This is a genomic window from Sulfurovum sp. UBA12169 (genome assembly GCA_002742845.1).
In the GTDB taxonomy this organism is placed as follows: Bacteria; Campylobacterota; Campylobacteria; order Campylobacterales; family Sulfurovaceae; genus Sulfurovum.
The window spans coordinates 533,416-591,086 of sequence record DLUH01000001.1 but is presented as its reverse complement, the minus strand read 5'-3'; the positions used below and the strand labels follow the sequence as shown (position 1 = coordinate 591,086).

54 protein-coding genes (2 of these 54 only partly in view) are annotated in these 57,671 nt (G+C 40.4%); 43 read left to right on the top strand and 11 right to left on the bottom strand.

The window, feature by feature from the left end; genetic code table 11:
• From CFH81_03105 to CFH81_03095, 3 genes are all read left to right on the top strand, one after another.
• Window positions 1–454 carry the final stretch of a UDP-N-acetylmuramoylalanyl-D-glutamyl-2, 6-diaminopimelate--D-alanyl-D-alanine ligase gene (locus CFH81_03105; protein ID DAB41296.1) on the top strand. It extends 956 nt beyond the left edge of the window, so 454 of the gene's 1,410 nt are visible here — the last part of the coding sequence; its start codon lies beyond the left edge, outside the window; its stop codon occupies window positions 452–454.
• A 23-nt stretch (window positions 455–477) separates the two neighbouring features.
• The gene (locus tag CFH81_03100) at window positions 478–1,275 is read left to right on the top strand and encodes a hypothetical protein (protein DAB41295.1); all 798 of its coding nucleotides are present in this window, start codon (window positions 478–480) and stop codon (window positions 1,273–1,275) included.
• Window positions 1,276–1,517: 242 nt separating this feature from the next.
• Window positions 1,518–3,320 carry a C4-dicarboxylate ABC transporter permease gene (locus CFH81_03095; protein DAB41430.1) on the top strand — a complete coding sequence of 601 codons (1,803 nt, stop codon included), beginning with the start codon at window positions 1,518–1,520 and terminating at the stop codon, window positions 3,318–3,320.
• A gap of 28 nt (window positions 3,321–3,348) precedes the next feature.
• Here CFH81_03095 and CFH81_03090 read toward each other — a convergent pair whose 3' ends face one another.
• Window positions 3,349–3,735 (bottom strand): cytidine deaminase, encoded by a 387-nt coding sequence (locus CFH81_03090; GenBank protein ID DAB41294.1) that lies wholly within the window; start codon window positions 3,733–3,735, stop codon window positions 3,349–3,351.
• Window positions 3,736–3,838: 103 nt separating this feature from the next.
• Here CFH81_03090 and CFH81_03085 point away from each other — a divergent pair, with 103 nt between their 5' ends.
• The 5 genes from CFH81_03085 to CFH81_03065 all read left to right on the top strand — a co-directional run bounded on the left by CFH81_03085 (window position 3,839) and on the right by CFH81_03065 (window position 6,667).
• A complete protein-coding gene (locus CFH81_03085; protein DAB41293.1) occupies window positions 3,839–4,057 on the top strand; it encodes a hypothetical protein in 219 nt (72 codons plus the stop codon).
• A gap of 141 nt (window positions 4,058–4,198) precedes the next feature.
• On the top strand, window positions 4,199–5,173 hold the full coding sequence (locus CFH81_03080) for an AAA family ATPase (GenBank protein DAB41292.1): 975 nt from the start codon (window positions 4,199–4,201) through the stop codon (window positions 5,171–5,173).
• A gap of 89 nt (window positions 5,174–5,262) precedes the next feature.
• On the top strand, window positions 5,263–5,766 hold the full coding sequence (locus tag CFH81_03075) for a protein disulfide oxidoreductase (protein DAB41291.1): 504 nt from the start codon (window positions 5,263–5,265) through the stop codon (window positions 5,764–5,766).
• Between the two features lie 66 nt (window positions 5,767–5,832).
• Window positions 5,833–6,372 (top strand): alkylphosphonate utilization protein, encoded by a 540-nt coding sequence (locus CFH81_03070; protein DAB41290.1) that lies wholly within the window; start codon window positions 5,833–5,835, stop codon window positions 6,370–6,372.
• A gap of 70 nt (window positions 6,373–6,442) precedes the next feature.
• Complete coding sequence (locus CFH81_03065) at window positions 6,443–6,667, top strand: hypothetical protein (protein ID DAB41429.1); 225 nt, start codon at window positions 6,443–6,445, stop codon at window positions 6,665–6,667.
• 46 nt (window positions 6,668–6,713) lie between these two features.
• On the opposite strand, the gene CFH81_03060 is transcribed toward CFH81_03065, so the two are convergent.
• Window positions 6,714–7,331, bottom strand: a complete 618-nt coding sequence (locus tag CFH81_03060) for a recombination protein RecO (protein ID DAB41289.1) — start codon at window positions 7,329–7,331, stop codon at window positions 6,714–6,716.
• 244 nt (window positions 7,332–7,575) lie between these two features.
• On the opposite strand from CFH81_03060, the gene CFH81_03055 reads away from it, so the two are divergent.
• The 6 genes from CFH81_03055 to CFH81_03030 all read left to right on the top strand — a co-directional run bounded on the left by CFH81_03055 (window position 7,576) and on the right by CFH81_03030 (window position 16,263).
• Complete coding sequence (locus tag CFH81_03055) at window positions 7,576–11,997, top strand: glutamate synthase large subunit (protein DAB41288.1); 4,422 nt, start codon at window positions 7,576–7,578, stop codon at window positions 11,995–11,997.
• Between the two features lies 1 nt (window position 11,998).
• The gene (locus tag CFH81_03050) at window positions 11,999–13,381 is read left to right on the top strand and encodes a glutamate synthase small subunit (GenBank protein DAB41287.1); all 1,383 of its coding nucleotides are present in this window, start codon (window positions 11,999–12,001) and stop codon (window positions 13,379–13,381) included.
• A 2-nt stretch (window positions 13,382–13,383) separates the two neighbouring features.
• Window positions 13,384–14,127 carry an inositol monophosphatase gene (locus CFH81_03045; GenBank protein DAB41286.1) on the top strand — a complete coding sequence of 248 codons (744 nt, stop codon included), beginning with the start codon at window positions 13,384–13,386 and terminating at the stop codon, window positions 14,125–14,127.
• Window positions 14,128–14,967 carry an acetyl-CoA carboxylase carboxyl transferase subunit beta gene (locus CFH81_03040; protein DAB41285.1) on the top strand — a complete coding sequence of 280 codons (840 nt, stop codon included), beginning with the start codon at window positions 14,128–14,130 and terminating at the stop codon, window positions 14,965–14,967.
• Entirely contained in the window at window positions 14,964–15,530 is a 567-nt protein-coding gene (locus CFH81_03035; GenBank protein ID DAB41284.1) for a thiamine phosphate synthase, read from the top strand. Before CFH81_03040 ends, CFH81_03035 begins: the two co-directional genes overlap by 4 nt.
• A 487-nt stretch (window positions 15,531–16,017) precedes the next feature.
• Complete coding sequence (locus CFH81_03030) at window positions 16,018–16,263, top strand: hypothetical protein (protein DAB41283.1); 246 nt, start codon at window positions 16,018–16,020, stop codon at window positions 16,261–16,263.
• Here CFH81_03030 and CFH81_03025 read toward each other — a convergent pair.
• Entirely contained in the window at window positions 16,256–17,989 is a 1,734-nt protein-coding gene (locus tag CFH81_03025; protein ID DAB41282.1) for a restriction endonuclease, read from the bottom strand. The genes CFH81_03030 and CFH81_03025 overlap by 8 nt on opposite strands.
• The gene (locus CFH81_03020; protein ID DAB41281.1) at window positions 17,989–19,869 is read right to left on the bottom strand and encodes a DNA adenine methylase; all 1,881 of its coding nucleotides are present in this window, start codon (window positions 19,867–19,869) and stop codon (window positions 17,989–17,991) included. The genes CFH81_03025 and CFH81_03020 overlap by 1 nt, the downstream gene beginning before the upstream one ends.
• 923 nt (window positions 19,870–20,792) lie before the next feature.
• Between CFH81_03020 and CFH81_03015 the strand changes: the two genes are divergently transcribed.
• Window positions 20,793–21,017, top strand: coding sequence for a cation transport regulator ChaB (locus tag CFH81_03015; GenBank protein DAB41280.1), 225 nt, complete (start codon window positions 20,793–20,795; stop codon window positions 21,015–21,017).
• A gap of 33 nt (window positions 21,018–21,050) precedes the next feature.
• Entirely contained in the window at window positions 21,051–22,115 is a 1,065-nt protein-coding gene (locus CFH81_03010; protein ID DAB41279.1) for an AI-2E family transporter, read from the top strand.
• A gap of 98 nt (window positions 22,116–22,213) precedes the next feature.
• On the opposite strand, the gene CFH81_03005 is transcribed toward CFH81_03010, so the two are convergent.
• Window positions 22,214–23,041, bottom strand: coding sequence for an MBL fold metallo-hydrolase (locus CFH81_03005; protein DAB41278.1), 828 nt, complete (start codon window positions 23,039–23,041; stop codon window positions 22,214–22,216).
• A gap of 225 nt (window positions 23,042–23,266) precedes the next feature.
• On the opposite strand from CFH81_03005, the gene CFH81_03000 reads away from it, so the two are divergent.
• From CFH81_03000 to CFH81_02975, 6 genes are all read left to right on the top strand, one after another.
• On the top strand, window positions 23,267–23,707 hold the full coding sequence (locus tag CFH81_03000) for a hypothetical protein (protein ID DAB41277.1): 441 nt from the start codon (window positions 23,267–23,269) through the stop codon (window positions 23,705–23,707).
• Between the two features lie 116 nt (window positions 23,708–23,823).
• On the top strand, window positions 23,824–23,967 hold the full coding sequence (locus CFH81_02995; GenBank protein ID DAB41276.1) for a hypothetical protein: 144 nt from the start codon (window positions 23,824–23,826) through the stop codon (window positions 23,965–23,967).
• Between the two features lie 171 nt (window positions 23,968–24,138).
• Window positions 24,139–24,957: a hypothetical protein gene (locus tag CFH81_02990; GenBank protein DAB41275.1), complete on the top strand. Its 819-nt coding sequence runs from the start codon at window positions 24,139–24,141 to the stop codon at window positions 24,955–24,957.
• A gap of 2 nt (window positions 24,958–24,959) precedes the next feature.
• A complete protein-coding gene (locus tag CFH81_02985) occupies window positions 24,960–27,641 on the top strand; it encodes an ATPase (GenBank protein ID DAB41274.1) in 2,682 nt (893 codons plus the stop codon).
• A gap of 119 nt (window positions 27,642–27,760) precedes the next feature.
• Window positions 27,761–28,390 (top strand): NAD(P)H-dependent oxidoreductase, encoded by a 630-nt coding sequence (locus CFH81_02980; protein DAB41273.1) that lies wholly within the window; start codon window positions 27,761–27,763, stop codon window positions 28,388–28,390.
• Window positions 28,391–28,420: 30 nt separating this feature from the next.
• Entirely contained in the window at window positions 28,421–28,702 is a 282-nt protein-coding gene (locus tag CFH81_02975) for a heavy metal transporter (protein DAB41272.1), read from the top strand.
• 72 nt (window positions 28,703–28,774) lie between these two features.
• Here the strand turns inward: CFH81_02975 and CFH81_02970 are convergent, their stop codons facing one another.
• A complete protein-coding gene (locus CFH81_02970) occupies window positions 28,775–29,635 on the bottom strand; it encodes a zinc ABC transporter substrate-binding protein (GenBank protein ID DAB41271.1) in 861 nt (286 codons plus the stop codon).
• Between the two features lie 106 nt (window positions 29,636–29,741).
• Between CFH81_02970 and CFH81_02965 the strand changes: the two genes are divergently transcribed.
• From CFH81_02965 to CFH81_02915, 11 genes are all read left to right on the top strand, one after another.
• Complete coding sequence (locus CFH81_02965; GenBank protein ID DAB41270.1) at window positions 29,742–30,134, top strand: Fur family transcriptional regulator; 393 nt, start codon at window positions 29,742–29,744, stop codon at window positions 30,132–30,134.
• 115 nt (window positions 30,135–30,249) lie between these two features.
• Entirely contained in the window at window positions 30,250–32,391 is a 2,142-nt protein-coding gene (locus tag CFH81_02960) for a TonB-dependent receptor (GenBank protein ID DAB41269.1), read from the top strand.
• A 250-nt stretch (window positions 32,392–32,641) separates the two neighbouring features.
• Complete coding sequence (locus CFH81_02955; GenBank protein ID DAB41268.1) at window positions 32,642–33,484, top strand: hypothetical protein; 843 nt, start codon at window positions 32,642–32,644, stop codon at window positions 33,482–33,484.
• An 18-nt stretch (window positions 33,485–33,502) separates the two neighbouring features.
• On the top strand, window positions 33,503–34,126 hold the full coding sequence (locus CFH81_02950) for a 2-keto-4-pentenoate hydratase (protein DAB41267.1): 624 nt from the start codon (window positions 33,503–33,505) through the stop codon (window positions 34,124–34,126).
• On the top strand, window positions 34,116–34,718 hold the full coding sequence (locus tag CFH81_02945) for a hypothetical protein (GenBank protein DAB41266.1): 603 nt from the start codon (window positions 34,116–34,118) through the stop codon (window positions 34,716–34,718). Before CFH81_02950 ends, CFH81_02945 begins: the two co-directional genes overlap by 11 nt.
• Window positions 34,719–34,845: 127 nt before the next feature.
• Entirely contained in the window at window positions 34,846–36,903 is a 2,058-nt protein-coding gene (locus CFH81_02940; GenBank protein DAB41428.1) for a formate dehydrogenase subunit alpha, read from the top strand.
• Window positions 36,900–37,868: a hypothetical protein gene (locus CFH81_02935; protein DAB41265.1), complete on the top strand. Its 969-nt coding sequence runs from the start codon at window positions 36,900–36,902 to the stop codon at window positions 37,866–37,868. Before CFH81_02940 ends, CFH81_02935 begins: the two co-directional genes overlap by 4 nt.
• Window positions 37,784–38,713, top strand: a complete 930-nt coding sequence (locus CFH81_02930) for a hypothetical protein (GenBank protein ID DAB41264.1) — start codon at window positions 37,784–37,786, stop codon at window positions 38,711–38,713. Before CFH81_02935 ends, CFH81_02930 begins: the two co-directional genes overlap by 85 nt.
• Before the next feature lie 110 nt (window positions 38,714–38,823).
• Window positions 38,824–39,249 carry a hypothetical protein gene (locus CFH81_02925; protein ID DAB41263.1) on the top strand — a complete coding sequence of 142 codons (426 nt, stop codon included), beginning with the start codon at window positions 38,824–38,826 and terminating at the stop codon, window positions 39,247–39,249.
• 13 nt (window positions 39,250–39,262) lie between these two features.
• Window positions 39,263–39,913 carry a DNA-binding response regulator gene (locus CFH81_02920; GenBank protein ID DAB41262.1) on the top strand — a complete coding sequence of 217 codons (651 nt, stop codon included), beginning with the start codon at window positions 39,263–39,265 and terminating at the stop codon, window positions 39,911–39,913.
• Window positions 39,910–41,151: a hypothetical protein gene (locus CFH81_02915; GenBank protein ID DAB41261.1), complete on the top strand. Its 1,242-nt coding sequence runs from the start codon at window positions 39,910–39,912 to the stop codon at window positions 41,149–41,151. Before CFH81_02920 ends, CFH81_02915 begins: the two co-directional genes overlap by 4 nt.
• Before the next feature lie 64 nt (window positions 41,152–41,215).
• On the opposite strand, the gene CFH81_02910 is transcribed toward CFH81_02915, so the two are convergent.
• Complete coding sequence (locus tag CFH81_02910; GenBank protein ID DAB41260.1) at window positions 41,216–41,989, bottom strand: hypothetical protein; 774 nt, start codon at window positions 41,987–41,989, stop codon at window positions 41,216–41,218.
• A 137-nt stretch (window positions 41,990–42,126) separates the two neighbouring features.
• On the opposite strand from CFH81_02910, the gene CFH81_02905 reads away from it, so the two are divergent.
• From CFH81_02905 to CFH81_02875, 7 genes are all read left to right on the top strand, one after another.
• Window positions 42,127–42,588 (top strand): 23S rRNA (pseudouridine(1915)-N(3))-methyltransferase RlmH, encoded by a 462-nt coding sequence (locus tag CFH81_02905; GenBank protein ID DAB41259.1) that lies wholly within the window; start codon window positions 42,127–42,129, stop codon window positions 42,586–42,588.
• Window positions 42,589–42,598: 10 nt separating this feature from the next.
• Window positions 42,599–42,955, top strand: a complete 357-nt coding sequence (locus CFH81_02900) for a molecular chaperone DnaK suppressor DksA (GenBank protein ID DAB41258.1) — start codon at window positions 42,599–42,601, stop codon at window positions 42,953–42,955.
• Between the two features lie 10 nt (window positions 42,956–42,965).
• Window positions 42,966–44,003 carry a hypothetical protein gene (locus tag CFH81_02895; protein ID DAB41257.1) on the top strand — a complete coding sequence of 346 codons (1,038 nt, stop codon included), beginning with the start codon at window positions 42,966–42,968 and terminating at the stop codon, window positions 44,001–44,003.
• The gene (locus CFH81_02890) at window positions 43,993–44,949 is read left to right on the top strand and encodes a tRNA dihydrouridine synthase DusB (protein ID DAB41256.1); all 957 of its coding nucleotides are present in this window, start codon (window positions 43,993–43,995) and stop codon (window positions 44,947–44,949) included. Before CFH81_02895 ends, CFH81_02890 begins: the two co-directional genes overlap by 11 nt.
• The gene (locus CFH81_02885) at window positions 44,946–45,698 is read left to right on the top strand and encodes a hypothetical protein (GenBank protein DAB41255.1); all 753 of its coding nucleotides are present in this window, start codon (window positions 44,946–44,948) and stop codon (window positions 45,696–45,698) included. Before CFH81_02890 ends, CFH81_02885 begins: the two co-directional genes overlap by 4 nt.
• A gap of 90 nt (window positions 45,699–45,788) precedes the next feature.
• Window positions 45,789–46,526 (top strand): hypothetical protein, encoded by a 738-nt coding sequence (locus CFH81_02880; GenBank protein DAB41254.1) that lies wholly within the window; start codon window positions 45,789–45,791, stop codon window positions 46,524–46,526.
• Window positions 46,527–46,536: 10 nt separating this feature from the next.
• Window positions 46,537–49,380, top strand: a complete 2,844-nt coding sequence (locus tag CFH81_02875; GenBank protein ID DAB41427.1) for an excinuclease ABC subunit A — start codon at window positions 46,537–46,539, stop codon at window positions 49,378–49,380.
• A 24-nt stretch (window positions 49,381–49,404) separates the two neighbouring features.
• Here the strand turns inward: CFH81_02875 and CFH81_02870 are convergent, their stop codons facing one another.
• A complete protein-coding gene (locus CFH81_02870) occupies window positions 49,405–49,761 on the bottom strand; it encodes a hypothetical protein (GenBank protein ID DAB41253.1) in 357 nt (118 codons plus the stop codon).
• A 117-nt stretch (window positions 49,762–49,878) separates the two neighbouring features.
• On the opposite strand from CFH81_02870, the gene CFH81_02865 reads away from it, so the two are divergent.
• From CFH81_02865 to mscL, 3 genes are all read left to right on the top strand, one after another.
• Window positions 49,879–52,578 carry a DNA polymerase I gene (locus CFH81_02865; protein ID DAB41252.1) on the top strand — a complete coding sequence of 900 codons (2,700 nt, stop codon included), beginning with the start codon at window positions 49,879–49,881 and terminating at the stop codon, window positions 52,576–52,578.
• A gap of 105 nt (window positions 52,579–52,683) precedes the next feature.
• Window positions 52,684–55,779: a cytochrome C biogenesis protein gene (locus tag CFH81_02860; protein DAB41251.1), complete on the top strand. Its 3,096-nt coding sequence runs from the start codon at window positions 52,684–52,686 to the stop codon at window positions 55,777–55,779.
• Between the two features lie 38 nt (window positions 55,780–55,817).
• Window positions 55,818–56,222: a large conductance mechanosensitive channel protein MscL gene (gene mscL, locus CFH81_02855; protein ID DAB41250.1), complete on the top strand. Its 405-nt coding sequence runs from the start codon at window positions 55,818–55,820 to the stop codon at window positions 56,220–56,222.
• 46 nt (window positions 56,223–56,268) lie between these two features.
• Here the strand turns inward: mscL and CFH81_02850 are convergent, their stop codons facing one another.
• From CFH81_02850 to CFH81_02840, 3 genes are all read right to left on the bottom strand, one after another.
• A complete protein-coding gene (locus CFH81_02850) occupies window positions 56,269–56,769 on the bottom strand; it encodes a YhcH/YjgK/YiaL family protein (GenBank protein ID DAB41249.1) in 501 nt (166 codons plus the stop codon).
• Between the two features lie 103 nt (window positions 56,770–56,872).
• Window positions 56,873–57,514, bottom strand: a complete 642-nt coding sequence (locus tag CFH81_02845) for a tRNA cyclic N6-threonylcarbamoyladenosine(37) synthase TcdA (protein ID DAB41248.1) — start codon at window positions 57,512–57,514, stop codon at window positions 56,873–56,875.
• Window positions 57,511–57,671 carry the end of a 5'/3'-nucleotidase SurE gene (locus CFH81_02840; GenBank protein DAB41247.1) on the bottom strand. Its footprint extends 619 nt past the window's final position, so 161 of the gene's 780 nt are visible here — the last part of the coding sequence; its start codon lies beyond the right edge, outside the window; it ends in the stop codon at window positions 57,511–57,513. The genes CFH81_02845 and CFH81_02840 overlap by 4 nt, the downstream gene beginning before the upstream one ends.

Below are 57,671 nucleotides of genomic sequence, written 5' to 3'. Positions count from 1 at the left end.
TCTTGCGGCGGCAGTGAAAGTAGCCAAAGCATTTGGATTGAGTGATGCGCAGATACAGCAAAAATTAAGCACACTCAAATCGGTCGATCACAGATTGCAGCGCATCGATGCGGGAGGTAAAATAATTCTTGATGACAGCTTCAATGGCAACATCGACGGGATGATGGCGTCATTCGATTTAGCAAGCACTCATAAAGGAAGAAAGGTGGTTATTACCCCGGGACTTGTTGAGGCGGATGATGCACTGAACATCCAAGTGGCACAAAAAGCCAACGAAGTATTTGATGTGGTGGTGGTGACGGGTGATCTCAATTATGGGATATTTAAAACCTGTGTAGATGCAGATAAACTGGTAAAACTTTCTGCCAAAAGCGAGATGGAAGCAATGCTGATAGAGCAGACGCGTCCGGGTGATCTGATACTTTTTGCCAATGATGCTCCGAGTTTTATATGAAATATAGCAAGAAAGGCTGGCCGATGCGCATTGCGGCAGGGATGATATTGTTTGGATTTGCTGTAGCTTTGGCCTCAGAAGTAAAACTTACAGATAGGCAAGCGGAATATATCGCGCAAAAAGTATGGCAAAATGAAGGGGCCGGGCAGGATAAATATCTTGTGCATTGGAATGACGGAGAAGATTTTGCCTCTGTAGGGATCGGACATTTTATTTGGTTTAGCGCAGGGCATAGTGAGCGCTTCCGTGAAGTCTTTCCGATGGTGTTGGCGTATCTGGAACATAAGGGTGTGAAGATGCCCCCATGGCTTAACAGTAAAACGCCTCTGCCTTGGGGCAATAAAGAATCATTTTTTCATGCCAAAAATACCAAGAGCAAGCAATATAGGGAGTTATTTGCTTTTCTGAAAGAGACACAATCCCATCAAGCAAGATTTATGGCAAAACGACTCAATGAGGCTTTACCTCAAATGCTTGAAACTTTAAATGATCCTAAGCAAAAAGCTCTTATCAGGAAACGTTTTGATGAGGTGATGCGCCACCCTGACGGTTCTGTCAATGAGCGAGGGATTTATGTGCTTTTGGATTATACTAATTTTAAAGGCGAGGGTACCTTGGAAAGTGAACGCTACAAAGGAGAAGGATGGGGGCTTTTGCAAGTGCTTGAGCATATGGATCCAAAAGAACCCTATAAGCTTAAAGCTTTTGCCGATGCCGCCAAAGCGATGCTTGATAGACGCATCAGAAATTCGCCCCCTGCGCGGGGCGAAGAGCGTTGGCGCAAGGGATGGTTTGTGAGACTTGATACGTACTGGAAATAGTTTTTTTGAGATAAATACTATCGGTAACGAGGGGTAAAAATATATTTGATTACGTTTGGATACGAGAGAGGCGATAAGCACATGTGCGGGATGATGAAGTTGGGAGCGGGTAAAATAAACAAAAACAATCTCCTTTCTAAAATGAGTAGAAAAGATAGCAATAAATGAAATTAATAGATCTTTCGTATTACGTGGACCGTCTCTCCAAACACTCAGGGTACATAGCTGCGGTGCTCGTTGTTATGCTTTCGCTCCTTGTGGCCTATGATGCCGCAGCAAGGTATCTTTTTTCGGCAGGTTCTGTTGCCCTGCAGGAGTTGGAGTGGCATCTGTTTGATATTATTTTTTTGCTGGGGCTTAGTTATGCGCTTAAACATGACAAACATGTGAGAGTGGATATCTTTTTTGAGAGATATTCTGTGCAGACTAAGGCGATCGTGCAGATACTCTCTATGCTTCTTTTGCTGATACCTTTTTCTTTATTTTTTTTGAATGATGCTTTGGATATGACCTACCAGAGCTATATTCAGCGTGAAGTCTCTTCTGATCCGGGGGGATTGACGCATCGGTATCTGATCAAGAGTATGCTGATTGTGGCATTTATTTTATTGCTTATCCAGGCGGTCAGCGAAGTGCTCAAAGCGTATCACAAGGTCGAAAATAAAACTTTTTTGTGGCTGGCGCTTGGAGTGGCGGTATTTTTGGGCACAGCAGTATATGCATTATGGTTCAATAGAGTAGCATTTCTTTTAGATCCTGTATTTTTGATGTTTGCTTTGAGTTTTGTGCTTCTGATGGCGGGATTTCAGGTGGCATTTGTCTTTGCAGGTTCGGCACTTTTTTTTGCACTTATTAGTGACGAGGTATCGCTTCAAACTTTCCAGATGCTTCCTTATCGTACGTATGGCATTATGGATAATGCTACACTGATGGCTGTACCTTTGTTTGTTTTTATGGGGCTGATACTTGAAAAGTCAAAGATGGCGGAAGGTTTGATGTTTTCGTTGGGAAAACTTTTTAGAAATTTACGTGGAGGATTGGCTATTTCAGTGGTAATTGTAGGGGCGATACTCGCAGCAAGTACTGGAATCGTAGGGGCTTCAGTGGTGATGATGAGCCTCATCGCACTGCCTTTGATGCTCAAACACGGCTATTCGCCTTCCTTGGCTGCAGGTACTATTGCAGCCAGCGGAACATTGGGGCAGCTGATTCCGCCCTCTGTTGTGCTTATTGTGCTTGGAGATCAGATGCATCTGAGTGTAGGCGATCTTTTTCGTGCGGCCGTAGTGCCCGGAATGCTGCTCATTGTACTTTATGTGCTTTATATTGTCATTGTTTCATGGCTGAACAAAGATATCGCTCCGGCTATTGTATTGGATGAACCTTATCGCGCAGTGCTTAAAACAGCAGCAAGAGAGATTGTCTCCCCCTTGTTGCTCATAGGCGTAGTGTTGGGCTCCATTTTCACGGGGATTGCTTCGGCGACTGAATCGGCGGCAATCGGTGTGCTTGGAGCAGTGGCGCTGTCTGCGGGCAAGAAAACTTTTTCGTATGCATTGCTTCGTTATGCAAGCATAGAGACAGTTAAACTCACAGCGATGATCTTCATGATACTCATCGGTGCGACGGCTTTTTCGCTGGTATTCAATGAGCTTGGCGGCGGCGATATGGCACTGGAGTTTTTTTCACAAGATTTGGGAAGCAAATGGATGTTTATCCTTATCGCGATGGCAGCCATTTTTATTTTAGGTTTTTTTATTGACTTTATAGAGATTGCATTTGTGGTTGTACCGATTTTGGTGCCCATCGTTGCATCGTTTGGGATTGATCCTGTATGGTTTGCTGTTCTTGTCGCGATGAACCTGCAATCCTCTTTTCTTACCCCTCCCTTTGGGTTTGCACTGTTTTATCTCAAGGGGGCGGCCGGAGATAAGATTGGTACGGGAACTATCTACAGGGGAGTCGTGCCGTTTATTTTACTGCAACTCTTGGCTTTGCTGATTATTGTAATTTATCCTGATTTGATCTATTTGTTTGGAAAGTGAGCGGTCGAAAAGCTCTCAACCCAAAGTGTCACAGGCTTGGCTCCCAGGGATTGGGCAATAATTCAGCAAGGGTCATATAGCGGTCACCGGTGAGATATATTTTTGTATTCATGTTGCTGCGATTAACTTGAAACATAAGTTCCCTGCATCGTCCGCATGGAGGAATGATAGATTTGTTATTTGTTGCAACGATCATGTCGATTTGGGTTTCTCTGTTTTTTAACATTTCAGCAATTGCTGAATGTTCTGCGCAAAATCCGATACCGCATGCTAGTTCAATGTTGATTCCGGTATAAATATTTCCTTTTGCGCTTAAAAGTGCTGCTCCTACTTTTCCGGCAGAAAAATCAGCATGGCTCAGTTCAAATTGTCCAACAATTTTACGCGCTGCCCGGATGAGTTTTTCCGGTGTCATGATCTGCTCCTTTATTCCCTGTTTTTATGATAGCAGTATATCAAAACCTCCTCCTTATCGCATAAAAAAGAAAAAAATAGACGGCTTAGTGTACAATACCCCCATGGAAAAACATATAAATATTGAATTTAAACACAGTACAGTAGAAAATTTGCAAACCTTCTCTTCACTTCTTGGCAAAGATATCAACACGCTTCTTGAGGAGGCATTGGATCAGTATTTTGAGCGTGAACGAAAAAAACTGCTTGAGAAAAACAACGATGATGAAACCATGATGACCAATCTTGATTTTGATGAGTTTTGGGACGGGTTAGATTTTTAAGGCAGCGAATGAATTTTTTTGCATCTTTTTTGGAAATGCCTGACACTGTATCGTCTTGACCATATGATTGAAGGTAAAAATAATATATTAATCTGCTATATTACTGTGCGGTACAATAAAACAAATGAATGAGAGATAAGCATGACAGCCCGACAGTCTATTGAAATTTTACAACAAAAGATGAACGAAGCGATCATTGGTCAAGAGCGTATAGTCGAGAGATTTATTATAGGATTACTCGCAGATGGCAATATTTTAGTAGAGGGCTTGCCCGGACTTGCTAAAACAAAAACAGTGCGCACCATGGCAGAAATTATAGATTCAAAATTTTCCAGGATTCAATTTACACCGGATTTGGTTCCTTCGGATATTATTGGGGTTGAAAATATGTATGAAGAGAACGGGGCGCATAAGTTTCGTTTTGAGCCGGGTCCAATTTTTGGCAATATTATTTTGGCCGATGAGATAAACCGTGCTCCCGCCAAAGTGCAATCAGCAATGCTCGAAGCCATGGAAGAAAGACAGGTGACGGTTGCAGGAAAAACCTACAAACTTCCTAAGCTTTTTATTGTGATGGCAACGCAGAATCCTCTTGAAGAAGAAGGAACATACAGACTTCCGGAAGCACAAAAAGATCGTTTTTTGATGCATGTGAATATCTCGTATGTCGATATGGAATCAGAGTTTAAAATCATACAGCAAGCACACGAAAGAAAAAATGCAAATAAATTGCTAGAAGCAAACAAAGAGAAAATCCCGCAAGAGATGATATTTGCTGCGCGCGATGAGATAGAAAAGGTGAAAATGAGTGATGATATTGAACGCTATATTGTTGAGTTGGTATTTGCCACACGGTATCCGCTGAGATACAGCAAACAGCTTGATATCATGATAGATGTGGGTGTAAGCCCCAGGGCTTCTTTGGCGCTAGATCAGTGTACCCGCGTTATTGCCTGGATGAGGGGACGGGATTACACGACGGTAGAGGATGTACAAGCGGTCATTCATGATGTTTTTCGCCATCGGCTTATCAAAAGCGGCAATAGCAGTTTTGATGACAATAGCAATGACGATATCATAGATATCATTTTAAAACAAGTGCCGCTTCCTGCCTAAATAAATTGAATCCGGAATTATTTTTGTATCATCTTGGGGCAGATTGATAAAAAATACAATATTATTGAAGAGTCTAGAAGGATAAAATCATGGGATCTTGGAACATCAAAAAAATACTCAAAGAAGCAATCATAGTAATGTCGGTCGTTTTTGTAGCGGGCAATGTGATCAGTTTTTTGCGTAAACCATCACTTCCAAGCGACAGATTGCCCAATATGCAAAGCAGACTGATTGATGGAAGTATATTGAATCAAGATGATGTGCTAAAAAAACCCCTGATTGTGCATTTTTGGGGTACATGGTGTCCGACATGCAAACTTGAAGCCTCCAATATCCAAGCCGTTTCAAAAAAATACCGGGTGCTAAGCATTGCAGTCAATTCGGGAAGTGACGAACAGATCAAACAATACATGAACGAAAAAGATTTAAACTTTAAAGTGATCAATGACAACGAAGGAAAATGGAAAGCAGCATTCAATGTGGAAGTCTTTCCTACTACTTTTATCTATGACAGTAAAGGCAAATTGCAATTTACCGAAGTGGGATACACCACTACCGCAGGATTGCTTGCCCGTATGATGGCGGTCAAATAGAGAGCTTTTTCTATAATTTATAAGAAAAAGAGTAAAATACGCTTCAAGACGACTAAAGGATAATTTATGAATATAGATAAAGCATTAATGCAAAGAAGCGGTGGCAAGTGTGAACTTTGCGGTTCGCAGGAAAATTTGATGGCCTATGAAGTGGCGCCCAAAGATGAAGCTATTGTAATTTGCAGTACATGCAGCGCTTCTATCGAGGATCCGACACAGGATGCGAATCATTGGCATTGTTTGTCAGACAGCATGTGGAGTGCGGAGCCTGCCGTGCAGGTGATGGCATATAGGCTGCTTGCAAAACTGGGCGCACAAGATCAGCTTGATATGCTTTATCTCGAGCCTGAGGTGCAAGAATGGGCGCAGGCCGGCATGAATGAAGTATCTAGCAGCGAACCCACGCAAGACAGCAATGGAACGATATTGGCGGAGGGCGACACGGTAACCATCATTAAAGATTTGCCTGTAAAGGGTGCGGGTTTTACGGCAAAACAGGGTACAACGGTCAAAAATATTCATCTTTGCGATGACAATACGATGATAGAGGGTCGCGTCAACGGTACAAAAATCTTTTTGCTTTCCAAGTTTCTAAAAAAAGCATAAACGCCTACAATTCAAAGTGATTTTTATTGCAAAAGATTGCTTTGAATCAAAACAGAAAAAAGAGAAAATTGTGATAAAAGAACAGCCAAACAATCCGCTTCACGGCATTACGCTAGAAAAGATCATCGTTGAATTGCAAAGTGCATACGGATGGGACGGTTTGGCTGAAAAACTGAATGTTAACTGTTTCAAAAACAATCCAAACATCAGCTCCTGTTTGAAGTTTTTTCGTAAAACACCATGGGCACGAACAAAGATAGAAAAATTTTATCTTGCACACAAAACAAAACGGTAAACATTTTTTTAGCAAAAAATGATAGTTTTGCCCTAAAATCAATAGATTAAAATCCTTTCATGACGATATCATAAAGATACGCCACTTCATCATCTTCCAAATGTATAGTTTTTTTTGTTTTTAAAAAAGTACGTATTTTTTCTTTGGGTAGAGAAGCGCTATAAAGACATTCGGGATGTGCCGGAATAAAAGCACGCATAAGCGCTATGTGTTCCTTTATGGGGTGTTCGCAGATGTAACAAATCTCTTCATCATGCAGCCTTCCTTCGTGGGCCAATAGTGCCAAATAACTTTCGCATACAATACGTTTTGGATTTTGCTTATGCCATTTTTTGGCCGCATTAAGAAGCAGCTCGTAATAAAACGTCTCTATCTCTTCGGTCTCTTTAAGATGAGGTTCAAAACATTTGATGAAGTTGTGCCAAAGCAAAAGTTTATTTTTGTCAAAGAGCCAAGGAAAATTGATTTGTGAAAGATTTCTTAAACGCGGAAGAAAATAACTTCCTTCTCCTTCTGTTTCAAAGTCAACCAAATTGCCCAACTGTAAAATAGAGTGTCTTGCACCAAAAAAACGATAATACGTTTTTATCTCTTTGTCGCTAAGTATGATGGCAACAGAATCTTCATTTTTAACTTTTCGAAGACTGAGTACAAATCCTTTTATCGCGCTTCCTTTTTTCCATTTATGGAGAATTTAAACACCATTACCGCCAGCCCATCGGATAGATGAGCTATTTGTTTTTTTAAATACATTATAGTCAAAATAAAATTAAAGAACATTGGAAAAATCCAAAATAAAATCCAAATTTTTATTTTATAATTAAACTTTAATTGTTAGTTTAGTATAATCGACCCCACTTATAGGGCATTTTTCAAAACCCTAGCAAAACTAAACTAAAGGTTGGCTTATGAGAGACTTATTTACCTCATTTAAGGATAATTGCGGATTTGGATTGCTCGCTTCCATAGATAATATTCCTACACATAAAAACGTAGAAGACGGCGTAACCGCATTGTCTCGCATGATGCACAGAGGGGCCGTGGCCGCGGACGGAAAAACGGGGGACGGTTCCGGGCTTTTGCTTTCGATTCCAAAAGAGTTTTTTGCCAAAGAAGCAAAAAAAGAGGGGATCACTCTTCCTGATATGTACGCTGTAGGGATGATTTTTTCAAAAAATGAAAAAGATTTTGACATCATCAAAGAAATATGCAAGAACAATGATCTTAAAGTAATTTATAGCCGTACCGTACCGATAGATACGGAAGCCTTAGGCGAGCAGGCACTTGCCAAACTTCCTAATATTAAACAGGTTTTTGTTTCCCCGTATTCTTTAATGGGGGCAAGAAGATTTGATGCACTCGTCTATCTCTCCCGTAAAGAGATAGAAGCGAGGCTGTCAGACGATAGAGATTTTTATATTCCTTCTTTTTCAACTTCGGTTATTTCATATAAGGGCCTTGTGATGCCTACCCATATCAAGCATTTCTATAAAGATTTGAATGATAAAGCATTTAAAATTTCATTTTGTCTTTTTCATCAGCGATTTTCTACCAATACGCTTCCCGAATGGAGACTGGCGCAACCCTTTAGAATGATTGCACACAATGGCGAGATCAACTCTGTGACCGCCAACAGATTTAACGTGGCCGCAAAAAGCAGTGCACTTGAAAGTAACGTATTTTCCCCCGATGAACTTAAAAGACTTTTGCCTATCATACAGTTACAGATGAGCGATTCTGCAAGCTTGGATAACTTCTTTGAATTTTTGCGTATCAATGGCATGGATTTCTTTAAAGCGGCACGGTCACTTTTGCCTGCACCATGGCAAAACTCTCCGCATATGGATGCAAAATTAAGAGCTTTTTATGAATATGCAAGTACCTGTTTTGAGCCATGGGACGGTCCTGCGGCAGTAAGTATGACAGACGGCCGCTATATTGGCTGCGTGCTTGATCGAAATGGACTTAGGCCATCCAAATACATTATCACTACTGATAATAGACTCTTGATTGCGTCTGAGTATGGCGTACTTCAAACTCCCGAGGAGGAGATACTCGAAAGAGGAAGACTCCAATCGGGCGAAATGATGGGTGTGGATTTAAAATACGGAAAAGTACTTAAAAATGAGGATATCAACGAATATCTCAAAAATATAGATCCTTATGACAAGTGGCTTAATGAAAATATGATTTATCTGCAAGAGCAGATGAGTGATCCCTTTTCTACGGTAGATATTCCCGAGAAAACTACTATGGAGGCAAAGCAGCGCTTCTTTAATATTACGCTTGAAGTGATTGAGCAAGTCTTTGAATCTATGGTAAAAGAAGGAAAAGAGGCTACTGCTGCTATGGGTGACGATACACCGTTGGCGGCTTTTTCTGATAAACAAAGAAATTTTTCCGACTTTTTTAAACAGAAATTTGCACAGGTAACCAATCCGCCGATAGATCCTATCCGTGAAAAATTGGTGATGAGTCTCAATACCGGTTTTGGCGAAGTAAGAAACATACTGGCTGACGATGCTGCGCATGCCAAAAGACTTAAATCTATTTCCCCGATTTTATCTCTTGAGAAGCTAAATCTTCTTCAGGAATTTGGCGATGAAAAAAATCCAAAATATGACAAAATTTATAAAGCGAAGGTGTATTCCACTGCATTTGAGAGTGATTTAAAGTCCTCTTTGGCTTCGTTGGCAGAACAGATTGTCTCTGATGTGAAGAATGAAGGTGTTCGTACCGTTATTCTGGATGATAGGGCATTAAGTGCACAAACCAAAGTAATGCCAATGCTTATGGTTGTGGGACGTCTTAACCAGGTCTTTCTTGAGGCGGGAGTCCGTCATCTTACGAGCATGGTTGCGGTTACAGGAGAGGCTTATGATTCTCATATGGCTGCATCAATGCTTGCTTTTGGTGTCGCGGCAATCTATCCGTACATGCTGTACCAAACAGTAGCTATGATAGAGAGAAGAAAAGATGAAAATGTCGATCTTGCGCCGATACTCAAAAAAGTACGCAAATCTATCAATGCCGGTCTGCTTAAGGTTATGTCCAAAATGGGTATTGCGACGATTTCAAGCTATAGAAACTCGAAACTTTTTGATGTGATAGGATTGAGCGAGGAGATCGTCTCTGAGTGTTTTTCCGGTGCAACATGTTTGCTTTCGGGGCTAGGGTATGAGGATATCGAAGAGCGTATCGCCAGAGCACACAAGCAGGCTTATGATGTAGAGACTACGCATCGCATCTTTCCTCTTAATATCGGAGGATACTATAAATATCTTGACGGAGGAGAGTACCATGACTATGCGCCTGCAACAGTGCATGCGATCCATACACTTTCTGAGACAGGAAAAAAAGAGGATTTTGAACATCTTAAATCACTTATAGACAAAAGAGGTAAAAAATTCATCCGCGACTTTTTTGAACTCAAAAGCGACAGAAAGCCTATCGCTATAGATGCAGTCGAACCGCTGAGTGAAATCTTTAAGCGTTTTTCTACTGCAGCGATGAGTTTGGGGTCTATCTCTCCTGAGGCACATGAATGTTTGGCTGAAGCGATGAATATTATCGGCGGACAAAGCAACTCAGGCGAAGGAGGGGAAGATGCCGCGCGTTTTGGCACCATTAAAAACTCTGCAATCAAGCAGGTTGCCTCAGGGCGCTTCGGGGTCACTCCTGAGTATTTGCGTTCGGCTAAAGAGCTTCAGATCAAAGTAGCCCAGGGAGCAAAACCGGGAGAAGGAGGTCAGCTTCCCGGTCACAAGGTGAGTCCCCTGATTGCTAGACTTAGACATACGGTGCCGGGAGTAACACTGATCTCTCCTCCTCCGCACCATGATATCTACTCTATCGAAGATTTGGCACAACTTATTTTCGATCTTAAGCAGGTCAATCCTGAGGCAAAAATTGCCGTGAAGCTTGTATCAACCGCCGGCGTAGGAACGATCGCTGCGGGAGTCGCAAAAGCCTATGCAGACAAGATTATTATCTCCGGTGCAGACGGCGGTACGGGCGCGGCGCCTATCGGATCTATCAAGTTTGCAGGAAATCCTTGGGAGCTAGGGCTCATAGAAGCGCACAATGCGCTTAAAGCCAACAATCTCAGAGGGCAGGTTTTGCTGGAGACAGACGGCGGTCTCAAAACGGGACTGGATGTTGTTAAGGCAGCTATTTTTGGTGCTGAAAGTTATGCTTTTGGTACAGGTATTCTAACGGTTGTCGGATGCAAGCTTCTTCGTATCTGCCATCTCAATAAATGTTCAGTGGGCATTGCAACGCAAGATGAAAAACTAAGAACGTTTTATAAGGGTTCTGTGGAACGGGTTATCAACTATTTTACATTGCTTGCAGAAGACGTAAGAGAAATTCTTGCAAAATTGGGCTATAGTTCAATTGAAGAAATTGTCGGAAGAAATGAGTTGCTGCAGGTCATTGATGATGAATTTGCCAAAAAATTCTCTTTTGAAAATTTACTTTACAAACTTGACGGTGTAAATACACACCAGGTTGAGTCCAATGAACCTTATGACAGCAATGAATATGAAAAAGAGATTTTGGCCGAATTGATGCCGACGATTAAAAATCCGGATACTTCTATCGTACTGGAAAAAGAGATTACCAATCTCAATAGAAGTTTTGGTACACGAATTTCCGGAGAAATTGCAAAGTATTATGGGGACAAAGGGTTTCCTGACGGCACCATCGATCTTAGACTTACAGGCATAGCAGGCCAATCATTGGGCGCTTTTCTCATTCACGGTGTCAGCATCCATATCAGCGGTGCGGGAAATGACTATATCGGCAAAGGAATGAGCGGAGGGCGTATCATTATCACCGCACAGAAGAAAAATTCAGATTTTGCTTTGGGCGGAAATACCTGTTTGTATGGCGCAACCGGCGGCAAACTTTATATCAGCGGTCAAGTGGGTGAGCGCTTTGGTGTCCGTAACTCCGGAGCGATTGCTATCGTAGAGGGAACAGGGGATCATCCTTGTGAATATATGACAGGCGGCGCTGTGGTTATTTTGGGCAAAACGGGAGTAAATTTCGGTGCAGGTATGACAGGCGGCGTAGCGTTTGTTTATGATGTCGAGCATGAATTTGCAGAGAATATCAATCAAGAACTTGTCGAGCCAAGACGTATAGACACAGAGGATACGGATATTGAAAGGTATTATCTTAAAAAACTGCTCAAGGATTATTATAAAGAGACAAAAAGCCAGAAAGCAAAAAAGATATTGGACAACTTTAGAGTAGAGATACGAAATTTTTGGCTAGTAAGACCAAAAGACATGAAAGGCCCTTTAAAGATAGAGGAAGGAGAATAAGATGTTACGATTTTATGATTTGGAAAGAATAGATGCCAAAAAAAGGGACGTTGTTGAAAGAACAAAAGATTTTGACGAGATTTATGAAATTTTTAAACCCGAAAAAAGTTCTGAGCAGGCTGATAGATGTATTCAGTGTGGTGATCCGTATTGCCATAACGGATGCCCTCTTCACAATTTTATCCCCCAGTGGCTTAAAGCTACTGCCGGTAATGATTTGGAATTTGCTTTTAGGCTTTCGAATGAAAGTTCCCCTTTTCCTGAAGTGATGGGGCGTATCTGTCCGCATGACAGGCTTTGTGAAGGCGCATGTACACTTAATGACGGCCACGGCGCAATTACAATAGGTTCCATAGAAACATTTATCAGCGAAGAAGGTTTTAAAAAAGGATTCAGACCGGCTTTTGCCAATGAGAAAATAGGCAAAAAAGTCGCTATCGTCGGTGCAGGACCCGCAGGACTCTCTGCTGCTACCTTTTTGTTAAGAGAGGGGGTGGATGTAGAGATTTTTGATAAACAGGCAAGGCCAGGCGGATTGCTGACGTATGGAATTCCCGGATTCAAACTTGATAAGAATGTGGTCAATCGCAGGGTGAAACTCCTTAAAGAGGCGGGAGCAGTATTTCATCAAAATGTAGAGATAGGTAAAGACAAAAGCTTTGAAGAGCTTACAGAAAATTTTGATGCCGTTTTCATCGGTGTAGGCGCGACAAAAGGAAAAAAACCCGGTTTGACCGGCGAAGATGCGAAAAATGCCTATTTGGCGATGGAGTTTTTGGTAGATATCCAAAAAAAGATTTTTAATGAACCAAGAGAAAAAAAGATTGAGGTGAAAGATAAAAATGTTGTAGTGATAGGGGGCGGAGATACTGCCATGGACTGCGTGCGTACTTCATTGCGTGAAAATGCAAAATCTGTCAAATGTCTTTATAGACGTGATGCGCACAATATGCCCGGAAGCAAAAAAGAGTATATCAATGCCAAAGAAGAAGGCGTTGAATTCGAGTTCTATGTCTCCCCCAAAACATTAATTGTTAACGAAAACGGTGAAATTGTTGCTATTGAAATGATCAAAACAAAACTGGGTGAACCTGATGCATCAGGCAGACAAAGCGTTGAAGAGATAGCAAAAAGCGAATATAGGGTAGATGCAGATGTCGTCATCTTTGCGCTTGGTTTTGATGCGGTCAAGTATCCTTTCTTTGCAAGCAACGGCATAGAAACGGACAAGTGGGGCGGTATAGCGGTGGATAAAAATTATCAAACCACCAAGGCAGGCATCTATGCGGGAGGAGACTGCCACCGTGGCGCAGACCTGGTGGTTACGGCCGTACGCGATGGACGAGATGCAGCCAAAGCAATCGTAAAAAAGTTGCTTGCCTAAAAATGACCCCATTTTTACAAGCTTGTATCAAAGCCAATGAAGAGATCGCATTAAAACTTGAAAGAGGATTTGAATCTTCGTGGTTTGAAAAGACACAAAAGGGCGCAGGCGGCGATATAAGTTCGGGATTTGACTTGATGGCAGAAGCTGTATTTGTCAAATATTTGTCCTCTTTTGGGCAAATTGAGTCCGAAGAGTCCGGGATCATAGGCGAAGGCGAAGAAACCATTATCTTAGATCCCATTGACGGCAGCGACAATGCTCTTGCTTTGTTTCCTTTTTACGGCACATCGGTTGCCAAAATCAATGCCGATGGCATCCTTGATGCAGCAGTTGTTTGCAATCTTGCCAATGGCGATATCTTTCTTAAGTCGGATCAAAATGAAGTGCTGCAGGGTAAACTTTTTTGTTCGGAGTTTCAAGCGCCCTCCGTTTCTTTATATTCCAAAATAGGACTTTTTGAAAAAGCCTATGCCCATTTTGATGTAGTGAAAGCGTTAAATGATGCAAAGTTGAAATTTAGAGCGCCCGGAGCAGTGGCTTTGTCTTTAGCGTATGCACGAAATGTACAGTATGTGCTGTATGTGGGGGCTTTTCGTATTTACGATTTTGCAGCAGGTTTGGCGCTTTGCGAAGGACTTGAAGTAATCGTTGAGGCGGATTATGTTATAGTATCAAAAGAAAGAGAAGTAGCTTATCAAATTGAAGCATTATTAAAAGACTTAAAAAATAGGAGAGCCGAATAAATGTTTGGAAATCTTTTTGGAAGAATAAAGCACGAAACGACCCAGGAAACCCCCAATCAGTGGATAAAATGTCCCAAATGCAATGCGTTGATGTATTATAAAGAAGTGGAAGCAAAACAAAATGTCTGCCCCAAATGCAACCATCATTTTCGTATCGATGCAGATAAGCGTATTGCTTCATTGTGTGACGAGGGAAGCTTTGTAGAGCATGATGCGTCTCTTACGCCGATTGATCCGTTGAAATTTGTTGATAAAAAATCTTATAAAAAACGACTAGAAGAAGCCAAGGCGCAAACAGGCAAAACCTCTTCTGTGGTGAGCGGCTCATGCACCATACACGGACAAGAGGTTGAGTTGGTGATTTTTGATTTTTCTTTTATGGGAGGAAGTTTGGGATCAGTAGAGGGAGAAAAGATCGTTCGTGCAGTAAATAGGGCCATTGCTAAAGAGTGCGGCGTGATTATTGTCAGTGCGAGCGGCGGTGCAAGGATGCAAGAGAGTACCTATTCGCTTTTACAGATGAGCAAAACTTCCGCAGCGCTTAACAAGCTGCACCATAAAGGATTGCCCTATATTTCTATATTGACAGATCCTACGATGGGGGGCGTGAGTGCTTCTTTTGCCATGCTTGGAGACATAATCATGGCTGAGCCGGATGCATTAATAGGTTTTGCAGGCCAAAGGGTTATCAAGCAAACCGTAGGGGTGGATCTTCCCGAAGGGTTTCAGCGTTCGGAGTTTTTACTGGAACATGGATTGATAGATATGATCGTGGATCGTACCGAGATGAAAAATACGTTGTCAGGTTTGCTTAAACTTTTTGACAAAAAAAGTGCATGATATACGCCTTAGTAGATAAAGAAACACTCATTTCAAAAGGAGTTTCTTTGCCTGTGCTGCTGCAGCATATCCGGTCTTTTAACGCCCCTATACTTCAATACCGCAACAAAACAGGTTCCGCAGAAGAGAAAAAAACAGATCTTTTTACGATACGAAAATACTATCAGGGGATAGTGATCATCAACGATAATATCGAACTTATACGCTATGCGGACGGTTTGCATTTGGGACAGGAAGATATACGTCTTTATGATGAAGATTTGTATCTGGCTCTCAGTCAGATACGCCGGCAGATAGGAAACAAAATCCTCGGGCTTTCCACCCACGACAAAGAGGAAATTCTCCAAGCCAACACTCTGGATCTTGACTACATAGGTTTGGGAGCTTACCGGCCTACCGGCACGAAAAAAGAGGCAAAAGTAAGCGGTGAGGCGCTGCTTGAGATCGCCAAATACTCCAAACATCCCGTCGGCATCATCGGCGGGGTGAGGCTGGAAGATGCATTTGAAGCGCCGATCGTCTATAAGGTGATAGGATCAGACCTCTATGCGGGGCTGGCTTGAAATGAAGACAACCGCATTTTATACGGCCAAATCGCCAAAAGTTTTGTTTCTATCGTGATTGATGGGGACAAAACAAAGCATTCTGAAAAAATAACTACAAAAAGGAGAGCAAATGAAAGTACCTAAAGATGTAGGATGCGATAATGACAAATGTGTCGAGTCGCCCAATTGCCAACGGGCGGTGATCTACAAAAACGGCACGGCAAGAGAGGTAAAAAGTTTCGGTGGCACACCCCAAAAAGGGTGCGGAAAGTTCCTTCCCAAGGAAGAGAAGCCAAAAAACTGATATCGGACTCAAGTACGGCAGCCTGTTTTTTCGTTCCATGGCTTAGGAGTGAGGTAAAGTTAGTACAGCCATTTAAGCCGGAGGTCGAGGGTTCGAGTCCCCCCGCCACCATCGAAAGCACAAACTCCCTATTTAAGAGACTTCCAAACAACAAAAAAGACAGAAGATAAAGTTTGTCATACTTTTGTTATACCTCCTTTCATGCCTTCTTGTGATACCAAGCATCTGGAATTCCGGAATAAAACCTATTATTTTGTAATCAGATTGTCCAGAAAAACGCTTTTAAAGTATTCGTTAAAGACTGAAAACATCGAAACAGTACAAAATCTTAGAAATATAATTTTGTTGGGCTTGAACAATGGTTTCATCACAAATAATCGTTTTGTGGATACAATTGTTCAAAAAATACAACGAAAGGGACTTGTCAAACCTTATGGGCTTATTTGACGAGAATTCCTTGAAGATAATGTGCAGTCGCATTTGTAATACAAGTGCGCCAACATGGAGCATCATAATTTTCTTTCCCCAAAAGAACTGAGTCAAGTAGATTTTTAATGTGAATATTGTCAATTTGACCGCTTTCAAATAATGCAGTAAAAATATTTTTGTAATCTTCAAGAGTCATAGGCACAATTTTTAGATACATTTTCTCGTCATTAGTAGCATACCACAATCCATTTCTAAATGTTTCGATGGTATTGGTATCTACCTTATTTGCAAGAAACAGACCATATGCAGGCTTTCCATAGGAAGAATATTCCATCTGATATTTTGCAACATGGCGTCGAACCGGTTCACCTTCTGCGGCTTCTTGTCGGGAATTTTCTGTCAGAGTAACTTCTAATACTAAAACATAATCATCAAATTCAAATACAGCATCTGCTCTTCCTCCTGGTGCTGTATTTACTGGAAGAAAATCTTGGTCAAGTTGAAAACTTCTAGCTTCGTATGGCTGATTTTTGAGTCTGTTGATTGCTAAAAAAGAGCGCCATACAATCCATTCAAAGTAAGCTGGGAATTCTTCTTTTGGAACCTGCCCCTCTTCTTGACTATATGGCAAAATAAAAGTTTTGCTGTTGCGTTTTATAATCGCATCCATATAAGCTATAATATCTTGCCATTGTTCTTTTTGTTGTCGTGAATAATCAATTTCCTTCTGCATAAATAACTGCTGTTCCAGTGTGTAGCGTAGAGAGTTGATACTTTGAACATTTGAGTAATCAACAGCCGTTGTATCAACAGTTAATCCCTTGTTTTCTACCTGCTGTTTTAGGTCTTCTAAAAGTTCTTGAGCATGTAGAATATCATCGGACGGTAGTTCTGCACCATTAAAAAGTTGTATTAAATAATCTTCATCCGAACTTGGTCTTTTATCGTCAGCAACAAGTTGTTTGGCTAAAAGTTCTTTTTCTGGAATGATTACAATTCCTCGTCCTCTGCTTTGAAAAAGACCCGTTGCTTTGAGGTATCGAATATTTGAATCAGCATAGTCTTTAAGAGTTTCACCTTTTACCGTAGTCGGTTCAGCCATTCGTTGATACATCTCACGGTCAAATGCTTTTTTATTGATAGCTCCATCTCGATTGGTGCGATAATCCAATATGTTTTGAATAATTGCGTCAATATCATTTTGAGCGCTTGTAGTTTGAACAAACATGCCTATTTCGCGTTGATATAAATGCGTATTTCCTGTCACATGTTTGAGTTGAAGCATGACATTCAATACATGTCGTAAAGGAGAGAAAACTTCATAATAATTATAGGATTCAATAACAGAGGGAATATAGTAAGCGGATAATGCACGAAGAAAACATTCATTGACAGCGGAAATATTATCTGCACTTAATAGATTCTTACCATTTTGTGTGATTGTATAAGGCTTGAATTTTACATTTATTTCGGCAGCATTTTCATGGACTATAAAACCTAATTGAGAAAGTGCGGCTCTCCATTTTCTACCTACATCAGAAGCATCCTGATTTTCAGAGTCTGCTTCTAGTCGAGCTACTGAAACGACTTCTGATTCATGTAAAAGTTCTGCAAAAGCTTGTTCATTTTCTCTGCCACTTAAATTTCCATGTAAAGAAGATTTATAAAGTGCTTCCAGCCCTAGCTTCAATCTAAATGGATTCCGAACAGTAGTATTGCCAATATACCAAGGTTTATACGCCATTAGAACCCCACGAACAAATATTCAAGAACATTATTATTGTTGTCATTGATTTTGTGACTTTGATTTCCAAATGAATATTTATGGTTTATTGAAATAACTTCGACATGCTGTTTGTATTTTGACATCAATGATACCATTTCGTCTAATGTTGGTAAAGAATTAGAAGAGTAAGAAACTACAATGATTGAATCTTTGAATTTTTTAAAAAGCTTATCGAAAGCATCAGAAGCACCAATGCGTGATGAAAAAGGAGTAGGATAACTTTTGAATTTTTTAGTTTTGGTGTGCCACTGCATTTCAACACCTTGCCAATCACATGCTATCCCTTCAACAAAATGATATCGGCGAACATACTCGTTGTCAGAATGAGGACTGTAATAAGGAGGGTCCATATAAACCAAATCCGGTTTGACTCGGATATCCATAGCATCACCTCTACGAGATTTATTATTTTGGTTGTTAGAAAAAACTGCATCATTGATTACTGTAACAGCATTTAAAAATTGTTCTTCTAACGAAAGCAAAAGGTCTTTCCTTCCATCATCATATCTATCACCAGTATAAGTGAAAATTCCTCTTGGTCTTTTTTTAAGACATGCTCTTATGAGCGCAGAAGTAGCAATTGCTTTTTCATAAGGGTTTTCTAGTAGTTTAATATTAGCTCGGATGGTATCAATGAGCTGATTATCTGCATCACTGTAATAAATATCTTTAAAAGTATTCTGAACGAAACAGTTATTATGTTCATTTGGGAGTAATAATTGTTTTGTCTTCACTTCTGAAAGAGTAACATTATTGTTTTCTATCATGGCTTTTGTAAAGGTAGCTCCCATAGCCATATAATCATTACTAATAACTTCTTTTCCTTCTGCTTTGAGCATATACCCGACTACACCTGACCCCGAAAAAAGGTCAAGAACTGTTTTGCAATCAAAATGAGATATTACTTCTTTTATATGTGGCAAAAGTTTTGATTTTGAGCCCATATATCTTGTAGGAGGGTATTTTTCTGCTTGTTTAGATATGGGTGTAGGACATTCAGAACCAATTATAAACTTTTTAGGATGAGCAGTAACGACAACATCTTCACCCGTTCTTTTATTAGAGTCTTTATTGATATATCTCTTGGTTTGATACACTTCAATGTTGTAGTAGTCATACAATTCATGGACGAGGGGATGATTTGAATTGGTTAAAATAACATGGCAACCTAAATCAGAAAGTCGCTTCACTTCTTGAGCTAAATCTACATGGTCTTCTTCATAAAATTGTTCTTTGGTGTATCGTTGAAAATCTGAGTATTCTGAGATAGGAAGATATGGAGGGTCAAGAAAAATCAAATCACCAGGTTCAGCATATTCTTTTAAAACATTTTTATAATCACCTTCAACGATTATAGATTTTTTTAATTGTTCCGATGCCGCAGTTAAATTAGATATATCGCAAATTTTAGGGTTTTTATAATTTCCAAATGGAACATTGAAACCCCCGCTTTTATTAACTCTATACAAACCATTAAAACAAGTTTTATTTAAAAAAATTGTTCTTGCGGCGGCTTCTGGTGCTGAAAGCTGGTTCCAATCTAACGAACGAATTTCATAAAAGTAATCTTTGTCATTATGATGTTGAGAAAGAAAAAAAATCACTTCGTCAAGATTGTTTGCAACACTTCTGTATAAATTGACAAGCTCGGGATTTGAATCAGCAATAATTGCTTCATCTGGATTAACAGCATAAAAAAAAGCACCGCCACCAAAAAATGGTTCAATATACTTGTTATATTTTTGGGGAATTTTAGGGAGTAAAACGTCAAGCATTTGGGTTTTCCCGCCTGCCCATTTTAGAATTGGTTTTGCATCTTGTTGAACTTTGCTATACATGTTAGTGTTCAAAATTCTATTTGTTTGTAAAGATGTCACGATATACCAGCTCTCTTAAAAAATCATTAAATATTTTACAGTTATATATCTTTGTTAAGCTGAAAAATGACAATTATTCATTACTCTGTTTGTATAATGGTTAATCAAAACGCCAAATCCTCACAATGATATTTCCATAATTCAGCCCTGACCAATGTTTCATTTTGGATTAGTATTTCCCACACGGTTAAAGCTTCTTTATTCGAATACCATTCGACCCCGTTAGGGGTTTTATACCCAACCATAATCTTTTGCTTTTTGGGGTGCATATCAACCACCACATCAGAGTCAAGCGAGTCATAGGTTTACTTTTTGCCGAAATAAGCCATGGATCCCCGCCTTCGCAAGGATGACACGGGTATGGATCCCCAGGTCGAGCCTGAGGATGACACGGTATGGATCCCCGCCTTCGCGAGGATGACAAACCATCGTCATTCCTGCGAAAGCAGGAATCCACATGCAACCATGACTTCATGGATCCCTGTTTCAAGCGCAAGGATGACACGGTATGGATCCCCGCCTTCGCGAGGATGACAACCCCCGTCATTCCGGACTTGATCCGGAATCCACATAAATAAAAAGATGCCAAATCAAGGTCAGCATGACGGCGGGGTTAAGCAGGGGGGTGCTTTTTATAAAAGTACTGCTTGTGTGGTATGCTTGGTATGCTCAAAAGAATGCACATCAGAGATTTACTTTTATATCGGGATAGTATATAATTAAATCAGTTCGATGGTGAAGAGTGAAGAGGAGAGGGTATGCAGTATCAGAATTTTTTTCTCGCCAAATTATGGGAACGAGAAAAAGAGTTTCCCTAAAAGTGCTGTCATGCAGCCGTTTGTTTTTGTTCCCATCATGACGGTAGGGCAAAAAAAGGAGAAACGATGCCTTATGATACATTGGATGAACTTCCTGCGCCGGTAAGAGAGAATCTCCAGAAACATGCACAAGAGATCTACAAAGAAGCTTTTAACAGTGCATGGGAGGAGTATGCAGATCCCAAAAAGAGACGCGGGAATGAAAGCCGTGAAGAGACAGCGCATAAGGTTGCTTGGGCAGCCGTAAAGCACAGTTATGAAAAAAAAGACGGCAAGTGGGTTAAAAAATAGATTCAACCCCTGGTGTACAAGAGGAGATAAATGATGAAAAAAGAGATGGCTGCGAAATTTCAGCAGGGGTTTATACTGCTTTTAGTGTTTATGGCGCTGATAGGCTTTATCGGAATGATCCATGAGTTTCTGATCGCACTTGTCCTCGCTGCGATATTTGCGGGGCTTCTTTATCCTTTCTACCGCCATATCCTTTACCGTCTAAACAACAGAGCTGCCCTGGCGGCCGGCGCTACACTGATCATATCTGCATTTGCTGTCGGTTTGCCGCTGGCAGGACTTGCAGGCATGGTGACAAGCGAAGCGATACAAATCAGCAAAAAAGCACGCCCCATCGTACAAGAAGCCTTCGACAATAATCTCTCTTTGAGTGAAAAAATACCTGACTGGCTGCCCATGAAAGAGAAGCTTGAACCGTTTAATGAGACGATGGTCAAGAAAGCCTCCGAAGCGATCAGTGCAACAGGAAGCTGGCTTGTTTCAAGTTTGTCCAGTGCTACCAAAGGAACAGTCGGCTTTTTTATCAGCCTGTTTGTTGTGTTTTATGCAATGTTTTATTTTTTGATACATGGACAGCAGATGCTGCGTTCGCTGGCATCTTTACTGCCTCTTTGCGAAGAGGATCGCACTGAAGTGATGAACCGCGGCTTGATGGTGACGAGAGCATCCCTGAAAGGTATATTGATTATAGGGTTCATTGAGGGGGTATTGGTCGGGTCGGCATTTTTGGTTACAGGGATCGAAGGGTCTGCATTTTGGGGAAGTGTTGTTTTTCTTCTTGCTGCTATCCCGGGATTGGGCGCATCGTTGATTTGGCTGCCGGCGGCAGTCTATCTTATAGTTACAGGCAGTACCGGATGGGGAATAGCGCTTATTGTATGGGGAGTGTTGGCCGTAGGGTTGGTTGACAATCTCTTGCGCCCACGGATCATCGGGAATGATTCAAAATTGCCTGATCTTGTTATATTTATATCGATTTTTGGTGGAATCGCATCTTTTGGGCCGGTAGGGATCATTATAGGTCCCGTGATCGCAGCACTTTTAGATACAATTTTAAATATTTACAAAAAGACATTTCACTCTTTATTGCCTTCTTGAGCAGGGAGCATGAAAAAATATTTTGCATGACTTTTAAACTGCATATTAGAGTGAAATAAAATAAATGATCATCACTCTAGCGAGTCAAAAACAACATTTCACTTCAATTCATTCGTGTTGATTCTTTTTCCTGCCCCGACAGGGATATAATGCTCCCCGTAAACTTCTCGGAACAGATCCCTTGCCCTCTCACCGCTGCAGTGACACGGGCCCACATAGCGTACGCCTAGTTTCTGCAGATCTGAGATGATCGTTTTGATTTCTCCTTCGCTTTTGCTTTTTAGGTGGAACCCTCCCATCACAAGCAGTACTTCATCATCCAATATCTCTTTGGCTCTTTTTACGATGTTGACGATGCCCGGATGGGCGCATCCTGTGATGATGACCATACCTTCGGGTATTCGAATGATCAGTGATTGCTCTTCTATCCAGCCATCCATCTCGCCGGTTGAGTAAACTCCATTGAAAAGTTCTATTGATTTTTTTACTTCAATGGTGTGGGCGCCATAGCGCTTGATCTTATCTTTGAGGCTTTCCGGGAATGATGCGGGTACATATACGGTCAAATGATTGTTTTTTTCCAAGAGATCATATACGCCGCCGATATGATCGGAATGTGCATGGGAGAGCACAATGATGTCTATCGTTTCAGGAGTGATTCTCTGCTTCTGCATATTATTCAGCAGCATATGTCCGTCTGCACCGGTATCAAATAAAACAGTTTTTTCCATTCCCTCGATCAGGCATGAAAATCCCCATCCGCTCTGCAGGCCCTTTTTGTAGGGATTGTTATCAAAAACGATGGTGATGATCGGGGTATCCATGCTTTCCTCCTTTATAGCATGCTGCTCTTCTGCTCTGCACAACAACGTTATAAAAAACCATGCAAAAATAAAAAGAGCTTTTTTAGGTTTATGGCAGCACATTTAGGACTCCTCCGGATAATAGTGTAAAAACAACCATAGTATCGGTAGTTTTGAGCAGGTTTTTGGCACCCGTTTTTTTCAATAATAGCACAAATATTTTCAATACCCTATATTTTCTGACATGAAACGAATTGAATTATCAGCTTACATATGCAATTGCGTAATTGTTTGTTAACCTTATTTATCTATGATAGAGATAAAGTTATGATAGCCAAAGGAATCAACATGCATAAACAAAACTTTATCACGGTAACGCTTATCATTACCGGGTTGGCACTGAATCCTGTTATGGGTGAAACAGCAGAACGCAGAATAGGGTTCAGTACAGTAAATCATCATTCCGTAGTATCAAGCATAGCAAAGGTTTTGCATAATCGCGGGCTGGAAGAGGATGCCGCAAAGGCAATCGCTTCGGAATTTGTGAGTGAAGAAGAGAACAGTCTGTTGGAAATGGTGATCTGCCTTCTTGAAAATCATGATATCGTGACCAGAGAAGAAGTATTGGCATATCTTGGTCAGGCAGCATTGCACAAACAGAAGTTGGATTTTAAAAGTTATGATCAGCTTATAGGCATGGTAGAGAAGATCAAACAAAACCCGACAGAGGAGAATACACGCAAAAAACTCAGTGAACTGGCAAAAGTAACCCGGCAGTTATTTGCATAGAAACAGGCAGACAGCCTTTTCGTTCCATATCTCCCGATACGGAACGATCTAAAATAAACCATAGTGTGTCATAATGCTGTAAACATTGTTTTGAAAGCAGAAGAAAAAGGACAACAATGCAAAACGATTTTAGCAGAGCGATTGATTTTAGGCATGCGTGCAAGATTTTTGACAAGCACAAAAAGATACCCCAGGATCAGATGCGTTACATTTTGGAAGCGGGGAGAAAATCTCCTTCTTCATTTGGTATGGAGCCGTAGAATTTTTCCCTCGTTCTCAAGTTAAAGCTTGGAAATGCATAATATAATCGTCTTTTTGTTGCTGTTGTATGCATTTCCACAAAATTGTGGGAACGAAAAGAAAAATTTGTGTCAGTATAAATTTCGATAGGATATCCGGTCGTTGATTAATCTATTAAGTGGAGGTTGCTTATGAAAGTTATAGCTGCAATTAATGGTTCGATCGCCGCAGAGAGCATGGCCTTTTATGTGCTTAAGTATGCACAAGTTCAAAATCTAACTCTCGTTTTATTGCACATAGAAAATAAAAAAGATAATTTAGATGATGTTGAAGCAAGTATAAAGCGAATAACAACATTAGCATATTCTCAAGATATAAAAATTGAAAGTGTATTTCTTCATGGTTTACCAAAACAAGCAATTAAAAAATTTATTTCAAGCGTGCATGTAGATACTATTTTTTGCAGCACAAGAAGAAATAAAAAATTTACAACAGACTCATTTAGCGAGCTGTTAATAAAAATAAATCTTAATGTTGATATAGCAGTTGTACATATCGTAAATATAAATAATATAATGGACTTAAGCAATATAACACTATCTATAAATGAGGACAAACTTTCGGTAAAAAAATTTACTTTTTTTGCGACTTTAGCATCTGCTTATAAGGCTGATGGAGAAATCTATTCATTATCCAGCATATCAAGACAAAAGTTATCCATAGTTGATATGCATGAGGCCAGAGAGCGACTTAGTGCTATAAACTATAATCTTAAGCACTACATGAAATTAGCGAATCTTATGTCGTTTAATATTCATATTAAACATGATTTTACTTATGATGAGGCCGATAGTATTCTTATGCATATCGTAAAATCAAACACTAACTTAGTTATAGTCGGCGCAAAGCGGCTATCTGGGACATTATTTTTCAAAAAAGAGATGCCTATAGAGAAATTAATGCGTGAAGCATCTATAAATATTATCGCTTATTATACAAACGAAGATTAGTAATGCAGACATTCAAACTAAATAAATCACAACTTTTTGAAAAATTTCATACCGGCGAAGATGGATTAAGCACCAAGGAGTCTCATAATCGTCTTGCGAATTTTGGTTTAAATGAGATTCGAGATACCAACAAGAAAAACTATATAAAAGAATATTTAAAGCAGTATATACATTTTTTTGCAATTTTACTTGAAGTAGCAGCAATGCTGGCTTTTATAGCTAACGTTTATGTGCCAAATGCGGGCTATGATATCTTGGCCTATGCAATTTTTGCTGCCGTTTTTATAAATGCTACTTTTGCTTTTTGGCAGGAGTATAAGGCTGATAAAGCTATGGAAGCACTTTTGAGATTAATGCCTACAATGGTTAAAGCTATGCGTAACGCTAATGTAGAAATAATTGATGCCAAAGATTTGGTTCCCGGAGATATAATTATCCTTGAAGAGGGGGATAAGATTGCTGCCGATGCTGTTTTAATCCAAAACAATACTCTTTATATAGATATCTCAACTTTGAATGGAGAGTCAAAGCCATCTAAGCGTGAATTGGAGTGTGACAGCAATGTGTCGAGGGCATTAGATGCCAGAAATATGGTTTACGCAGGGACCTCTGTTATTTCGGGAAGCGGAGTAGCTATAGTAATTGCCACGGCTTATGCAACAGAGTTTGGAAAAATCGCAACTTTAACCAGAAATATAGAAAAAACTCTTGCCCCGATGCAAAAAGAGGTAATTCGTATTGTTCATATTTTCACCGCTATTGCTTTGGCAATGGGTGTTATATTTTTTATACTAGGCATATTTTCAGATCAGACTCTTTTAGTGACTGCCATCTTTGCTCTGTCGTTAATTATAGCAAATGTTCCCGAGGGGCTTTTGCCTACTATTACGCTCTCTTTATCTCTTGTCAGTCAGCGTATGGCACAACGTAATGCGCTTATTAAAAATCTTAATTCCGTACAGACTTTAGGAAGCGTTACCGTTATATGTACGGATAAAACAGGAACTCTTACGCGTAACGAGATGGTACTAAAAGAGATAAAATTAGCAGGCGGTGAAAATATAATAATAAGCGGAGAAGGATATAGCAGCGAGGGGAAGTTTTATTTTGATAAAAATAACGATACATCCGACAGTCGTCTTGATGAACTTTTGCTCGCCGGGGTGTTGAATTCTCGCGCAACCATTGAAGATAAAAAACTTTTTGGAGACTCGACAGAACTTGCTATTGTCAGCGCATCAAGTAAACGCCGTATAAATACCGTTCCCTACATAAGAATAGATGAAATTCCTTTTACCAGCGATAGAAAAATGATGTCGTCTATTTATGAAAAAAGCGGCGAAAAGATACTTTATGCCAAAGGAGCAGTAGAAGTAATATTTGATAAATCTTCTACCTACATAGATAGTATGGGAAACATACAACCCTTTGACGAAGAAGCTAAAAGACGAATGCAGGCTTATGCCGAAGCTTTTGAAAATGAAGCTTATCGCGTTTTGGCTATCGGAAAAAATTTAGATATCAAAGAAGATGGGTTAACACTTTTAGGTCTTGTAGCTATTATGGATTTACCAAGAGAGGAGATTAAAGAAGCAATAGAGCAGTGCAAAACAGCCTGTATTCGTATTATGATGATTACCGGAGATAATCAGAAAACAGCACAAGCAATAGCAAAAAAAATCGGTCTAAATTATGATGGGGTTTTAACAGGAGAAGAAGTTGAACTTTTAAGTGATGAAGAGTTGGAAAATCGTCTTAAAGATGAGACAATACTGTTTGCCCGAATGGCAAGCAGCCAAAAACTAAAAATAGCTACTGCTCTTCAAAAGTGCGGTGAAATTATAGCAATGACCGGCGATGGTGTGAATGATGCTCCTGCCCTTAAGCGTGCTGATATAGGAATTGCCATGGGAACAGGTACGGATGTAGCAAAAGAAGCTGCTGACATGATTTTACTTGATAATAATTTTAAGTCAATTGTTTCTGCTATAGAAGAGGGTAGGACGGTTTATTTTAATATTAAAAAATTTGTTACATACATTCTCTCTTCAAATGTACCGGAGATAGTACCGTATATACTTCAGTTTTTCTTTAAAATTCCACTGCCTCTTTCAGTTATTCAGATACTTTCTATTGATTTGGGTTCCGATATGTTACCGGGGCTGGCACTTGGAAGTGAAAAACCGGAAAAAAATATTATGAAGCGGCCTCCTGTTGGAGTAAATGAAAAGATATTGGACAGGGAAGTATTTAGGCGCGGTTACTTTTTTATAGGCCTTATTGAAGCGACAGCTGCGATGGTAGCCTTTATAGGTTTTTTATTGATTCATGGGTGGGAATATGGTACGGTTGATCTCAAAGACCCTATTTTACACTCTCAGGCTATGACCATGACGCTCTTAGGTGCCGTTAGTTGTCAGATGGTAAATGCTTGGACTATGCGTAGCTGGGAATTCTCAGCGTGGAGTGTTGGATGGAAGAGCAACAAACTGCTTCTGGGTGCAACGGCATTAGAGTTTTTTTGGATTTTGATGCTGCTTGGATATGAGCCTGTTCAAAAAATTTTTCATACGGCCGATATACCGCTAAGCGACCTTTGGATATTGTTGCCGTTTCCAATTATACTTTTTGCCAGTCATGAGTTTTATAAGTGGAGAAAACGAGTCGCAAAGGGAATGCTTTAACATCATTAATTTGATAGATATTGTATAATGTTTTTGTTTGTCAAGACCGGACAAAATAAACTGCAATGTGTCATAATGCTGTAAACATTGTTTTGAAAGCAGAAGAAAAAAGGATAACAATGCAAAACGATTTTAGCAAAGCGATGGATTTTAGACATGCGTGCAAGATCTTTGACGACCATAAAAAGATACCAGATGATCAAATGCATTACATTTTGGAAGCGGGGAGAAAATCTCCTTCTTCATTTGGGATGGAGCCGTGGAAATTTTTGGTCATCACCAATGAAACACTCAGAGCAAAACTGCGCCCGGAGTGCTGGGAACAAGTGCAGATCACTTCCTGTTCGCATCTGGTGGTTCTGCTTGCAGCCATTGAAAATGCCAAACCTCAAAGTGGCATACCCTCTCAAAGATTTGCCAGACGTCCGCTTTCTCAGGAGCAGATAGATGCCTACTTGGTGCGGTATGAAAATCACCTCAAAGAGGCCCTGAAATCAGATGAAAAGACGTTTGCGTGGACGGCGAGACAAACGTACATTGCTTTGGCCAATATGATGACCGCCGCTGCCTTTATAGGCATAGACTCCTGTCCTATAGAAGGGTTTGAGAAAGAAAGAGTAGAAGAGATACTCGGCTTGGATACAAGCAAATGGCAGGTAAGCGTACTGTCTGCTTTTGGATATCGTGCGGGAGAGCAGTATGGACAGTTGAGATTGGCGTTTGATGAGGTAGTTGAGTTTATTTCATGAGATATTTGCATAGAGTACCGGAGGTGCAGAATGAAACAGATTTTTAAAGTAAGAAATGTCAAGTGCGGAGGGTGTGCAGGGACACTAAAAAAAGAGTTGCTTAAAGAGTTTGGCGAAATTGAGGTCAATTTGGAAGCAGACCCAAGAGAGATCACCTTGGATATAGAGGATGGCAAGATCGAGGCGTTGAAACTCAAACTAAGAAGTTTGGGCTATCCGTTGGTTAGCGATGAGCTTTCTAAGCTGCAAAGCATTGGCGCTACAGCAAAAAGTTTTGTATCCTGCGCCATAGGAAAGATCGAAAAATCATAAAAATCTCAGCTTCCAAGACCTTTTTGTGGAGCAATCGAATTTATTTTTTGGGTGCTGATCGTTTGGAATATGCTATCTGTTTCCGATTTCATGGGCTATGCTGATAAGATTTTCAGACCAATTTGGATCAAGCGGTGAGATTTTTTTGACAACTATACCGGTTTCTCTTGCTATGATTTGAGCGCTTTTGTCTGAAAATTCAGGCTGCGTGAAAATCACCTTTACTTTTTCTTCTTTGGCTTCATTGATGACTTTGATCATCTCTTTTGGTTTTGGAGTTTTGCCTTCTATTTCAACAGCGATTTGCACCAGATCATATTCGTGAGCAAAATAGCCCCATGAGGGGTGAAAAACCATAAATTTACTTTTAGGCCCTACCTCTTTAAGTGCATTTTTTATCTGTGTATCAGTATCCTGAATCTCTTTTATGAAATTATCCAGATTGGATCTATAAAACGGTTCGTTTTGAGGATCTGTTTGCACTAAGGCTGTATAGATATTTTTTGCCATGATCGCTACGTTTTTTGGTGAAGTCCAAGTATGGGGGTCTGTTCCGTTGTGATGATGTCCTTTGTCGGGATGTTTGTTTTCATGTTGATGATGCTCTGCTATTTGTATTTTAGGTACCTTGTTGTCCATGTCTACAAATTTTAGTTTCGGATTTTGTGCTTTAAATCTATCGAGCCAAACATTTTCAAACTCAACACCTATGGAAAAATAGAGATCGGCTTTTGAAATAGAGATCATCTGTGAAGGTTTGGGTTCATACGAGTGAGGAGAGTTTCCCGGCTCTACCATCACTGTAACTTCTGCTTTATCTTTTGCAATTTTTTGAACAAATGTTTTTTGCGGAGGTATGCTCACGATAATGTTCGGTTTTGCATAAGCAAGAGAATACAGAACGCTACACAGCAAAAATATTATTTTTTTCATCCTGATCCTTTTATGGTTTTACGAATGGTACTTTCAGACGACTTAATTGCAACTTAGTTGCATTTAAGTCAGATACAATAAAGATTTAAAGTGCTAAGATTATTTTATGCAAATAGAAAAACTGATAGAAGAAAAAAAATTAAAATTGACAAGTGCCCGCAAAGAGCTTTTGGAATTATTTTTAAATGCCCAAAGACCTCTTTCGTATGAAGATGTAAAAGATAAAATAAACATGGATAAAGCAACATTTTATCGAAATGTTTCAAGGTTTGAAGAAGAGTCCATCGTCAATAGTTTTGAATCCAATGATAAAAAAAGATACTACGGCATATATGCCTCTGCGCATGCCCATTTTATTTGCCACATATGCAGTTCTATCGAGTGTATGAAAACCGTAACAAATGTAAAAGTAGACGGCTACAAGATAGAAGATGTCATCCTAAAAGGAATATGTAAAAAATGCAACCAAACAGAAAGTAAACCCTCTTCACGGCTTTAATGCTTCTACTGTTTTCATGCTGTCCCTTCACAAAAATATTAAATGCGACTAAGTTGCATCTAAGATCTTTTCCATTACTATTCGGCCAATTGATAGCACTTAGAAGGAAACAAAGATGAAATATACAGCAGGGGTAGTGATAGCGGGGTTCTCTTTTTTGTGGGCGGCTGAAGCACAAAAGAGTGTTGATCTTGATGCTATAACCATTTCGGCGTCTCCTGTTTTAGAGCATGAGGCTTTTGACGTGCCATGTCAAATCGATGCCGTCACTGATATAAAATCAGCTTCGACTGCTTCTATGGGCAAAATCCTTTCAAATATACCAGGAGTGAATAATCTTTCGACGGGTTCACAAGCAGGCAAGCCGGTGATAAGAGGATTTAGCGGAGAGCGCATCAAAATGCTTTCCAATGGCAATCCTACCGATTCGCAAACTTATGGGATTCGGCATATTGACAATATAGACCCTCTTTTGGCTGAGCGTATCGAGGTAATCCGCGGAGCTCAGGGAGTGCTTTATGGATCAGACGCACTAGGGGGCGTAGTCAATGTGATAGCTCCTTCTTTTTTGACCGCAGAGGAAGGGGAAACGCTTTTTAGAGGAACGCTTTTGGGCGAATATCATACCAACAATAATGAAAAAGCAACTGTGCTCAAAACACAGAGCGCGAAAGGAAAATGGGGTGTCAATGTGGCCGCTTCTGTAAGAGAGGCAGATAATTACCATACGGGAGACAGTGCAACATGGGAAAGCGGTGATGCGCCGGGCACTTTGCCTCTTTTTGCCGGAGAACTGCCTTACACAGATTTCAAAAATCAGTCTGCGCGCGCGGGGGTAGGATATACGGATGATGATTTTAAATTTGCATTGCAGCACACCTACTGGCAAAGCAAGCAAAATTATCTGGGCCATACGTCTTCACCCACGTTTGAAGCCGTTTCTTCTGCGGGGCAAAAACTGACCAATGACGAAACACAGCTGAGTGCGACTAAGAATCTGGGAGAGTGGAGTATAGATACAAGGGTTTCGGCAACCCGTAACCAAAGAGAGGCGGCGACCAATACCCCTTATCAGCAGATGCAGACAGTCAGAGGTACGCCATTGTATCTTGATATTGATACCGATCGAAAAGATTTCCATGTTTCAGTCGGGCATCCCATGATAGGAATGTTTATGGGGGAGGTCGGGCTTGAAGGATACGCTAAAGATCAAGAGCTCAAAGAGGGCAAATTGCTTCCAAGTGCGAAAGAATGGGGCAAGGCTGTCTATCTTTTTGAGGAAGCAAACCTTGAAAAGTGGATCCTTCAGGCAGGGCTGCGCTACGATACAAGAAGCGTTAAGGCAGCGCTTGACGGGACCAGCAGTTATTTTGTTGATCAAGGCATTTATGACGACTCTACCAACAGTCAGGAGTTTGCTTCGTGGGGGGGCTCGCTGGGGGCAACTTATAAGATCGATGAGACATGGGCATTGGCAACCAATCTGAGCAAAGGATTTCGAGCTCCGGGAATTTTTGAACTTTTTGCAGGGGGTATGCATGGCGGGGTGCAAGCGTTTCAGATAGGCAATCCTTATCTGGAGGAAGAAAATACCTTTGGGGTTGATCTCTCTTTGAGATACAAAAATGAGGAGACCTATAGCAGTTTAACATTCTATCGCAACACCATTGATGGTTATATTTATCTTGCCAATACCGGTTTGTATCGCAATCCTGTGACAGGAGAAGTGGCTCCAACGGGCATTCCTGAGATGAAGCATGAGCAGACCGATGCGGTTATACAGGGGATAGAATGGTCGTTTGAGGTGCCGCTTGGCTCCGCGACAACACTTCGGGCTACGGCAGAATACATTCAAGGCGAGGATACAAAAAACGATACGCGTTTGGCGTATATCCCGCCCAGCAATGCTTCCCTTGGCATTACGCAGCAGTTTGGCGCATTCGGGATAGGCAGCAACAATGAACTTACGGTTGATATGCGCGTATTTGAAGCGCAAAAGGTTGCCGGAGCGTTTGAACCGTTTGCCCAATACAACACAATGCCTTTTGGCAGCGCCGATACGTCCGGATATGCTTTGTTTGATATCGGATACAGCACACAGCTTCAAATAGGCAAAAGCAAAGTAGATGCCAATGTGAAGATCTCCAATCTTTTCGACAGAGCGTACCGCGGTTATCTTGATACCTACAAAGGATATGCGCTTGGAATGGGAAGAGATGTCAGTTTTGGGCTCTCTGTGCCTTTTGGCAGTAAATAAAATAGGTAAAAAGTTTTTAAAAACAGACCTTTAATGATTTGGCTACTTTACCGGCAACAACCCTGTAAAAACAAAGATTCTTGAGGATTGGTAAATTTAGATTGATGTTCTGTCCCATGGGATAATATAGGGATAATTTTTAAATATTAAGCTACTATTATACAAATAAATTTTAGTCACCCAAAAAGTTTTTTCGATGAAATTTGAGAGATCAGATTGATTTCGATCATTTTTGGCAAGAGGAACATATGTGAAGCAGTCTGCATTTGGATTTTTATTGTTTTGGGCATTTTCTTTAGTGTGGGCGCAAAGCCCTTTTGTCTTAACGGGTCTGAAAAGCTATACCCCGGTGGTTGCCATAGAATCAGGCAAGGTGGATAAAAAGATTAAACCCATGATCCTTGAAGAGATGGAAAGGATCAGCAAAGAACTCGGTATCGATACCAAAAGCGATACTTCCCGTGCTTTTGCTTTTGATATAAAGCGTATTAGTGTGGGCGAAACGATAGCAATCAAAGTAGATCTCATGGTGAGCGAAAACCTGCAGCGTCCGCAGGAGAGGGAGCAGCTGTTTGTTCTTTCTTATGCAGATACACATGTTTTTGTGCCCGAGGATTTAGAAGAAGATCTTATGGATGCCGTTGATGAGATGCTAGCAAAGTTTGCTTCACAATATGAAGAGGACAACAGCAAAACACTTACTGTAAAATCTGCCTCTGAGCATATACCTTTTGCTACAAAAATGCACTATGAAACCGATTATAAAAAAGCTTTAGGCAAAGCAAAAAAAGAACAAAAGCTTTTGATGGTTTTCATGAGCACAAATTATTGTCCATGGTGCAGAAAACTTGAAAATCGTGTGCTTTCCAGAGAAGATATCGACAAAGATATCAAAGCGCAGTTTGTCCCTTTGATGCTCAATTTTAGTGAAAAAAACTTTCCTTCACAATTCAATGATATTGCCATAACGCCGGTGCTTTACATTCTCGATCCTCAGACCGAAAAAATCGAAAATACCTTTGTAGGCTACAATAACCATGAATCATTTTTGCAGTTTCTTAAGCAGGTTGCCGGTCATGCAAGGAAACAGTAGTATGTCACAGGATATACAATGAAAGCCATACGATACAATCATCAAGAAATCTTTCCTTCTAAAGTTGTCTGTATCGGACGAAACTATGTAGAGCATATAGAAGAACTTGGCAATGAGATCCCTGCTGCTATGGTTGTTTTCAACAAACCAAATTCAGCCATAAGCGACAGGTTATACTTTGTAAGCGAAGATACACGCTTTGAGGGTGAGATTACTTTTTTGATTCAAAAAGGAAAGATTGCAGGGGTAGGGTTTGGGCTTGATCTGACCAAGGCAACACTTCAAAATTATCTTAAATCCAAGGGCCTGCCCTGGGAGAGAGCCAAGGCATTTGATCATTCGGCGGTACTAAGTGAGTTTGTGCCGTTTGAAGGGAATCTTGGTTCATTGAGCATGAAACTCTATATCAATGATGTTTTGATACAATTTGCAACCTATGAGCTGATGATGTATAAACCCCAAACGATGATCGATGAAATAGAAAGCTTTATGCACCTCGAAGACGGCGATGTAATCATGAGCGGTACGCCCAAAGGAGTCGGAACGTATGCCGCAGGTGACAGATTTGTAGGACAGATTTACAGCCATAACGTGCTTATCTTGGAAAAAAGCTGGAAAGCAGAAGCGAAAGATGTTGTTTGAAATAGCCGAATATATAGGAATTGTTGCCTTTGCTACGAGCGGGTTTTTCGTCGGGGTTCAAAATAGGCTGGATTTTTTAGGAGTGCTTATCTCTGTATTTTTGACAACGCTTGGCGGAGGAATCATGCGGGATATTGCCGTTGACAGGATACCTTATGCTTTCACGCAAAATACGCCTGCCATTATGGCGATAGGAGTGATGACGGCGCTGATCTTATTTCGTTTTCACAAAAAAGACAGTCTTGAAAACAAAGCTTTTTTTATCGTCAGTGACTCTATAGGGCTGATCTCTTTTAGTATTACCGGCTCAATGATCGCGTTAGAATACGGATTTAATCTCACGGGTGTATTGGCATTGGCTTTTGTGACGGCAGTTGGCGGAGGAATCATGCGGGATATTATTATCAATGAGATTCCTTTTGTCTTTAAAACAGGATTCTACGGAACTATTGCACTTTTGATAGGATTTTGTCTTTATGTGCTGGATCGCTATGATCTTGTGCAGGTTTATACGATCGCTGTTGTGTTTGTTCTGGGCGTAGTGCTTCGACTGGTTGCTTACTACAGAAAATGGTCCATTCCTCTTGTGTGACGGGATCGGCAAAAAGTATCCGGTCAATAAAACTGTTTTAGTATTTCTTTTTGACGCAAAAAACAAAACTGCTTTAAAAATAAATATTTTTTGGTATGATAAAAAAAACCAAAGAGCAGTAACAAAAATGAAAAGAGTTCCTACGATATGTCCCTACTGCGGTACCGGATGCAATATCTATTTGACTTCCAAAAGCGGCAAAGTGGTTGGTGTGCATCCTTCTTGTCATAATGATGTCAATAGTGCGAAACTGTGTGTAAAAGGGTGGAATATCCCCGAGTTCATTACCCATCCGGATCGCTTGAAAAAACCTCTTATTAGGAAAAACGGAGAACTTACAGAGTGCGAGTGGGAAGAAGCCTTGGAATTTTCCGCCCAAAAACTGCTTGAAATCAAAACTAAGCAGTCCCCTGATGCGATTAGTATCATAGGTTCTGCAAGATGTACAAACGAGGAACTCTATCTTGCCCAGAAGTTTGCCCGCACAACGATCGGAACGAACAATATCGATCATTGTGCACGTATTTGTCATGCCCCGACTGTTACGGGGCTGATAGCTTCGCTTGGAAGCGGAGGGATGACCAATCCGATAAAAGATATCGAAAATGCGAAAACGATATTTTTGATAGGAGGCAATCCTTTTGAAGCGCACCCAATCATAGCCGGACATATCATCAATGCTGTAGACAACGCAACCGAACTGATTGTGGCGGATCCAAGACGCACAAGACTGTGCGATTTTGCCGCTATGCACTTGCAGCTAAAGTCCGGATCAGACATAGCGCTTATAAACGCGATGGCAAAGGTCATTATAGATGAAAATCTTACCGATCAGGAGTTTATAAAAAACAATACTGAAAAGTATGAAGAGTTCAGGAGGTCTCTCAAAGATCTTTCTTTGGCAGAAGCACAATTTATAACAGGCATAGACGAAGAGAAGATTAGGGTGGCGGCAAGAAAGTATGCAACACAAAAACCCTCCTCTATCATCTATACCCTTGGTATCACCGAACACTACACGGGAACGGCAAATGTCAGGGCCTTGGCAAACCTCACGCTTTTAACGGGTAATATAGGAAAACCAGGATCGGGCATAAACCCTTTGCGGGGTCAAAACAACGTGCAGGGCGGCTGCGATATGGGTGTGGCTCCGTTTATGCTTCCCGGATATAAATTCATCAACCCTCTGTGCGGAGGCAAAAGCGATAGGGAAACGATCAAAAAATACGAAGAGGTGTGCCGTGCGCCTTTTCCCATTCGGCAGGGTCTTATGACGCCGCAAATGATCGAAGGTGCACTAAACGGTACCATGAAAGCGATGTGGATCATAGGTGAAGATCTTCTGACTACCGAAGCCAATGCGCATAAAACACGAAAAGCCCTTGAAAACCTTGATTTTCTGATTGTAAGCGATCTGTTTTTAACGCCTACTGCGCAGATGGCAGACGTGGTTTTTCCCGCCTGTTCATTTGCCGAGAAAGAGGGGACCTTTACAAACACCGAAAGAAGGGTCCAGAGGATAAACAAAGTGATCGAACCTTTGGGGGAATCAAAAAGCGACCTTGAGATCACAAGTCTCCTCTCTTCGAAGATGGGTTATCCTATGAAGTATAAAAGTTTTGAAGAGGTGTTTGAAGAGATGAAAAGTCTCACTCCCCAATATGAAGGTATAAGCTACAAGAGACTTGAAGACAAAGGGAGTCTTCAATGGCCCTGCTCAAAAGAAGACTCCGGGGGCACACCCATATTGCACCGTGAAGGCATCGCAAGAGGGAGGGGGGAGTTTTATGTTCCTGAATTTTTGGAGCCGAGGGAAACTCCTGATGCCGAGTTCCCGTTTTACCTTTCCACCGGACGGATACTTTTTCACTATAATTGCAGTTCCATGAGCGGCAGGACGACAAGGCTCGCAAGGGAATTTTCTGAAAACTTTGTCATGATAAATCCTGAAGATGCAAGGCGGCTTGGCATTGAAGAGCATCAGGAGGTGATCGTCTCAACAAGAAGAGGGGAGATCAGCGTAAGGGCAAAAGTGACTGATGAAACTGCTCCCGGCCTTCTTTGGATGCCTATCAATTTTTACAAGAGCCGCACCAATCTTCTTACCAATGATGCAATGGATGAAAAAAGCGGAGTCAGCGAAGTAAAAGTCTGTGCAGCAGCTATCAAAAGGAGCGAAACGTGAATTACAAAACAGATGGCGACTCCATTGCAGAATGGATAAAATCACTTTGCCAATCCCATGAGGTAATCGCGCCCAAAAAAGAGCCGAACGGCGATATATTCTACTCTATTGTGGAGCCTTCAGACGCGGTTTGCCTGGACTTTGCGGGCACCCCGATCAATACCCCCAAAGATTTTATCTATGAAAACTATAAAAGTCTTATCAGATGGAATTTGGCCGGCAATGAGGCTGCTATAGAAACTTTTGAAGAAAAGTCCAAAAAAAGAATTATTTTTTTAAGAAACTGCGACATAAAAGCAATCAGGCTTCTGGATGTGTGGTTCGAACAAGACATGGCGGATGCAAACTATAAAAAGTTTAGAGAAAATCTTACGCTTGTCACCCTAGGGTGCCATTTGATTGGACCCCACTGCTTTTGCTCAACCTTTGGGGTTGATCCTATAGAAAAGGAAGATTATGAACTTCAGCTTATAAAAGAAGAAACCGGTTATATTGTGCAGGCAAAAAATCCCATGTTTGAACTGCCAAAACATCTCGAAGAGATATCGTATGAACCAAAAGAGCTAAAAACCGTCATTTTGGATCTTGGAAACGCACATACTATAAATGATTTTGAAAAAAATACAGAGTTATACGGTGAGATAACCAAGCGCTGTCAGCTTTGTGACGGGTGTACATTCTTGTGTCCTACCTGCACCTGCTATGATATAGCCGATCATGGCGATGAAATAAAAGGAGAAAGACTTAGGCTCTGGGATTCCTGCCTCTTTTCAAGTTTTACGAAGATGGCCAAAGGATATGACCCTGAGCCCACCTTTGCCCATGCCTGGAGCAGAAGGCTCTCCTGCAAGCTTGTCATGAATGATCGAAGCTGCATAGGATGCGGAAGGTGCGACATGACTTGTCCGAGCAATATAGGAATGAAAAGTATTTTGATGCTGGCGCAATCAAAGGATCACATATGAACACCCAGAGACCGATACCCGCAGTGATAAGAAACGTAGAACATCCCGGCAAATATGTAAAAATATTTACACTTCTTCCAAAAGAGCCCATATTTTTCACTCCGGGGCAATTTCTTATGGTGTCTGTGTTTCCGGAAGGCGAAGCGGCTTTTACTCCCTGTTCATGCATTAAAGAGGACGGCAGTTTTGAGATCGCCATAAACCTTGTGGGCAGGCTGACATCAAAGCTTCATTCAATGCATGCGGGTGATATCATTGGTATAAGAGGCGGTTACGGCAAAGGTTTTTCTGTGCAAAAGGCTGTCAACTCATCAAATATTACGATCATTGCAGGCGGCATCGGGATAGCACCCTTGCGGTTTTTGATACAGGAGTTGCTGGCATACGACGACAGACCCAAGATAAACATCATCTACAGCGCAAACAAAGCTTCCAAGTTTCTCTTTTTGGATGATTTGGAGAGTTGGCAAAATGAAAAAGAAATAGCTCTGTATCTCGCTGCTGCAGAAGCTGATATAAAATGGAAAGGGTATATCGGAAGATCTACCGACATGATAGAAAAACTTAAAAAAATAGATGAAAATTCTTCCTTTTTTGTCTGCGGCCCACCCCCCATGTTTTCTTCTGTTCTTGAAAAATTGAAACTATTTTTGGTTGATGAAAAAAATATATTTTTTACACTTGAGAGAAATATGAGATGCGGTATCGGCAAGTGCGGGCACTGCTATATGGGGGACATAAGGCTGTGCGTTGACGGTCCGGTAATGAGTGTATCTGATATCAAAAAACATCATTTGATCGTTTTTAGGCAGAGCGAACCGTTCATGAGCAGATACAGAAAATAGCAAAATAACAATTTGTATTAAGCTTCGTTAAAAAAACGGTAAAGTTTCGTTTAATTTCATGGTTCATACTTGCGGTGTCGAAAGAGACACATTATGAAAAAGGAAATAAAATGAAAAAGTTAAAAATCGTAGCGATAGCCACTGTGTTTGCAATAGCAGGTCTAACCGCCGCTCATGCAGGCCCCTATGCAAACAAGCAAAAGCAATGCAAACAGATGCAGCAACAAAGAGCCGATATGCAAAATATATTTGAACAATTAAATTTAAGCAATGAGCAAAAAACAGCCTTGCAGGCAAACCGTCAGGAGATGAGACAAAGCAGACAGGCGATGCATGCGCAGATGAAAGGCAAACGCACTCAAGGACAATTTGTGAGTGTAAATGGATTTGATAAACAGGGGTTTATCAATGCACAGATGGAAAGAATACAGATGAGAGCCGATATGCATGCTCAAAGGTTTGAAAAAACGATGCAAATTTTGACACCTGAACAGAGAGTAAAGTTTGTGGCGCTTTTAAAAGAGCAAAACAAATAAGCTATAATACTCCATGATAAATATTTTGATGATAGAAGATGACGCGCAGTATGCGTCGCTTCTAAGCGATTTTTTAGAGCGATACAATATAAAAGTCACCAATTACGAAGATCCCTACCTTGGCCTGAGTGCCGGTGTGCAAAAATATGATTTGCTTATCCTTGACTTGACATTGCCCGGGATGGATGGCCTTGAAGTATGCAAGGAGGTGGTTAAAAAATATGATATTCCCATCATCATCTCTTCGGCCAGGTCTGATGTGAGCGACAAAGTGACAGGGTTGCAATTGGGAGCAGATGATTATCTGCCCAAACCTTATGACCCCCAAGAGATGTATGCCCGGATTATCTCGCTGTTAAGACGCTACAAAAAAATCCACGAAGAAGAATCTCGTTTTAGTTTAACATTGGATGAAGCAAGAGAGCAGATATTGTTTAACCGCGAAGAACTTGATCTTACTCCTGCGGAGTATGTGGTGCTTAAGCTGCTTATACAGCATCGCGGCAATACTGTGTCTAAAGAGCAGATACTTTATGATTCTGATGTATTTCAGTTTGGAAGCGACGGCTCTTTGGCGGTGATTATCAATCGTCTGCGCAATAAACTCTCAGATGAGGTAAATATTAAAACCGTACGCGGTGTAGGGTATAAATTGCTATCATGACCATTTACAGCAAGATACGTATTATTTTTTTGGTTTCTTTTGTTTTTGTCAGCGCTTTTTTTGCCTCTTATTTGTATATACAAAAAGCACAGCATTTCCAAAAAATAGAGAAACGATACATACAGACGTCTCTTTTTCTTCATAAGTATTTTAGGCAAAGCGCACAAAATGGAGATCCTCTTGATTTTGACGATCCCAGCTTCAATCTTTATTTAAAAGAGAGCGGCTTTAAACTGATAGATGATACCCAAGCCGTTAAATCTATTCGCGAGCATACCTACTTGATGCAGAAAAAAAGGATATTGCATAGCAGATTTGAAATATTGAAGCTGAAACAAAAAATGTATCTTTGGCTAGAGCATCCGCATTTTGAGTTGCTTTTGGAAGATCAGCAGGAAAATTCTTTTCCATGGCAAATATTTTTTTGGTATTTGGTCAGTTTGGTTTTTCTGTTAAGCCTTTATTTATGGTTGACACGGAGTCTCGAGCCATTAAAAATTTTACAGGAGAATATCCACAAGGTTGCTCAAGGAGATCTTAAAATATCGTTTAAAAGTGAGGCCAAAGATGAGATAGCAGAGGTTTCCAATGCTTTTGATAGTGCACTTAAAAAGCTCGAATCCCTTATCCAGTCCAGACAGCTTTTTTTGCGTATGATCATGCATGAGCTTAAAACGCCCATTGGAAAAGGAAAACTGCTCAATGTATTTTTAGAGGACGTTTCGCAAAAAGAGAGCTATGAGGCCGTATTTGAACGGTTAGAACTGCTCATAGAAGAATTTTCAAAAATTGAACAGATGCTTTCAGCAAAATATATGCTTAAAATATCAAAGTACAATGCAAGGGATATTGTAGAGCAGGCAATGGAACTGATGTTTATCGATGAAGAGGGGGTGCAAAAACAAGTGCATATTGCAGAAGAAGAACCGCTTGTTTTTTTGAGCGATTTTGAGCTTCTCTCACTGGCATTCAAGAATCTTATGGACAATGCCATCAAATACTCGCCTGATCATCGGGTTTCTATCACAATAAAAGAAAAAAGCATTCTTTTTGCCAACAGCGGAGAACAATTTACCCACACTATTGAAGACTATCAGCAGCCTTTTCACGAGAAAGGACATGGATTGGGGTTGGGATTGTATATTGTTTATACGATTATGGAAGTATTAAAATTGAAGCTGACATATACCTATGAAAAAAATGAAAATCGGTTTATCATTACCGTGCCGGAAGATTAAAGCCTTTTTCTCATCCCCTTGTGAATTTAATTCGGGACAATGACGAGAGAAGCTTGAGGCTTTATCATTGTTTCGCGTTTTGTTTAACAGTATTTAACAGCTCTAAAAACTCTTGTTTGTCTCTGTAGCCCTGTATCTGAGCGATAACAGTTTCACCATCCTTATTGATAAAGTAAAAAGAGGGAGTTCCCAATGATTTCATCCCTAGAGGAAGTTTTTCAAGCGCTACATCAGTTTTGACAATGACAAAGTCTTTGAGCAGCGCTTCGACCACCTCTTTTTCGACCATCACTTCTCTGTCCATTTTGATGCACCATTTGCAATAAGGCAAAATACCCCGTATCATAATGATTTTATCCTCTTGTTTGGCTAACTCTTTGGCTTTTTCAAAACTGACAAAAGGGGCACTGTGTTCGGCGATCATCGCTTCGCCATAGCTAAAAATAAAGTTGCTGAGCGCTTCAATCTCGTCTTCATTTAACAAATCTTTCATGCTTGGCATGGCGGGGAAGAATTTTGTCATCTCCGGCGGCACCACATTTTTCTTTTTATCCGGAGCCGCAATATAGTTTTCGATAAACGCTTCCACTTCCAGGCGCTGGGATTCTTCATCGGCTTTTATATCCCCAATATTCAGACGTACGCCAAAGGAGAGTTGGTTGAGCGTCGGCGCCTTTAATTTAAGAAGAGTATTGTTGCTCTGTGCATTTTTTTTGAGTTCATTCAGGGGGATATAGTAACTGTGACAGGAGGCACACTTGGCATCAAATACCTCTTTGCCCTCTACTCCAAATAAAAATGAACATCCGGCCAAAATAAACCAAAATAACTTTTTCATTGCTTCTCCTTTTATTGTCAAATCATAGCAAAAAATACAAAAACACTCAAACGCAAGCTCAAGACAGGGTTGAAAAGTATTTTATATGTGATTATTTTTTCATATAGTGTACAATTGCACATACAAAAAGGCGTGAGATGAAAATTAATATAATCGTTATAGACAAAAAAAGCAAAGAGTTACTTTATGCTCCCCTCATAGAGCATTACAAAAAGATTGCCAAACCGTTTGCCAAAGTTGAAGTGATAGAAATTTTTGACAAAGAGATTGCTAAGGCGCAAGATCTTTCGGCGATAGCAGCACAGCGATCCTATTCCAATGCACTGCAGAGATATCTCAGCGGGGGTACCGCTATCGCTTTGGATCCTTCTTCAAAAGAAGTCGATAGTTTTGATTTTGCAAAACTGCTTAAGGATAGTGCGGAGATAAACTTCTTTATCGGCGGTGCATACGGGCTTGAAAGGGATTTTTTGATTAAATGTAATTATGCTATATCATTTGGTAAAATAACGCTTTCACATAAGTTGGTGAAAGTAGTATTGTTGGAGCAGATATTTAGAGGGCTTGCCATCAATCACAATCACCCATATCACAAATAGGAATATACATATGCTTAGCAAATCTCAGTTAGAAGAGTTTAGAATAAAATTGACTGCAAGAAAGGCACAGATAGAAAAAAATCTTGCCGGAACCGCACTTGAGTTAGACGAAATGAGAAATCTTGATTTAAATGATGAGGGAGATTATGCAGCAGCATCTGCTGAAAGTGCAGTTGATAGTGCCATTTTAATACAACAACGTAAAGAATTAAACGAAATTGAACTTGCTTTGGATAAAATAAAAAAAGGAACTTACGGTATTTGTGAAATGTGCGAAGAACCTATAGGCCGCAAACGGTTAGAGGTTAAAAATTTTGCACGTTTTTGTATCACATGTCGGGAGATCAACGAAAAAGAACAGAAGTAAAGGACGAAACATGAGAATAGGTTTATATATTTTTGCCACACTTACCCTTGCAGCAATTGTAGGGGCATTTGTATATACGGTAAATCCAAATAATTATCTTCTTGAAGTTACTGGAATTCATTTTAATCTTCCTGTGGCCGTTTGGATTATCCTGCCTATGCTTTTGTTGCTAGTGTTCACAATCATACATATGCTTTTTTATGGATTTAAAAACTATTTAAAACTAAAAAAATGGCAAAGGGATGCTGCAACATTGGATGACGCCTTTTATTGGTCTTTGATTAATGAGCCTAAAGATCAAAAATATGCGCTAGATGAGATAAAAAATTCGGCTATGCTTTTAAGTAAAGCTTCTATTGATATGAAGGAGAATGTTGAAGGTTTAAATTCAAGACTGACAAAAATCATAAATCTCATTCAGAAGATAAAAAGCGGGGAGTATGTAGATCTCAAAGAGCATAAAATGACAAAATTATTTAGCGAAAACAATCCTCTTTTGATACAAAATAGACTTAACCGTTTGGAGTCAGATAAAGAGTTTGTGGAAGAGGTCATGAAATCTCCCTCTCTATTTTCCAAGGCTGTGCAAAAAAAAGCATTAGAAATTTTTGCAGCCCGCGAGACTTTTTATAAAGCACGCAAATATGCGAAAACTTTTGATGCAAAAAACTTCAAAGCAATGCTTAAAAGAGTTGGCGGAACAGAAGATATGGGTTTGAGTGTCGAAATTCTCAATGAATTTGTTGAAGGATTAAAGCTTGAGTGCAGCGATTTTGTCTATATTGCAAGTATCACAAAGAAGCAATTTACACCTGATCAAAATTTGGCACTGTTTAAAAAATATCAGCAAAACAATCTCAAGGCCCAAAATGCCTATCTTTATCTTCTTTTTGAATATGAGCTTTTAGAAGAAGTGGGTAAATATCTTGAAGAGCAGAACGAAAGCGAGTTTATAAAATTCAGAGCACTTTATGAACTAAAGCAGGAACATAAAAAATATAAACTTGAAGATCTTATAGAGGTAGATACCGTTTGCAATGAAGCTTGATTTTTCTCAACCTCTCTATGTGTTAGCCCCTCTTGCCGGCTACACAGATCTTCCTTTCCGTTCCGTTGTTAAAAAATTCGGTGCAGATCTGACGGTAAGCGAAATGATCAGTTCGAATGCTTTGGTTTATCAAAGTAAAAAAACGATTAAAATGCTTGAAAAAAGCCCCTTGGAAGATCCGTATAGCATTCAGTTGGCAGGCTCTGATCAAAACGTCATGAGACGGGCTGTTGAATATCTAAATACGCTTGAAGGCGTAAGCTGTATCGATCTTAATTGCGGTTGTCCGGCTCCAAAGATTGTCAATAACCTTCAAGGTTCCTCCCTGTTGACTGATTTGCCGAAAATGGGTGAAACGATCAGAACAATCAAAAAATATTCAAACAAACCCTATACTTCAGTGAAGTTTAGACTAGGGTTTAATGAAAAGAATCATATCGAGATTGCTAAAGTATGTGAAGATAACGGCGCAGATTTTATCGCTGTTCATGGAAGAACAAGGGCAGGAAGATATAAGGCAGCTGTCGATTATGATGCGATACGAGAGATAAAGGAAACGGTTGCTATTCCTATCATTGCCAACGGGGATATTGATTCACCGCAAAAGGCGAAGTGGGTGCTTGACTATACCGGCGCTGACGGAGTTATGGTGGGGCGTGCAGCGGTTGGACGACCCTGGATTTTTCATCAGATGAAAGAAGGGATGCAAGAGGTTTCTTCAGAGCTTGTCAAAGCGGTCGTTTTAGAGCATTTTGATCAGATGGTCGCTTATTATGGCGAGTATGGGGCTATCTTGTTCCGTAAGCATTTGCATACGTATTCAAAAGCAGGATATCAGGGCGCTTCGGTATTTCGAGATCTGATTAACCGTATCGAAAATGCCGGTGAAATGAGAGAGGCCGCGAGTATATTTTTTTCTCAACCTTTTTTGGTTCACATGCAATGAAATACTATTTTTTCCTTTTTGCTTTTTTGTTTGTTTCCTGCGCCAAAAAAGATATGGAAATTATTGCTGATATTCCTGAAGCTTCGGGAATTTGTTATTCAGGCACAACAGATACGCTTTTTGTTGCCAATGATGAAGGTAAAGTCTATGAAGTTTCGACTAGCGGCAAGATTTTGCGTCATAAGAAATTGGGTAAATATGATCTTGAAGGTGTGGCATGCGATGATGCCCAAAAACAGCTTTATTTTGTGATCGAGGGCAAGGATAATCTATTGATCGTTGATCAAAGTACGCTTCAAGTGCTCAAAGAGATGAATGTTGAGAGAATGTATCATGGTAAAAAGCTGCTCGTAAAAGATGAAGAACATGGATTAGAGGGGATTGCTATAGCCGGAGATAAGATCTATTTGGCAAATCAGTCGAAAAATCCTTATCCAAAAGATGACCCTTCACTCATTGTTGTGATTGATAAGTACAATGATAAAGAAGCAAAGATCGTAACGATCATTGACCCACAATACAAAGATATAGCCGGATTGAGTTTTTATAAAGGGTATCTCTATATGGTGAGTGACAAAGAAGACCTTTTAATCAAGTATGATTTGAAAAAAGCTAAAACTGTTTGGGTGAGAAAGTTGCCAAAATTTGCCCAGGAAGGTATCACTTTTGATAATAAAGGAATGATGTATCTTGCAGACGATGAGGGTCGAGTACTCAAATATCAAATGGATGATCTTGAAGCATTTTAGATAGAAATCTTTTGATGGCCAATAGCCGTAACCTTGAACAAATCAACGATAAAAATGCTATAATCTCCATTTTCAAAAAAGGAACCATTGATGTTTATGGAATTGGGGCTGCTGGGTATTTTTATCGGTATCGTGTCAGGTTTTTTCGGGATTGGCGGGGGAACTGTGAGTGTTCCGATTTTACTCTATCTTGGATTTGACATTAAGCAGGCGATTGCAATATCGGTGATGCAAATGGCAGTCAGTTCTGTTGCCGGTGCTTTGATTCATCGAAAAAAACAGACTTATTCGCTGGGAGATATGCAGTATTTCGGCTACGGCGGTATTGTGGGTGCGATGATCGGCGGATATCTGGTTTCCATTCTCCATGGTGCGATTTTGGGATGGATATTTCTTGCATTGGTTATCTTTACTTTGGCAAAACTTTTTTTGGCAAATCCTGAACCAATTCATGAAAAGATTGTCAATTATCCGCTTTATTTGGCTATCGGAACCGGAGTTGGGGTCTTTTCGGGAATGCTTGGCGTAGGCGGATCGATCCTGATGACGCCTATTCTGGTCAGTTTTTTGGGGTTTCCGCTTAAAAAAGCGTCATCGGTCGGTCTTTTTTATGTGATGTTTACATCGATCTCTTCTTTTGTCACGCTTTCATGGCTTGGGATGATGCAGTATCAGGCAGGGGCCATAATGGCTTTAGGTTCTTTGATTGGAATCAGAGCAGGCATCTGGCTGCTCCAAAAGATTAAAATTACTCACTATAAGCAGTTTTTGGTTGCTTTTTACGTTGTTATATTGATTATTACAGCAAATAAATTACTATTAGGTTAAAACTATGAATATGATTAAAATTTTTGGAGCAAAAGAGAATAACTTAAAAAATATTGATTTGCAGATTCCTAAAAATAAACTGGTGGTGTTTACCGGAATCAGCGGAAGCGGTAAGTCAACTCTCGCTTTTTCTACGCTTTACGCGGAAGGACAGCGTCGCTATATCGAATCACTCTCTTCCTATGCCAGACAGTTTTTGGGACAGGCCGGCAAACCGAACGTTGACAAAATAGAGGGGTTGACTCCGGCAATCGCTATAGACCAAAAAACAACTTCCAAAAATCCTCGTTCAACGGTAGGGACTATCACTGAAATCTATGATTATCTCAGACTGCTTTTTGCCCGTATAGGAAAACAGTATTGTCATGAATGCGGCAAACCTATCTCTTCGATGTCCGCAAGTGATATCATAGAAGAGGTGCTCAAACTTCCCGAGGGAGCCAAACTGGTTATCATGGCGCCTCTGGTGAAAGAAAAAAAAGGTACATTCGCAGATATGTTCGAATCTTTGCGCCACAAAGGCTATGTACGTGCAATGGTAGATGGAGTGGTGGTGCGCCTAGATGAAGAGATAGAGCTCTCTAAAACCAAAAAACATACGATTAAGGTGATTGTAGACAGGGTGGTCGTAAAAGAAGAAAGCCGCGACCGCATAGGTCAGGATGTTGAAAAGGCACTCAAGGAGAGTTATGGGGAGATGGAAATTGAGGTGCTCAATTTTGAAGAGTTGGGACTTGAGAGTGAGCATTTCCACTACTCTGAACATTTGGCTTGCTTTGACTGCAAGATCAGCTTCGAGCCGTTGGAGCCCATAAGTTTCTCTTTTAATTCCCCCAAAGGCGCATGTCCTGCTTGCGATGGATTGGGAATCAGATATACCATAGATCTTAAAAAAATTATAGATTCTGATTTGAGTATAGACAAAGGCGCAATCAAAATCATGTACGGGTTTAACAAAAGCTATTATACTAAATTCTTAACATCTTTTTGTGAACAAAACAGTATTGATATCAAAATCCCTTACGCAGAGCTTCCCTCTTTTCAGCAAAAAGCAATACTTTACGGTATAGGCGGTACGGTTGATTTTATTTGGAAAAAGCATAAGCTCACTCGTGAGTGGCCGGGTGTTATCAGGTTTGCACATGATATGTTTAAAGAAGAAAAAGATCTTTCAGAGTATATGACTGAAAAGGTATGCGACCAGTGTCAAGGACATAGACTAAAACCCAGTTCTTTGGCGGTAAAGATAGCGGATAAAAATATTGCGGATATGATTGATATGCCGATCGACAAAAGCTATGCGTATTTTGCAGATGAGGAAAGTTTCTCACACTTGAATGAGCAGCAAAGCATGATAGCAAAATCCATTCTCAAAGAAATACAAGAAAGACTGTTTTTTTTATATGACGTTGGGCTTGGATATCTTTCGCTTAGCCGTGATGCCAGAACCATCTCCGGAGGTGAAGCGCAGCGTATCCGTATCGCTTCTCAGATAGGTTCCGGTTTAACCGGTGTCATGTATGTGCTTGATGAGCCTAGCATCGGATTGCATGAGCGTGATACGATGAAACTTATCCGCACACTTAACTCTCTTCGCGACAAAGGAAATTCTGTTATCGTTGTCGAACATGACAAAGAAACCATACTGGCGGCTGATTATATCGTTGATATTGGACCCGGAGCAGGTAAATTCGGCGGACATATTGTTTTTGCAGGAGACGCTGCGAAGCTAGCTAAAGCAAAGACTCTTACAGCAGATTATATGTTTGGGAAAAAAGAGATTAATTATCCCCATAATAAGCCGCAAAATGAATGGATAGAGATCAAAAATGTAACGCTAAACAATATCAAAGATCTCGATGTAAGAATACCGTTACAAAATTTTGTATGTGTGACCGGGGTAAGCGGAAGCGGCAAAAGTTCACTTATTTTGCAAACACTGTTGCCCGTTGCCAGAGAATTGCTCAATCATGCCAGAAAAGTCAATAAGGTTGACGGGGTAGAGATTAACGGATTGGAAAAACTTGATAAGGTGATCTATCTTGATCAAAGCCCCATAGGACGCACACCCCGAAGCAATCCTGCTACATATACAGGGATAATGGACGAGATACGAAAGCTTTTTGCGCAGACCAAAGAAGCAGAACTCCGCGGATACAAAATAGGACGTTTTTCGTTTAACGTAAAGGGCGGACGCTGTGAGAAATGCCAGGGTGACGGACAGATCAAGATTGAGATGCACTTTTTGCCCGATGTTCTTGTGCGTTGCGATGCTTGCAAAGGCACACGTTATAATGCACAAACCCTTGAAGTGCACTACAAGGGTAAATCTATTGCCGATGTACTCTCCATGAGTGTAGGAGAAGCTTTGGAGTTTTTTAAAGCCATTCCTGCCATAGCAAGCAAACTAAAGACTTTGGTCGATGTGGGACTTGACTATATCGCTTTGGGACAAAATGCAACAACGCTTTCCGGCGGTGAAGCCCAGCGTATTAAACTCAGCAAAGAACTCAGCCGAAAAGATACGGGCCAGACACTTTATATTTTAGATGAACCCACAACGGGACTTCATTTTGCGGATATAGATAGATTGACAGGAGTGCTTCACCATCTTGTGGATCTGGGCAATTCCCTTGTTGTCATAGAACACAATCTGGATATGATTAAAAATGCAGACTATATCATCGATATGGGACCCGAAGGGGGAAACAAGGGGGGGTTCATTGTTGCTGTGGGATCACCCGAAGAGCTGGCAAAAGAGTATCATGCCACCGGCAGCTATACGGGAGAATATCTTGCAAAAGAGTTTAAAGAGATGCAAAAACGCACCTCTTCTAAGACGTCAAAAAGTTAATAAATAGAGTATTTTATCTTTTTTTTAACTATTTTTGAGATGAAACAAAATAGCACTTTTAGCGATCAGAAGAAGAATTGAGGCCGCGATAATTTCATAGCCGACCAGCCAGCTCATGATAAAAAATAAATTATCGTTGAGTGATGAAAAAGTTTTATAATCCATATTTGCTACAGAGAAAAAAACGAAAAGAACGCCTGCGATATAGGGTAAAAAAATGATATAAATACCCAGTAAAGGCATCTCCCACCCTTCAGGCAAAAAAACCGGGGTATTGGAAAGGTCTACTTCTTGGCGCAAGAAGTGTCTTATTTCTTTACGTTTTTTTAATGTTTTAGTTTTGTGTTCCAAATCATTGTGGGTTAATATATGAGTATCCATTGTCCCCCCCCTAATTTTAATATTTTTTAATTATATTGATTAATAGCTTAAAATTTTTTAAATTAAAAACATGCCATCTCTAACAAAGAATAGGCTAAAATAAAAAAAATATGAGGTATGCTATTGAAAACAATCACGATCATTGACACTTTTGGCTTCTTTTTTCGGTCTTACTATGCGCTTCCTCCTTTGCGTAATTCAGAAGGTTTCCCTACAGGCCTATTGACCGGATTTATCAATTTGATTGATTCGCTGCATCGTGAACACAGCACGGAGTATTTGGTTTTTGCGCTTGACAGCAAAACGAAGACATTCAGAAGCGACCTTTACGGGGAATATAAGGCGCACCGCGAGCCTCCTCCGGAAGATCTCCTCAAGCAACTTCCTGTGGCTATTGAGTGGATAGAGCAGATGGGTTTTGCAAACCTTACAAGGGATGGTTTCGAGGCAGATGATGTGATCGCCACTGTCACAAAATTTGCTAAAGAAAAAGGCATGAAAGTCCGCATCGTTTCACATGATAAAGACTTATACCAGCTGATTGACGACGGACGTGTCGTGATGGTTGATTCAGTAAAGAAAAAAGAGATTGATGAGGCAGGATGTATCGAAAAGTTTGGGGTAAATCCGCGTGATTTTGTTGACTTTCAAGCACTTTTGGGAGATTCGTCTGACAATGTGCCCGGCGTCAAAGGGATAGGACAAAAAGGAGCAAGCCAGCTGATCAACCAATATCATACCCTTGAAGCGATTTATGCAGATATCGAAAATTGCGGCACGCCGCGCATTCAAAAGCTGCTGCTGGAAGGAAAAGAAAAAGCCTTTTTATCGAGAAAACTTGTGAGGATGCGAACGGATGTTTTTGAGGAGGTCGATCTGCAGAATTTTGTTTTTGAGGACAGGAACTATCTTTCGTGCCTGATTGACCAGTTCGAAAAATATGAAATGAAACAGGCGATCAGAAAATCAGAGCTAAGAGAAGGCGAACGGGGGTGCCCGGTTCCAATCCCTCAAAAAAAATATTCTTCTTTGTCTTTCGGGGCTGTAACGCTCGATACCAAAGAGAAACTGGAGGCAGTAGTTGATAATTTGGATGAGGATGCGATCATTGCATTTGACACAGAAACAACGGGTCTGGACACTAAAAGCGCAAAAATGGTTGGATTTAGTTTTTGTGTTTCGGAAAACAAAGCGTACTATGTGCCGGTTGGCCATGCTTATCTCGGTATAGAATCGCAAGTAGATATCCAGGATGCTTTAAGGGTGCTCAAAAAGCTTTTAACACACAAGACAATAGGACAAAATCTTAAATTTGATTTTTCTTTGCTTTACAATCAGTATGGTTTTTCTGAAATTACACCTTTTGCGGATACGATGATTATGGCATGGCTGAATAACCCTGAAGCTAAAGTCGGGCTTGATGCTCTGGCGGAGAGGTTTTTCAACTATAAAATGAAGCCTTTTAAAGAGATGGTTAAAAAAGGAGAAAATTTTTCTTCCGTACATATCGGGGAAGCTGCTTTTTATGCCGCCGAAGATGCATGGATGACCTATCTGCTTTATTTTTCACTTAAAAAACGAATGGAATTGGGCGGCTTGATATCTTTATTAGAGGAAGCAAAAAATGTAGAATATCCTTTTATCAATGTGCTTGCGCGCATGGAGCGGGCAGGAATTAAAGTCAATATCCGGCATCTAATGAGTCTTCAAAAGAGTTTACGTTTGGATTTGGAGCATTTAACCGGGGAGATCTATGCATTGGCAGAAAGCGAATTTAATATCAAATCCACCCAGCAACTAGGAAATATACTTTTTCAAAAATTAGGACTCAAAGGCGTTAAAAAAACAAAAACAGGGTACAGCACCAATGAAGCCGTTCTTCAAACTCTAAAAGACGAACATCCGATTATTTCTAAACTTCTTGTTTACCGTGAATACCAAAAAATGCTTTCCACTTATGTTGATCCCTTGTTGAAATTGGCAGAAGAAGACAAAGATCATCGCATCTATACTTCTTTTATCCAGACCGGAACAGCTACAGGGCGGTTAAGTTCAAAAGAACCGAACTTGCAAAATATTCCTGTACGCTCTGAGCTTGGAAGATCTGTGCGGCAAGCTTTTGTGGCCAAGGAAGGGTATAAACTTGTGAGTATCGATTATTCCCAAATAGAGTTGAGACTGCTTGCGCATTTTTCCGGAGACAAGGCGCTAAGCGATGCATTCGTGAATCAGGAAGACATTCATTTGGCTACGGCGGCTAGATTGTTCGGGGAGGCAGAAGCAAAATCCAAACGTAACGTAGCAAAATCAGTGAATTTTGGTTTGCTTTATGGCATGGGGCAGCGTAAACTTGCCGAGGATATAGGAATTACACCGGTGGAGGCCAAAGAGATTATACGCAGTTATTTCGCCTCTTTTCCTACGGTAAAAAGATTTCTGGAGGAGATACAGGAGCGTGTCAAAATTGATGGATACGTAGAGACGATACTGGGCAGAAGAAGACTGTTTGACTATGAAAATGCCAACGCTATGCAAAAAGCCGCATTTTTGAGAGAATCGGTCAATACGGTTTTTCAGGGATCGGCAGCGGACCTTATTAAGCTTTCGATGAATCATATAGATGCGATGATTCTTGAAGAGAATTTGGATGCATCGATGCTTTTACAGATACACGATGAACTGATCTTTGAGATCAAAGAAGAGATCGCAGAATCGCTATCCAAACGGTTTACGTATGTGATGGAACATATTTTAAAACTCAATGTGCCGTTAGTCTGCTCGGTGAGCATGGGAGACAGCTGGGGAGAGTTAAAGTAGTGCCCTCTGTGATGATAATGTAAAATAATTTATCTTAATACACTGTTAACAAAGCTTAGCTATAATTCGGGCTTAATTCATTCTAATATAAAAGGTTTTTAAAATATGAGGTATATTTTTTCGATGAAAATGGCTGTATTAATGCTGTTTGTATTTGGTTTTATAATTGGAGCTGCTACGTTTATAGAGAATGACTATGGAACGCTGACGGTAAAGGCATTGATTTATAAAACGAAATGGTTTGAACTTTTTTTAGCCTATTTCACCGCGATTTTAGTATACAATATTTTTAAATACAAGACATACAAAAAAAACCTGGCAGTCTTTCTTTTCCACTTTTCATTTTTTGTCATTGCCATCGGCGCACTTATTACACGTTATGTCGGGTATGAGGGTATTATGCATATTCGTGAAGGACAAAGTGTCAACATGATGGTTTCCGATGAAAAGATACTTGAGGCTGTAGCTACGTTTGAGGGCAAAAGCGTCTCTCTTGAAAAACCGCTTTATTTTTCTACAATGACCCAAAACAGCCTAGAAGAAGATCTTGATGTGGGCGGCAAAAAAATACATCTCTCTCTTTTGAAATATTTACCCACGATAGAGCACAAAGTGGCTCCTGACCCTGAAGGCAAAACGATTTTAGAATTAAAAGTTTCTACAGACGAACAGGGAAAAACATACTATTTCAGCAAAGGCGATTTGAAAGATTTTGGCCCATTTTATATCGGATATGCTACCTCTTCGCAAACCGATAAACCCACATTTCTGATCAAAGAAGCCGAAGACGGATTTAAGGTTAATTTTCCTTTTGCCATGTCTTTTCTTAAGATGGATGACAAAAGTTCCGGTGAAATTGATGCAGGCGATCATAATTTTACACAAAGAATACTTTATCGTTTCGGAAGCAACGCAATAGTTTTAAAATCTATTCATGAAAAATCAAAACTTGAAACCGTTTCAAGCAGTCTCAAAACAGAATCGGGAAAACCTGAATATATTGAACTAAAAGTGAGTGCGGGTGATCAAAGCAGGGAGATTGTATGCAAGCCAATGAGCGGACAACCAGGGGAATTAAATACGATAGAGATTGACGGGGTGCGTCTTGATTTGCGCATCGGAGCAAAAACCATAGAAGTACCGTTTGCCGTTAAGCTTGAAAAGTTTACATTGGAACGTTACCCGGGCTCTATGACCCCTTCATCGTATGCAAGTGATGTTGTGCTTATAGATAAAGAACAAAATCTTACGATGCCATATAAAATCTACATGAATCATATTCTTGATCACAGAAATTATCGTTTTTTTCAATCTTCTTACGATATGGATGAAAAAGGAACCATTCTTTCTGTGAACCATGATCCCGGCACGCTTCCTACCTATGTGGGATATTTTCTGATGACATTGGGAATGGTTTGGAGTTTATTTTTGTCGAACGGAAGGTTTCAAAAATTGCTTAAGGGGGCACGCAAACTACAGGGGGCTGCAGTTTCAATCTTGTTGGCGTTGATGATTTTTAATGCCGCAGATCTTCATGCCAAAGAACCGGAAGTAGATCCTGCAGTGAAAGAGGCAATATCGGCATACGATAGTGATCATGCTCAAAAAATGGGAAAACTTGCGGTGCAAGATTATATGGGGCGCATGAAGCCCTTGGATACTGTAGCACATGAAGTAGTGGCAAAAATTACAGGCAAAAGTGCAATGTTTGGTTTGGAGCCTATGCAAGTACTGTTGGGAATGATCACGCAGCCCGAAGTGTATCAAAATGTGCCAATGATTAAGATCGGACACAAGAAAATAGCTTTGACACTCGGCCTGCCCGAAGATGCGAAGTTTGCTCAATTTTCCGATTTCTTCAGTAAGGAAGATAACAGCTATAAGATTTATGATGCAGTGAGTGATGCAAACCGTAAAAAACCTTTAGACCAAAGCACTTACGACAAAGAGCTTATAAAGATAGACGAGAGGGTAAATGTCTCATATATGGTTTATCAAGGGACTATATTGCGCATTTATCCCCAAGCGGATGACGTAAATAACAAGTGGGCTGCACCGCTTGAGGCCATTAAGACGTTTGAATCAAAAACACGCGATTTGGTGACACTAAGCGTTTCGGCTTATTTTCAATCGGTAGCAGAAGGGTTAAAAACAGGCAGCTGGACAAATGCGGATTTAGCTCTAAAAGGAATAGTAAAGTATCAAAAAACCTATGGCGCAGCCGTACTTCCAAGCGAACGGCACATTGATATGGAGATTGCCTACAATAAACTCGGCTTGTTTGGCAAATTGGTACCCTTGTATCTTTTGGTGGGTCTAGCGATGCTGGTGTTTGCCTTTATTCATGTTCTTAAGCCGACATTTTCTATGAAATGGATTATGCGCGGGGCATTGGGTATCTTTGTTTTTGGCTTTATAATGCATATGATTGGTTTGGGTATCCGTTGGTATATCGCGGGACATGCCCCGTGGTCAAATGCTTATGAGTCTATCGTGTTTATCGCAGCCTCCACCGCTTTGGCCGGAATCTTGCTGGCCAGACATTCTCCTTTTGCTTTAGCAGGTACGGCACTTTTGGCAGGTATCACTATGGGGGTGGCACATATGAGTTTTATCAATCCTGAGATCACCAATCTTGTGCCTGTATTGAAATCGTACTGGTTGATGATTCATGTAGCAACAATTATTTCCGGTGACGGTTTCTTGGGATTGGGTTCTATCTTGTCTTTGCTGGTACTTATTCTTTTTATTGTTAGAGGAGAGGGCGGGCATAAAAACATCGACCGCTCTATTAAAGAATTGACCAATCTGTCAGAAATGGCATTGATCGTAGGACTTTTCTTGCTTACAATAGGAAATTTCCTTGGCGGTGTCTGGGCAAACGAAAGTTGGGGACGCTACTGGGGATGGGATCCAAAAGAGACATGGGCAGCGGTGACTATTCTTATTTATGCGGCAGTTTTGCATATGAGATTTATCCCCGCACTCAGATCAATTTTTCTTTACAATGTTGTTGCGACATGGGCTTACAGCACAGTATTGATGACCTATTTTGGAGTAAACTATTACCTTTCAGGATTGCACTCCTATGCAGCGGGTGATCCTGTGCCGATTCCTATGTGGGTATATTATGCAATCACGGGATTGTTTGTTCTTACGCTTTTGGCAGCAAGAAATAAAAATCTAGAAAATAACGTTTAAGCAAAAAATAGTATTATTTTTTAAAAGGAGGTACGATAATGTTTCAAGAGTTCAAAAAGTTTCTTATTCAGGGAAATATGGTTGATATGGCGATCGGGTTTATGTTCGGGGGCGCGTTTGCCACAGTAGTCAAATCGATGGTGGATAATGTTATTATGCCTCCGGTGGGCATGCTGATGGGTAAAGTAGATTTTTCCCAACTGTTTATTGCGCTGGACGGTAAAGAATATGCTACGATAGAGGCTTTGGATAAAGCGGGAGCTCCGGCTATCAAATTTGGTATATTTATTAATGATATTATTTCGTTTGTGATTCTTGGATTTGTTGTCTTTATGTTTATTAAGGCATACAACAAACTTAAAGAGCCGCCGGTAGAGGCAGCGCTGCAAGCACCTGCTCAAGAGGTTTTGCTTACAGAGATAAGAGACCTTCTTAAAAAATAGACTATCGGTAAGGAGTCTCTTCCGAGATCCGCTTACCGATCGACGTTTATGGGCACTGTAGTTTATATGCAAAACAAGAAGTAAGTAAAAGTTCTGTTTTTATTTTGACAACCACTTTTTTGGTGTATTCTGATTTTTTATCGATTATTAAAGCAGCCATATGGGCATCATGGGGATAAAGCATTACAAATGTCCCCGGATATATATCAATACGTGTTTGTCCCGGAACTGTTCGTTGGTACAATTGAATATCATTGGATGCGTCATAAGGAACATCAATCAAAAGATCATCTTTAAAAGAGCATTCAAACCCCTCGCTTCCTATCAAAACAGTTTGGATGTCCACATACGTTTGATGTGATTCGAAAACCGATACTTCTGGAGCACGAGTCTCATAACTCATAACAATTGCAAAGATATCATCACCTAAGATGGTGTATTTGCCTTCTGGAGAGTGAGGGGACAACGTGTCCAAAAATTCAAATATCTGTTTCCATGCAGGGCCAAAATGATAATATTTCCAATTTTCCAATTTATCGATGATCATGCGTTACCTCCTTTTTTGCTTTTGCTTTTTCTGTTTTTACTTAGTCTGATATCTTTTTCTGCCGGATACCGGGAATGTTTTGGTTTAGGCACGATGCAATAAGCTAGACTTTGTTGATAATTTTCTTGATTGCTTCAGAGCAAATTGTCAATCCGAATGCACCTGTTACGGCAACGCATGAGCCTTTTTCTTTGCACTTGTCCTCTTCCGGAGAAAAAACGACGGTGAAGTTTCTGTCAAATTTGGCACGTTTGAGTTCATTGCGTATTTTTCGCGCAAGTGCATCTCCGTGCGTTTTCCAGATGGAAGCGACTTCTATCTTGGAAGCTTCAAAGCGTTTAGCTGAACCCAGGGACATAATGAGCTTTTTGTAGCATTTTTTGGCTACTTCTATCTTAACTTTGGTGGTATCGGCTGCATCAATGATAAGATCATAAGGATCAAAATCGAAAGATTCCACCCACGCAATATCCATTTTTTGATGAATCGTTTGGATGCCGGGATAGAGATCTTTTAAGCGTTCTGTTTTGAGCATACCGATAGCATCTGAGCCGATTTGTCTGTTTTGGTTGGTTTCATCGTAAGTGTCATAATCTACAATTGTGATAGAGTGAACACCGCTGCGATAAAGACAATCAAGCACATAGCTTCCTACGCCCCCTACACCCAGAATAAGAATTTTTGCTGCTTGAAGTTTTGTAAAATCCTCTTCTCCAAACAGCATCCTGCAACGTTCAAATCTCATAACCACTGCTCTAGGATTTGGATATCATTATGGCTGGTCATGTCCAGATGTATAGGGGTGATAGAGACATAGCCTTGATGGACAGCTTCAAAATCCGTAATGTGCCCCTTGTTTTCTTTCCAGTCAAGCCGAGGCAATCCTATCCAGTAATGCTCCA

Coding starts and splice junctions, on each gene's coding strand:
- CFH81_03080 (DAB41292.1), top strand. CDS start 4,199: ATGACAGCCCGACAGTCTATTGAAATTTTACAACAAAAGATGAACGAA.
- CFH81_02985 (DAB41274.1), top strand. CDS start 24,960: ATGCAGACATTCAAACTAAATAAATCACAACTTTTTGAAAAATTTCAT.
- CFH81_02950 (DAB41267.1), top strand. CDS start 33,503: ATGAAAGCCATACGATACAATCATCAAGAAATCTTTCCTTCTAAAGTT.
- mscL (DAB41250.1), top strand. CDS start 55,818: ATGTTTCAAGAGTTCAAAAAGTTTCTTATTCAGGGAAATATGGTTGAT.
- CFH81_02995 (DAB41276.1), top strand. CDS start 23,824: ATGCAAAACGATTTTAGCAGAGCGATTGATTTTAGGCATGCGTGCAAG.
- CFH81_03020 (DAB41281.1), bottom strand. CDS start 19,869: ATGTATAGCAAAGTTCAACAAGATGCAAAACCAATTCTAAAATGGGCA.
- CFH81_02990 (DAB41275.1), top strand. CDS start 24,139: ATGAAAGTTATAGCTGCAATTAATGGTTCGATCGCCGCAGAGAGCATG.
- CFH81_02905 (DAB41259.1), top strand. CDS start 42,127: ATGAAAATTAATATAATCGTTATAGACAAAAAAAGCAAAGAGTTACTT.
- CFH81_02885 (DAB41255.1), top strand. CDS start 44,946: ATGAAATACTATTTTTTCCTTTTTGCTTTTTTGTTTGTTTCCTGCGCC.
- CFH81_02965 (DAB41270.1), top strand. CDS start 29,742: ATGCAAATAGAAAAACTGATAGAAGAAAAAAAATTAAAATTGACAAGT.
- CFH81_03000 (DAB41277.1), top strand. CDS start 23,267: ATGCATAAACAAAACTTTATCACGGTAACGCTTATCATTACCGGGTTG.
- CFH81_02890 (DAB41256.1), top strand. CDS start 43,993: ATGAAGCTTGATTTTTCTCAACCTCTCTATGTGTTAGCCCCTCTTGCC.
- CFH81_03090 (DAB41294.1), bottom strand. CDS start 3,735: ATGACACCGGAAAAACTCATCCGGGCAGCGCGTAAAATTGTTGGACAA.
- CFH81_03050 (DAB41287.1), top strand. CDS start 11,999: ATGTTACGATTTTATGATTTGGAAAGAATAGATGCCAAAAAAAGGGAC.
- CFH81_03070 (DAB41290.1), top strand. CDS start 5,833: ATGAATATAGATAAAGCATTAATGCAAAGAAGCGGTGGCAAGTGTGAA.
- CFH81_03015 (DAB41280.1), top strand. CDS start 20,793: ATGCCTTATGATACATTGGATGAACTTCCTGCGCCGGTAAGAGAGAAT.
- CFH81_03055 (DAB41288.1), top strand. CDS start 7,576: ATGAGAGACTTATTTACCTCATTTAAGGATAATTGCGGATTTGGATTG.
- CFH81_02940 (DAB41428.1), top strand. CDS start 34,846: ATGAAAAGAGTTCCTACGATATGTCCCTACTGCGGTACCGGATGCAAT.
- CFH81_03095 (DAB41430.1), top strand. CDS start 1,518: ATGCTTTCGCTCCTTGTGGCCTATGATGCCGCAGCAAGGTATCTTTTT.
- CFH81_03075 (DAB41291.1), top strand. CDS start 5,263: ATGGGATCTTGGAACATCAAAAAAATACTCAAAGAAGCAATCATAGTA.
- CFH81_02895 (DAB41257.1), top strand. CDS start 42,966: ATGAGAATAGGTTTATATATTTTTGCCACACTTACCCTTGCAGCAATT.
- CFH81_02930 (DAB41264.1), top strand. CDS start 37,784: ATGCGGAAGGTGCGACATGACTTGTCCGAGCAATATAGGAATGAAAAG.
- CFH81_02980 (DAB41273.1), top strand. CDS start 27,761: ATGCAAAACGATTTTAGCAAAGCGATGGATTTTAGACATGCGTGCAAG.
- CFH81_03100 (DAB41295.1), top strand. CDS start 478: ATGCGCATTGCGGCAGGGATGATATTGTTTGGATTTGCTGTAGCTTTG.
- CFH81_02945 (DAB41266.1), top strand. CDS start 34,116: ATGTTGTTTGAAATAGCCGAATATATAGGAATTGTTGCCTTTGCTACG.
- CFH81_02915 (DAB41261.1), top strand. CDS start 39,910: ATGACCATTTACAGCAAGATACGTATTATTTTTTTGGTTTCTTTTGTT.
- CFH81_02865 (DAB41252.1), top strand. CDS start 49,879: ATGCTATTGAAAACAATCACGATCATTGACACTTTTGGCTTCTTTTTT.
- CFH81_02970 (DAB41271.1), bottom strand. CDS start 29,635: ATGAAAAAAATAATATTTTTGCTGTGTAGCGTTCTGTATTCTCTTGCT.
- CFH81_03035 (DAB41284.1), top strand. CDS start 14,964: ATGATATACGCCTTAGTAGATAAAGAAACACTCATTTCAAAAGGAGTT.
- CFH81_02925 (DAB41263.1), top strand. CDS start 38,824: ATGAAAAAGTTAAAAATCGTAGCGATAGCCACTGTGTTTGCAATAGCA.
- CFH81_03010 (DAB41279.1), top strand. CDS start 21,051: ATGAAAAAAGAGATGGCTGCGAAATTTCAGCAGGGGTTTATACTGCTT.
- CFH81_02910 (DAB41260.1), bottom strand. CDS start 41,989: ATGAAAAAGTTATTTTGGTTTATTTTGGCCGGATGTTCATTTTTATTT.
- CFH81_02850 (DAB41249.1), bottom strand. CDS start 56,769: ATGATCATCGATAAATTGGAAAATTGGAAATATTATCATTTTGGCCCT.
- CFH81_03030 (DAB41283.1), top strand. CDS start 16,018: ATGCCTTCTTGTGATACCAAGCATCTGGAATTCCGGAATAAAACCTAT.
- CFH81_02880 (DAB41254.1), top strand. CDS start 45,789: ATGTTTATGGAATTGGGGCTGCTGGGTATTTTTATCGGTATCGTGTCA.
- CFH81_02845 (DAB41248.1), bottom strand. CDS start 57,514: ATGAGATTTGAACGTTGCAGGATGCTGTTTGGAGAAGAGGATTTTACA.
- CFH81_02875 (DAB41427.1), top strand. CDS start 46,537: ATGATTAAAATTTTTGGAGCAAAAGAGAATAACTTAAAAAATATTGAT.
- CFH81_03025 (DAB41282.1), bottom strand. CDS start 17,989: ATGGCGTATAAACCTTGGTATATTGGCAATACTACTGTTCGGAATCCA.
- CFH81_02975 (DAB41272.1), top strand. CDS start 28,421: ATGAAACAGATTTTTAAAGTAAGAAATGTCAAGTGCGGAGGGTGTGCA.
- CFH81_03005 (DAB41278.1), bottom strand. CDS start 23,041: ATGTGCTGCCATAAACCTAAAAAAGCTCTTTTTATTTTTGCATGGTTT.
- CFH81_02860 (DAB41251.1), top strand. CDS start 52,684: ATGAGGTATATTTTTTCGATGAAAATGGCTGTATTAATGCTGTTTGTA.
- CFH81_03085 (DAB41293.1), top strand. CDS start 3,839: ATGGAAAAACATATAAATATTGAATTTAAACACAGTACAGTAGAAAAT.
- CFH81_03045 (DAB41286.1), top strand. CDS start 13,384: ATGACCCCATTTTTACAAGCTTGTATCAAAGCCAATGAAGAGATCGCA.
- CFH81_02960 (DAB41269.1), top strand. CDS start 30,250: ATGAAATATACAGCAGGGGTAGTGATAGCGGGGTTCTCTTTTTTGTGG.
- CFH81_03040 (DAB41285.1), top strand. CDS start 14,128: ATGTTTGGAAATCTTTTTGGAAGAATAAAGCACGAAACGACCCAGGAA.
- CFH81_02920 (DAB41262.1), top strand. CDS start 39,263: ATGATAAATATTTTGATGATAGAAGATGACGCGCAGTATGCGTCGCTT.
- CFH81_02900 (DAB41258.1), top strand. CDS start 42,599: ATGCTTAGCAAATCTCAGTTAGAAGAGTTTAGAATAAAATTGACTGCA.
- CFH81_02870 (DAB41253.1), bottom strand. CDS start 49,761: ATGGATACTCATATATTAACCCACAATGATTTGGAACACAAAACTAAA.